At 38.4% G+C, this 57,671-nt stretch carries 51 protein-coding genes (1 of these 51 running past the window's edge); 28 read left to right on the top strand and 23 right to left on the bottom strand.

The genetic code is table 11. From position 1 onward, the window contains the following. The 3 genes from HMPREF0014_RS19450 to serA all read right to left on the bottom strand — a co-directional run. Positions 1-283, bottom strand: partial view of an EamA family transporter gene (locus tag HMPREF0014_RS19450; protein ID WP_006580743.1) — the 5' portion only. The gene continues 581 nt to the left of window position 1, outside the view; only the first 283 of its 864 coding nucleotides appear in the window; the start codon lies at positions 281-283; its stop codon lies off the left edge, out of view. A gap of 90 nt (positions 284-373) precedes the next feature. Beyond that, the gene (locus HMPREF0014_RS19445) at positions 374-1,258 is read right to left on the bottom strand and encodes an EamA family transporter (protein ID WP_004884668.1); all 885 of its coding nucleotides are present in this window, start codon (positions 1,256-1,258) and stop codon (positions 374-376) included. 98 nt (positions 1,259-1,356) lie between these two features. After that, positions 1,357-2,589, bottom strand: a complete 1,233-nt coding sequence (gene serA, locus HMPREF0014_RS19440; protein WP_002051786.1) for a phosphoglycerate dehydrogenase — start codon at positions 2,587-2,589, stop codon at positions 1,357-1,359. Positions 2,590-2,967: 378 nt separating this feature from the next. Between serA and HMPREF0014_RS19435 the strand changes: the two genes are divergently transcribed. Continuing rightward, complete coding sequence (locus HMPREF0014_RS19435) at positions 2,968-4,377, top strand: FAD-binding oxidoreductase (protein ID WP_002051720.1); 1,410 nt, start codon at positions 2,968-2,970, stop codon at positions 4,375-4,377. 66 nt (positions 4,378-4,443) lie between these two features. Here the strand turns inward: HMPREF0014_RS19435 and HMPREF0014_RS19430 are convergent, their stop codons facing one another. Then, entirely contained in the window at positions 4,444-5,232 is a 789-nt protein-coding gene (locus HMPREF0014_RS19430; protein ID WP_006580742.1) for a hypothetical protein, read from the bottom strand. Positions 5,233-5,417: 185 nt separating this feature from the next. Between HMPREF0014_RS19430 and HMPREF0014_RS19425 the strand changes: the two genes are divergently transcribed. Further along, on the top strand, positions 5,418-5,786 hold the full coding sequence (locus HMPREF0014_RS19425; protein WP_002051640.1) for a hypothetical protein: 369 nt from the start codon (positions 5,418-5,420) through the stop codon (positions 5,784-5,786). A gap of 45 nt (positions 5,787-5,831) precedes the next feature. On the opposite strand, the gene HMPREF0014_RS19420 is transcribed toward HMPREF0014_RS19425, so the two are convergent. After that, on the bottom strand, positions 5,832-6,146 hold the full coding sequence (locus HMPREF0014_RS19420) for a putative quinol monooxygenase (RefSeq protein WP_004711717.1): 315 nt from the start codon (positions 6,144-6,146) through the stop codon (positions 5,832-5,834). Positions 6,147-6,159: 13 nt separating this feature from the next. Then, on the bottom strand, positions 6,160-6,747 hold the full coding sequence (locus HMPREF0014_RS19415) for an NAD(P)H-dependent oxidoreductase (RefSeq protein WP_006580739.1): 588 nt from the start codon (positions 6,745-6,747) through the stop codon (positions 6,160-6,162). A gap of 221 nt (positions 6,748-6,968) precedes the next feature. Here HMPREF0014_RS19415 and HMPREF0014_RS19410 point away from each other — a divergent pair, with 221 nt between their 5' ends. After that, positions 6,969-7,334, top strand: coding sequence for a hypothetical protein (locus tag HMPREF0014_RS19410; RefSeq protein ID WP_002051788.1), 366 nt, complete (start codon positions 6,969-6,971; stop codon positions 7,332-7,334). A 368-nt stretch (positions 7,335-7,702) separates the two neighbouring features. After that, complete coding sequence (locus HMPREF0014_RS19405; protein ID WP_004884654.1) at positions 7,703-8,932, top strand: MFS transporter; 1,230 nt, start codon at positions 7,703-7,705, stop codon at positions 8,930-8,932. A 36-nt stretch (positions 8,933-8,968) separates the two neighbouring features. On the opposite strand, the gene yccS is transcribed toward HMPREF0014_RS19405, so the two are convergent. From yccS to HMPREF0014_RS19385, 4 genes are all read right to left on the bottom strand, one after another. After that, positions 8,969-11,119 carry a YccS family putative transporter gene (yccS, locus tag HMPREF0014_RS19400; RefSeq protein ID WP_006580737.1) on the bottom strand — a complete coding sequence of 717 codons (2,151 nt, stop codon included), beginning with the start codon at positions 11,117-11,119 and terminating at the stop codon, positions 8,969-8,971. 194 nt (positions 11,120-11,313) lie between these two features. After that, a complete protein-coding gene (gene sodC, locus HMPREF0014_RS19395; RefSeq protein WP_006580736.1) occupies positions 11,314-11,889 on the bottom strand; it encodes a superoxide dismutase family protein in 576 nt (191 codons plus the stop codon). 116 nt (positions 11,890-12,005) lie between these two features. Next, entirely contained in the window at positions 12,006-13,124 is a 1,119-nt protein-coding gene (locus tag HMPREF0014_RS19390; protein ID WP_002048810.1) for an AI-2E family transporter, read from the bottom strand. 125 nt (positions 13,125-13,249) lie between these two features. Beyond that, complete coding sequence (locus tag HMPREF0014_RS19385) at positions 13,250-13,894, bottom strand: ParA family protein (protein ID WP_002048798.1); 645 nt, start codon at positions 13,892-13,894, stop codon at positions 13,250-13,252. Between the two features lie 159 nt (positions 13,895-14,053). On the opposite strand from HMPREF0014_RS19385, the gene HMPREF0014_RS19380 reads away from it, so the two are divergent. Both HMPREF0014_RS19380 and HMPREF0014_RS19375 read left to right on the top strand, forming a co-directional pair. Continuing rightward, positions 14,054-14,521: a Holliday junction resolvase-like protein gene (locus HMPREF0014_RS19380; protein WP_006580735.1), complete on the top strand. Its 468-nt coding sequence runs from the start codon at positions 14,054-14,056 to the stop codon at positions 14,519-14,521. A 139-nt stretch (positions 14,522-14,660) separates the two neighbouring features. Further along, positions 14,661-15,233 (top strand): hypothetical protein, encoded by a 573-nt coding sequence (locus HMPREF0014_RS19375; protein WP_006580734.1) that lies wholly within the window; start codon positions 14,661-14,663, stop codon positions 15,231-15,233. A 48-nt stretch (positions 15,234-15,281) separates the two neighbouring features. Here HMPREF0014_RS19375 and HMPREF0014_RS19370 read toward each other — a convergent pair whose 3' ends face one another. Then, positions 15,282-15,815, bottom strand: coding sequence for a hypothetical protein (locus tag HMPREF0014_RS19370; protein ID WP_020992304.1), 534 nt, complete (start codon positions 15,813-15,815; stop codon positions 15,282-15,284). A 15-nt stretch (positions 15,816-15,830) separates the two neighbouring features. Beyond that, the gene (locus tag HMPREF0014_RS19365; RefSeq protein ID WP_006580732.1) at positions 15,831-16,625 is read right to left on the bottom strand and encodes a class I SAM-dependent methyltransferase; all 795 of its coding nucleotides are present in this window, start codon (positions 16,623-16,625) and stop codon (positions 15,831-15,833) included. Between the two features lie 127 nt (positions 16,626-16,752). On the opposite strand from HMPREF0014_RS19365, the gene HMPREF0014_RS19360 reads away from it, so the two are divergent. From HMPREF0014_RS19360 to astE, 8 genes are all read left to right on the top strand, one after another. Next, positions 16,753-18,030 (top strand): hypothetical protein, encoded by a 1,278-nt coding sequence (locus HMPREF0014_RS19360; protein WP_006580731.1) that lies wholly within the window; start codon positions 16,753-16,755, stop codon positions 18,028-18,030. 414 nt (positions 18,031-18,444) lie between these two features. Then, positions 18,445-19,878, top strand: a complete 1,434-nt coding sequence (locus HMPREF0014_RS19355; protein WP_004711738.1) for an amino acid permease — start codon at positions 18,445-18,447, stop codon at positions 19,876-19,878. A 1,038-nt stretch (positions 19,879-20,916) separates the two neighbouring features. Beyond that, a complete protein-coding gene (locus HMPREF0014_RS19350) occupies positions 20,917-22,188 on the top strand; it encodes a Glu/Leu/Phe/Val dehydrogenase (protein WP_002048804.1) in 1,272 nt (423 codons plus the stop codon). Between the two features lie 138 nt (positions 22,189-22,326). Then, positions 22,327-23,541 carry an aspartate aminotransferase family protein gene (locus tag HMPREF0014_RS19345; RefSeq protein WP_006580730.1) on the top strand — a complete coding sequence of 405 codons (1,215 nt, stop codon included), beginning with the start codon at positions 22,327-22,329 and terminating at the stop codon, positions 23,539-23,541. Between the two features lie 18 nt (positions 23,542-23,559). Beyond that, positions 23,560-24,591, top strand: a complete 1,032-nt coding sequence (astA, locus tag HMPREF0014_RS19340) for an arginine N-succinyltransferase (protein WP_002052326.1) — start codon at positions 23,560-23,562, stop codon at positions 24,589-24,591. Further along, positions 24,591-26,060 (top strand): succinylglutamate-semialdehyde dehydrogenase, encoded by a 1,470-nt coding sequence (astD, locus tag HMPREF0014_RS19335; RefSeq protein WP_006580729.1) that lies wholly within the window; start codon positions 24,591-24,593, stop codon positions 26,058-26,060. Before astA ends, astD begins: the two co-directional genes overlap by 1 nt. Before the next feature lie 17 nt (positions 26,061-26,077). Continuing rightward, complete coding sequence (astB, locus tag HMPREF0014_RS19330) at positions 26,078-27,421, top strand: N-succinylarginine dihydrolase (RefSeq protein ID WP_006580728.1); 1,344 nt, start codon at positions 26,078-26,080, stop codon at positions 27,419-27,421. Positions 27,422-27,433: 12 nt separating this feature from the next. Next, a complete protein-coding gene (gene astE / locus HMPREF0014_RS19325; RefSeq protein ID WP_006580727.1) occupies positions 27,434-28,411 on the top strand; it encodes a succinylglutamate desuccinylase in 978 nt (325 codons plus the stop codon). Between the two features lie 55 nt (positions 28,412-28,466). On the opposite strand, the gene HMPREF0014_RS19320 is transcribed toward astE, so the two are convergent. Next, the gene (locus HMPREF0014_RS19320) at positions 28,467-29,201 is read right to left on the bottom strand and encodes a hypothetical protein (RefSeq protein WP_002052282.1); all 735 of its coding nucleotides are present in this window, start codon (positions 29,199-29,201) and stop codon (positions 28,467-28,469) included. 583 nt (positions 29,202-29,784) lie between these two features. Between HMPREF0014_RS19320 and HMPREF0014_RS19315 the strand changes: the two genes are divergently transcribed. Beyond that, entirely contained in the window at positions 29,785-30,093 is a 309-nt protein-coding gene (locus tag HMPREF0014_RS19315) for a hypothetical protein (RefSeq protein WP_031944342.1), read from the top strand. A gap of 35 nt (positions 30,094-30,128) precedes the next feature. Beyond that, the gene (locus tag HMPREF0014_RS19310; protein WP_020992303.1) at positions 30,129-31,460 is read left to right on the top strand and encodes a S8 family serine peptidase; all 1,332 of its coding nucleotides are present in this window, start codon (positions 30,129-30,131) and stop codon (positions 31,458-31,460) included. Between the two features lie 100 nt (positions 31,461-31,560). Here HMPREF0014_RS19310 and HMPREF0014_RS19305 read toward each other — a convergent pair whose 3' ends face one another. From HMPREF0014_RS19305 to HMPREF0014_RS19295, 3 genes are all read right to left on the bottom strand, one after another. After that, positions 31,561-31,992, bottom strand: a complete 432-nt coding sequence (locus tag HMPREF0014_RS19305) for a hypothetical protein (RefSeq protein WP_006580724.1) — start codon at positions 31,990-31,992, stop codon at positions 31,561-31,563. Between the two features lie 86 nt (positions 31,993-32,078). Beyond that, on the bottom strand, positions 32,079-32,498 hold the full coding sequence (locus HMPREF0014_RS19300; protein WP_006580723.1) for a hypothetical protein: 420 nt from the start codon (positions 32,496-32,498) through the stop codon (positions 32,079-32,081). A 145-nt stretch (positions 32,499-32,643) separates the two neighbouring features. Next, positions 32,644-33,510 (bottom strand): LysR family transcriptional regulator, encoded by an 867-nt coding sequence (locus HMPREF0014_RS19295; protein ID WP_006580722.1) that lies wholly within the window; start codon positions 33,508-33,510, stop codon positions 32,644-32,646. A gap of 108 nt (positions 33,511-33,618) precedes the next feature. On the opposite strand from HMPREF0014_RS19295, the gene HMPREF0014_RS19290 reads away from it, so the two are divergent. Beyond that, positions 33,619-34,521: a DMT family transporter gene (locus tag HMPREF0014_RS19290; RefSeq protein ID WP_006580721.1), complete on the top strand. Its 903-nt coding sequence runs from the start codon at positions 33,619-33,621 to the stop codon at positions 34,519-34,521. Between the two features lie 35 nt (positions 34,522-34,556). Next, positions 34,557-34,841 (top strand): YciI family protein, encoded by a 285-nt coding sequence (locus HMPREF0014_RS19285; protein ID WP_006580720.1) that lies wholly within the window; start codon positions 34,557-34,559, stop codon positions 34,839-34,841. 53 nt (positions 34,842-34,894) lie between these two features. On the opposite strand, the gene glyS is transcribed toward HMPREF0014_RS19285, so the two are convergent. Together glyS and glyQ are read right to left on the bottom strand one after the other, a co-directional pair. After that, a complete protein-coding gene (glyS, locus tag HMPREF0014_RS19280) occupies positions 34,895-36,964 on the bottom strand; it encodes a glycine--tRNA ligase subunit beta (RefSeq protein ID WP_006580719.1) in 2,070 nt (689 codons plus the stop codon). After that, positions 36,964-37,941, bottom strand: a complete 978-nt coding sequence (glyQ, locus tag HMPREF0014_RS19275) for a glycine--tRNA ligase subunit alpha (protein WP_000085212.1) — start codon at positions 37,939-37,941, stop codon at positions 36,964-36,966. Before glyQ ends, glyS begins: the two co-directional genes overlap by 1 nt. Before the next feature lie 369 nt (positions 37,942-38,310). On the opposite strand from glyQ, the gene HMPREF0014_RS19270 reads away from it, so the two are divergent. From HMPREF0014_RS19270 to HMPREF0014_RS25605, 5 genes are all read left to right on the top strand, one after another. Beyond that, on the top strand, positions 38,311-39,495 hold the full coding sequence (locus HMPREF0014_RS19270; RefSeq protein WP_020992302.1) for a tetracycline resistance MFS efflux pump: 1,185 nt from the start codon (positions 38,311-38,313) through the stop codon (positions 39,493-39,495). A 173-nt stretch (positions 39,496-39,668) separates the two neighbouring features. Next, entirely contained in the window at positions 39,669-40,931 is a 1,263-nt protein-coding gene (locus HMPREF0014_RS19265; RefSeq protein ID WP_006580717.1) for a putative DNA modification/repair radical SAM protein, read from the top strand. Between the two features lie 2 nt (positions 40,932-40,933). Next, the gene (locus HMPREF0014_RS19260) at positions 40,934-41,731 is read left to right on the top strand and encodes a TIGR03915 family putative DNA repair protein (RefSeq protein WP_006580716.1); all 798 of its coding nucleotides are present in this window, start codon (positions 40,934-40,936) and stop codon (positions 41,729-41,731) included. Between the two features lie 132 nt (positions 41,732-41,863). Then, positions 41,864-42,964, top strand: a complete 1,101-nt coding sequence (locus HMPREF0014_RS19255; RefSeq protein WP_002052280.1) for an HPP family protein — start codon at positions 41,864-41,866, stop codon at positions 42,962-42,964. 142 nt (positions 42,965-43,106) lie between these two features. Beyond that, a protein-coding gene (locus HMPREF0014_RS25605) for an IS4-like element ISAba1 family transposase (protein ID WP_085940648.1) occupies positions 43,107-44,197 on the top strand; the annotation gives its coding sequence in 2 pieces (ribosomal slippage) (positions 43,107-43,647 and positions 43,647-44,197; 1,092 coding nt in all). 25 nt (positions 44,198-44,222) lie between these two features. Here HMPREF0014_RS25605 and HMPREF0014_RS19240 read toward each other — a convergent pair. Further along, positions 44,223-44,477: a PspC domain-containing protein gene (locus tag HMPREF0014_RS19240; RefSeq protein ID WP_002052345.1), complete on the bottom strand. Its 255-nt coding sequence runs from the start codon at positions 44,475-44,477 to the stop codon at positions 44,223-44,225. A gap of 251 nt (positions 44,478-44,728) precedes the next feature. On the opposite strand from HMPREF0014_RS19240, the gene HMPREF0014_RS19235 reads away from it, so the two are divergent. Beyond that, positions 44,729-45,376 carry a hypothetical protein gene (locus HMPREF0014_RS19235; protein ID WP_016803860.1) on the top strand — a complete coding sequence of 216 codons (648 nt, stop codon included), beginning with the start codon at positions 44,729-44,731 and terminating at the stop codon, positions 45,374-45,376. A gap of 71 nt (positions 45,377-45,447) precedes the next feature. Here HMPREF0014_RS19235 and HMPREF0014_RS19230 read toward each other — a convergent pair whose 3' ends face one another. Continuing rightward, positions 45,448-47,271 (bottom strand): acyl-CoA dehydrogenase C-terminal domain-containing protein, encoded by a 1,824-nt coding sequence (locus tag HMPREF0014_RS19230; protein ID WP_004884612.1) that lies wholly within the window; start codon positions 47,269-47,271, stop codon positions 45,448-45,450. A 257-nt stretch (positions 47,272-47,528) separates the two neighbouring features. On the opposite strand from HMPREF0014_RS19230, the gene HMPREF0014_RS19225 reads away from it, so the two are divergent. Then, positions 47,529-49,871: a hypothetical protein gene (locus HMPREF0014_RS19225; protein WP_006580714.1), complete on the top strand. Its 2,343-nt coding sequence runs from the start codon at positions 47,529-47,531 to the stop codon at positions 49,869-49,871. A gap of 47 nt (positions 49,872-49,918) precedes the next feature. Here HMPREF0014_RS19225 and aroE read toward each other — a convergent pair whose 3' ends face one another. The 3 genes from aroE to ribA form a co-directional block, all read right to left on the bottom strand. Beyond that, positions 49,919-50,707, bottom strand: coding sequence for a shikimate dehydrogenase (aroE, locus tag HMPREF0014_RS19220; protein WP_006580713.1), 789 nt, complete (start codon positions 50,705-50,707; stop codon positions 49,919-49,921). Between the two features lie 177 nt (positions 50,708-50,884). Beyond that, positions 50,885-51,835, bottom strand: a complete 951-nt coding sequence (gene hemF, locus HMPREF0014_RS19215) for an oxygen-dependent coproporphyrinogen oxidase (RefSeq protein WP_020992301.1) — start codon at positions 51,833-51,835, stop codon at positions 50,885-50,887. A gap of 128 nt (positions 51,836-51,963) precedes the next feature. Beyond that, positions 51,964-52,566: a GTP cyclohydrolase II gene (ribA, locus tag HMPREF0014_RS19210; protein ID WP_001121174.1), complete on the bottom strand. Its 603-nt coding sequence runs from the start codon at positions 52,564-52,566 to the stop codon at positions 51,964-51,966. 303 nt (positions 52,567-52,869) lie between these two features. Between ribA and dxs the strand changes: the two genes are divergently transcribed. The 3 genes from dxs to HMPREF0014_RS19195 all read left to right on the top strand — a co-directional run. After that, a complete protein-coding gene (gene dxs, locus HMPREF0014_RS19205; protein ID WP_020992300.1) occupies positions 52,870-54,774 on the top strand; it encodes a 1-deoxy-D-xylulose-5-phosphate synthase in 1,905 nt (634 codons plus the stop codon). Between the two features lie 121 nt (positions 54,775-54,895). After that, complete coding sequence (locus tag HMPREF0014_RS19200; protein WP_002052337.1) at positions 54,896-55,726, top strand: inositol monophosphatase family protein; 831 nt, start codon at positions 54,896-54,898, stop codon at positions 55,724-55,726. 410 nt (positions 55,727-56,136) lie between these two features. After that, positions 56,137-57,671, top strand: a 1,535-nt coding sequence (locus HMPREF0014_RS19195; RefSeq protein ID WP_020992299.1) for a DEAD/DEAH box helicase, incomplete at its 3' end; no start/stop codon positions are given.

Here is a 57,671-nt window from a genome sequence, read left to right as displayed (position 1 = left end):
CTTGGGGTAATTTTCCAAGCGACGTATAAAATAAAATATTCATTAACCCTAAAGATGCACAGTACATCAATAAATCACGCCATTTTAAGTAGGGTAAGCGCGACCAGATTTTCCAAGAGCGAAACATGACCGCAACAATAACTGTGGCAAAACATAACCTTAAGATAGTAACGGTAAGGGGGTCCAAAACTGCAATAAGTTGCTTAGCAAATGAGGCGCTGATTTGATATGAGACCATCGACAAAATCATGTATAGCACAGCAATAATTGAAAGATTTTGCATGGACTTACCTTAACGCTTCATTTGATATTTAAAAAATAAGAGTGATTAATTATAGCCAATATTGTGTTTTAACCAGCAGGTTTTATAGCGTTAACCTGCTGTTTTTTCACGTTGTTGACGAGCTTTTTGAGTCGTTATGGTACAACCGACGGAAGCAGTAATAATTGTTGCGAGCGCCAACCATTGGTTCCATAACAGATATTCGCCTAAAAATATAAAGCCAGAAAGGGCTGCAACTGCAGGTTCTAGGCTCATCAATGTTCCAAAGCTTAGTGGGGTTAAATTGCGTAGTGCTAACATTTCTAAAGAAAACGGAAGCGCACTGGCCAAAATTGCTAAGCCAATAAAATAAAAAAGATAGGGCAGCTCTATAACTTGAGCAATTGAGCCTGAAAAAAATGTAATTGGTAAAAGTATGCAAGCACCTATAGCCATACCCAAACAAACGGTGTGATTACCTGAAATTCCAGAAGGTTTTTGTCCTGCAATAATATAAAGCGCCCAACATGCGCCTGCACTCATTGCAAATAAAACGCCGATCCAATCCAAGCTATGAGCTTGATTAAAAGGAAATAATAAAATGAGCCCAAGAATTGCGAAAGTGACCCATACAAAATCATATTTTTGGCGCGCGTGATATAAAGCCACGCTTAATGGGCCAATAAATTCAAATGCAACTGCAATACCGATCGGCAAACGTTCAAGAGATAAATAGAAAAGAGCATTCATGCCTGCAAGAGCAAAGCCATAAGCCAAAATCGCTTTCCATCGAACCTGACTAAAATTAATTCGCCAGATTTTAAAAATAAAAGCCAGAATACACGCTCCAATACATAAACGCATTGCAGAAACAGTCAGTACAGGAAAGCTCTGAAATAAAACTTTAGCTAACGATGCGCTACTTTGGACGCTCAACATAGCAAGAATAAGGAAGCCCAAAGCATGGAGCTGGGATTTCTGGCTTGGACTGGACATTTTATTATTTGATCAATTGGTATACTTTTCACATGATAATGTAAATACCCATAAAAAAGCCACAGACAATGCTGTGGCTTTTAAATTTACAGTTCGAATTAGAACAATACGCGTACGCGAATTGTGCCTTCAACTTCGTGTAATGTATCTAAAGCTTCTTGAGATGCAGAAGCGTCAACATCCATAATGAGGTAACCAATGTCACCTTTAGTCATAAGAGACTGACCAGAAATGTTGATGCCTTGTTCAGCAAACAAGTTGTTGATTTTAGACAATACACCCGGTACGTTTTTATGGATGTGTAGTAAACGGTGTTGACCCGCTGTTAATGGCAACGCGATTTCTGGGAAGTTTACCGCAGAAAGTGTCATACCCTTGTCAGAGTAAGCAACGAATTTCTCTGCTACTTCTAAACCGATGTTTGCTTGAGCTTCCATCGTTGAACCACCAACGTGAGGAGTCAAGATCACATTGTCTAAACCACGAAGTGGAGACTGGAATTCTTCGCCATTTGCTTTTGGTTCTTTAGGGAATACGTCAACCGCTGCACCAGCAAGGTGACCAGATTTGATTGCATCAGCTAAATCTTCGATTACTACACATGTACCACGTGCAGCATTTAAGAAGATTGCGCCTTCTTTCATTTTTGCAAATTGTTCTTTAGTAAAGAAGTTACGTGTAGACGGAACATCTGGTACATGCAAAGTCACAACATCAGCAGTTGCTAAAAGTTCATCTAAAGAACCAACTTGGCGAGCATTACCCATTGGTAACTTAGTGACTGCATCATAATAAATAACATGCATACCCATGCTTTCAGCAAGAACTGAAAGTTGAGAACCGATGGAACCGTAACCCACAATACCTAAAGTTTTGCCACGAGTTTCAAAAGAACCCACAGCAGATTTGTCCCAACCACCACGATGACAAGCCGCTGACTTTTCAGGAACACGGCGAAGAAGAAGAATTGTTTCAGCAAGAACAAGCTCTGCTACCGAACGCGTATTTGAATATGGTGCGTTGAATACAGGAATACCACGTGCCATTGCTGCTTTGAGATCAACTTGGTTTGTTCCGATACAGAAACAACCTACTGCGATCAATTTATTTGCAGCTTCGAAAACTTCTTCAGTCAATTGGGTACGCGAACGAATACCAATAAAGTGAGCATCTTTAATTGCTTCTTTAAGCGCTTCGCCTTCAAGAGCAGTTTTACGATAGTCAATATTGGTGTAACCCGCAGCGTTTAAAGTATCGACTGCGTTTTGGTGAACGCCTTCTAACAAAAGGAAACGGATTTTATCTTTAGGTAGTGAAAGATGTTGGCTCATTACGGCTCCGCTACAAAGGCCAAATTTGGTGGCGGTATAATAACATACTGGGCAGCGCTATAGATATTTCGTTTATACCATCGCCTTATGGCAATTTTATCTATGTCTAATCACTTCTGTTTATGGCTTGCCGAGCGCTATGAAATATGCTTGGTATTCTTGAGGGCTTAGGTTTTCCTTTAGAGCCTTATAAAAACACATTTATTGGTTTTAAACATGTTTTGTAGTGACAGTATCTCTATTATGAACTTTATCGCTTGTGCGGTTACATGTAGAATATAGAAGTTCCTTGAACATTATGGCTTTGCTCAGGTGAAAACCTTGAGAATATGAGGTCATAGTCCCACCACAGTTTACTTCTTGCTAGGTCTGCAAACGATGAATGCTCCAGTCGCTTTAACACCTGAGTTACTCACCCAATTAACAGCAATCGTCGGTGAAAACCGTATTAAAACCGATGCTGATAGTCTCGAAAACTGGGGTAAAGATCATACCAAGCATTTTAATCCGAACCCATCGGTCATCGTTTTTCCATCAACGACTGAACAAGTTCAGGCAGTTGTAAAACTTGCGAACCAGTTTAATGTCGCGATTACGCCATCTGGTGGCCGTACTGGTCTCTCTGCTGGCGCAGTAGCAACCAATGGTGAAATTGTCATTAGTATGGACAAAATGAACCAAATTCTTGAGTTCTTCCCGGCAGACCGTATGGTGCGTGTTCAAGCTGGTGTTGTGACTGAGCAATTGCAGAATTATGCAGAAGAACAAGGTATGTATTATCCGGTTGACTTTGCATCAGCAGGTTCTAGTCAGATTGGCGGTAATATTGGTACCAATGCTGGCGGTATTAAAGTCATTAAATATGGCATGACACGTAACTGGGTGCTTGGTTTAACTGTTGTTACTGGTAAAGGCGACATTTTACGTTTAAACAAAGGCATGGTTAAAAATGCAACTGGTTATGCATTACAGCATTTGTTTATTGGTGGTGAAGGTACATTAGGTTTAGTGACCGAAGCAGAAATTAAACTTGAGCGTCAACCACAAAACTTACAAGTTTTAGTTTTAGGTGTTCCTGATTTTGATGCAGTGATGCCTGTATTACATGCGTTCCAAAAAGATATCGACTTAACAGCATTTGAGTTCTTTGGTGAACTTGCAATGCAAAAAGTTTTAAACAATGGTCATGTACAACGTCCATTTGAAACCGAATGTCCGTTCTATGTATTGCTTGAGTTTGAAGCACCATACGAGCCGATTATCGACAAAGCAATGGAAATTTTCGAGCACTGTATGGAGCAGGGCTGGGTACTTGATGGCGTGATGAGCCAAAGCCTTGATCAAGTAGAGAGTTTATGGCGTTTACGCGAAGATATTTCTGAATCTATTGCACCGTTTATTCCATACAAAAATGATATTTCTGTATTAATTACTCACGTACCTGCATTTATTCGTGAGATTGATGCAATTGTTCAAGAGAACTATCCTGATTTTGAAATTTGCTGGTTCGGTCATATCGGTGACGGTAACTTGCACTTAAATATTTTGAAACCTGAAAACTTAACCAAAGATGAGTTCTTTGCGAAATGTCAGGTGGTAAATAAATATGTATTTGATACCGTGAAAAAATACGATGGTTCAATCTCTGCTGAGCATGGCGTAGGTATGACGAAAAAGCCATATTTGGAATATTCGCGTTCTCCTGAAGAAATTGAATATATGAAAGCTTTGAAAAAAGTATTTGACCCGAAAGGTATTATGAACCCGGGTAAATTATTTGATCTCTAATGCTTTATTAAATAAAAGAAGTTCTGCTAAAAGCGTATCGTAAGATACGCTTTTTTATTAAATTTTTTATTTCTTGTACGTTTTCCAACCTGTCAGAATATGATAAATCAACGGTAAAAGACTAAGAGCAAAAAAACTACAAAGCACAATGGCCCATAGAGGTAAATCCCTTGGATTACCTAAAAAGAAATAGGCAAAAATAGAATAAGACAACATCGAAAACATCGCCATTGTTCCAAGTGGAAGCGTGACTTTAAAAATTAACATGCTAGCAAATGTTTTGTAGGGTTCCATGTCGCGCTTTAGACTGTAGGCAATAATCATGAGCAACACATAACCTAAAATAAATAGCATAAATAAAGCGGCTGCAAACAATAGAATTGTTCGCCAGCTCTTTTCTTGCGCTGTGTGATCACCAGATTCATAAACAACAGTAATATGTTCACCAACTACAGGCATATCAACAGAGCGAACTGAATTATCTAAAGTTAGAGTTCTATTTTGATTATCTTTAAATTGAACCTGAGCAGTATGCATGAGTGTTTTAGTTTTATATTTACGCCCATTTGAGTCTGTGCGTTCAGTATCTACCCATTCAGAAGTATAACTCACTACAGTTGCATCGTAAGTTGGTTTGGTTGCTAAGCCGTAGACTGCCTGAGAAACCCAATAAGTAAATGGGAAAAATAAAGCACTAATACTAAAAACCACGGCAAATAAATAAGCAAATTCAAATTTACTACTTTTACGATTTTTAGCTAAACGCTTGACCCAAAACTTGGTGAGTACAAATGACCAAATCATCAAAACTGCAACGACCACCAAGAAAACTTGTCCCGCATAAGTCAGTTGCATAGCGATCCTATTTGTTATGTGTATTTGAAATTAATTTTATCAAACGATTGTCATTAAAGTTGAGTAAGCAAGAACAAATATTTGGTCTGTAAAAGAGTAGCCATACTTACAACTACATAGTTTCTACAGAGTAACCGAGCAAGGCATAGCATCATAAAGCTATGCCTTTTGTTTTGGTGATAAAAATGCAACGTTTATTTTTAATTTCGGCACTTTGTGCTGGACTTTTCACTGGGTGTGCGACGACCAGTAAATTAATTCCATTTGTGGGTTCGGAAACCCCAATGCAACAAGTACTTAAAGCTCAACCTGAGATTGTAAAAGAGCACAATAACACCTCAGTTCAGCAAGTGTTTAACCGTGTAGAGTCTCCGACTGTTTCTCGTATTACGGTCATTCAAACAGGTTTAATGGATGACTCTGTTTCAGCTATTCGTACAGAATATTCATTTAAATTAGTCGATGAAAAGTGGCAATTGCAAAATAAGCAAAAGAGCTACCAATGTGCGAGAGGAAAAAATACTAAAGGTTTCCAAACACAGCTTTGCTCATAAAAATAAAAAGACGATAAATATATCGTCTTTTTTATACCCTTTAAATTATGCGCCACTCTCTAAAATTCTAATTTTGACATCAACTACATCATCTTTGACTGCTTCATGATGCGCTTGCATATGAGGTGTAGCTAAGTGTGCTTCAAGATGAGCCACGCTTTCCCATTTTTCTAACATAACAATCGTGTCAGGCTCTTGAGTCTGGAAGCTCGCATTTGATTTATGGTCAATTAAAGGTTCATAACCATGACAACCTTCTTCTGCTAAAACAGTTGGAATGATTTTCTGAAATGCATCCAATACGTTTTGGCGGTGCTGTCCACCCGATTGAGTACGAATTTCCGCAATAATGGTAAGCATGGTTTTCTCCGGATTAGGCTGCTGCAAATACAGTGTTTAGATGTGCTTTATATTCTTCAACGTAACTATCAATGTCAGGCATTTTAATCACATCGTTTACAATGAAAGTTGGCAGAGTGCTCATACCTAAAAACTGATTGGCTTTATGAAATGGTAAATAAACACCATCTACACCAACGCCGTGGAAGAACTGATCCGCATCGTCAAATGCTTCCATCGGTGCATTCCAAGTGAGTGACAGCATATATTTCTTGTCATGAATTAAACCACCTGAACCATATTTTTTTGAGGTATCAGAGCGGCTACGACCATCGTTTGCATATAATGAACCGTGACCTGTCGTAAATACATCATCAATATATTTTTTTACAGTCCACGGTGCACCCATCCACCAGCCGGGTATTTGATAAATCACGACATCTGCCCATAAGAATTTTTCTACCTCAGCTTCTGCATTGTAGTCGCTATCTGCACGAGTGACTTGTACGTCATGGCCTAGTTCAGTGAGATGGTCCGTTGCCAATGCCGTGAGTGTGTCATTTAATTCACCATTTGAATGCGCAAATTGTTTAGCGCCATTAATGACTAAAATATTGCTCATGGAAGTTTCTCTAATTCAATTCTTAAACTTGAGCGATACTTTAGAGAAGATACTCTTAGAGAAAAATGCAGTAATTGGAAAAATATTATTGAGTAAAAATCACTAATATGGACTGGATATATTGTATTTATGCTTTACTTGAAAGATATATTTTACAAAGTTGAACGGAAAAAATTGTTTGTAGCCTTTAGCATCAAGGTGAAGTTGTGGTGGAGTTGAGTATGAAAAAAATTGGTTTACTCATGATGTGTAATTTATTGGTTCTGAGTGCATGTACACCGAATACAAACCCACCTACACCTCAAGCTAATAGTCCGATACAAGCTGTTTTGATCGATCAACCAAACCTTTTAAATAACGCAAGTAATTTAAGTATTTCACAGCAAATGAATGCTTTGGATGATGCTTCTAATGCACAAGTAACTATTTTACAAACTGTGCCTAGTGAAGATGCTATATCAAAAACACGTACTGAATATTTATTAAAACGTGATCAGACCATTTGGAAAATCGTAAATAAAAAGCAAAGCTACCAATGTACAAAAGGGCAGGAAACAACAGATTTCCAAGTTAATCCTTGTCCTTAAGGCTGAATCTTTAGAAGATATGTGGATAACTTTAGAGTTATTCACAATATAAAAGTGGGTTGAGGCTAAGCAAAATATAGAATTTAAAATGGTTGGAATTGTCCGATTGATGATCAATATAAAAAGTGATATTGTGTCATCCGGCAATTAAGCCAAATGGTAAAAATTACCGAATCTCACGTCATACATTTTTTCTTGTCTTAGACACCTTGTGAATACGGTGTTTCACATTCTAAACATGCACTCTCACGGCATATAACAGCTTAACTAAAGATTGACTGACCATACTGTCATCGTCATGACTACATTATTTATTTCAATATGTAGTTGCTGAGACATTTTGGCCGCTATTTTGAAGTGTACAACTCATGAATAATATTCAAACGACAGCGTTGAACCGTACAACGTTGATGTTTCCTTTAGCTTTAGTGCTATTTGAATTTGCGGTTTATATTGGTAATGACCTGATTCAGCCAGCTATGTTGGCAATTACTGAAGATTTTGGTGTGAGTGCAACGTGGGCACCGTCTTCAATGTCATTTTATTTATTAGGTGGTGCATCTGTTGCATGGTTACTTGGGCCTTTATCAGACCGATTGGGGCGTAAGAAAGTTCTTTTAACTGGTGTATTATTTTTTGCCTTGTGTTGTTTTTTAATTTTATTAACAAGACAAATCGAACACTTTCTGACATTACGTTTTCTACAAGGTATTGGGCTAAGTGTAATTTCAGCAGTCGGATATGCGGCAATTCAAGAAAATTTTGCCGAACGTGATGCAATTAAAGTCATGGCACTCATGGCAAACATCTCATTGCTTGCGCCCTTGCTAGGACCTGTACTTGGAGCCTTCTTAATTGATTATGTATCTTGGCACTGGGGTTTTGTGGCAATTGCTTTACTTGCACTGCTGAGTTGGGTTGGCTTAAAGAAACAAATGCCGAGTCAGAAGGTAAGTGTGACCAAACAGCCTTTTAGTTATCTTTTTGATGACTTTAAAAAAGTATTTAGCAATCGGCAATTCCTTGGTTTAACGCTAGCCTTACCGCTTGTCGGTATGCCGCTTATGCTTTGGATTGCGTTATCGCCCATTATTTTGGTCGATGAACTCAAGCTAACGAGTGTGCAATATGGATTAGCTCAATTCCCAGTATTTTTAGGTTTAATTGTAGGTAACATCGTTTTAATTAAAATTATTGACCGTTTGGCTTTAGGTAAAACAGTCCTAATTGGTTTACCGATTATGCTCACTGGTACAGTCATTTTAATATTAGGTGTTGTCTGGCAAACTTATTTAATTCCTTGTTTACTTACGGGAATGACACTTATTTGCTTTGGTGAAGGAATTAGTTTCTCAGTGTTGTATCGCTTTGCACTTATGTCATCTGAAGTGTCGAAAGGAACTGTAGCTGCTGCTGTTTCAATGCTATTAATGACGAGCTTTTTTGCAATGATTGAGCTTGTACGTTATCTCTATACTCAATTTCACTTATGGGCTTTCGTGCTATCTGCTTTTGCATTTATCGCACTGTGGTTTACTCAACCACGCTTGGCCTTAAAAGAGGAAATGCAGGAAAGAGTTGCACAAAATTTACATTAAAAAAATACCGGAATTTATATTCCGGTATTTTTTATTCTACTTAATTTCTTGCTCTAAAAGTTTGTTTTTAAGGGTCAACAACTCAGGCAAGATTTCTAATAGTAAGCTCATTTGTTTTAACACGAGCGTGTAGCTTTCTGAAAAGTCTTCATGAGTTGTTAAGCTTTGAATTTGCTTTAAAGTTTGCTCAATAAAATTCAAGTCAACAGAAACTTGTTCAAATAAACTTTGGTTAAGAATTTGCTGGCAATCCAGTAAAAGCTGTAATACCTGTTGATCTTCAATTTTTTGTCTTTGGCTACCTAATGCTGCGACATAACTCAACTGGCTATGACTATAAACTAAATAACGAAAGGCGTAATGAATCAGCTCCGGTTTTGGGTTGGGCTCAGCACTTAAGCTCGAAATCATATTCGAGAGCTCAATTTGTGCATTATGTGCAGCACGGCGAATTCTACGATATTCAATGTCCTGATTTTTACCATGCTGGTATTGCTCAACAATCATATTGAAATAATCCAGTGTGGCTTGGCTACTTTTTTTAATATTGTTTGGAATATTACGAAAGTTCCAGTCTGGCCATATAAAATTAACAGCAAGCCATGCAATAAAGCAGCCTAATAAGGTGTCGATTAGACGAGGTAAAATAATACTGAAACCTGCACCTTTTAAGTTGAAAATGAGCAATACCATTAAGGTTGCCATCAGTGTTGCCAAAGCATATTTCTTCTGGCGCAAGTAGAAAAAGCTAACTCCACAAATAATAGTGAGAATGAGTTGACCTTCAATGCTTGGAACAAAATACAAAATAGGAATACCCCATAAAACGCCAAGTAAGGTTCCAATTGTTCTAAGCTTTAAACGACTTTTGGTTGCAAAGTAAGTAATTTGGCAAACAAATAAACTAGTGAGTAAAATCCAGTAGCCATGTTGGGCAAAAGGTAATAGAGAAATTGCGTAACCCGCAGCAAACACAACCGCAATTCGTATTGCATGTCTAAATAGGGCAGATTGTGGTGTTAGTTGCTGCCGAATTTTTAATACAAGGTCAGAAAAACCTTGAATATCATCATCTAGCAAATTGAGGTGTTCTTGTTTGTTTTGACTTAGCGTTTCATTAAATGGCTGCGCATATTGAAGCTGTTCAAATTGTTCATGCATGCCTTTTAAATTATTAAAAATCAATTTTAGATTTTTAACTTCAAAATTTTGCGGGTGCTGTTGTATCCAGTCTTTTAAAGAACTTTCCAAATGGTTTAAAACAATTTGTCCTTCTTGAGAAGACTGATATTGCTGGTTATGCAAAATACATTGGGCTAAATCGTGGCAAGCTTGGGCCTGTAAACGCAGATTTTTTTGAAAACGGAAAATAAGATCACTACGGCTAAAATTTTGTTGAATATGTTCGTAGTGTAGATAATTAGAAGTCGCTTGTTCATGTATATCGCGGGCAAAAAAGTACAGGTTTAACCAGTAAATACTTTTATTACTGACTCGTGATGCCTTAAGGCGAGTAAGCAGGGAGCTACGTATTTGGTTAAGGCTTTGCGCGACTTGCGTATTTTGTAGTGATAATTCAAATAAAAGCTGTTCAACATTTTCTTTATTATCAGGATCGAACAAGCGCGCTTTAGCTTGAAGTAAGGCAGAGATTTCTTCAAAAATTTGCGAAAGCTTATCTTGTAAAGGAAGGGTTGGTTTAAGAATAAAAAATAAAATAGAAGTTAGACCGTACCACAGTGCGCCATAGACAAAATAAGTAGGCTGTTGATACCAGTGAGCATATTCTCCTAAACCAAACATGCTATAAATTGAAAGTAAAATTGTACCAAAAGAAATGGTAGCGTAGCGCTGACCTAAGGCGCCCAATAAAATGAAACAAGCACTTGAAATTGAAAGATATAAAATAAATAAAAGTTTATAGGGTGCTAAAAATCCAAGAATAGTGCTGACAGTAAAAAAGAGTAGGCAGACATACAGTAAGTTGCGTAAACGAAGACTTAAGCGATCATCAAAATCTGTTAGTGCTGCGGCAATCGCACCTAACGTTACAGGAACAATGAGTTCGTTATGACCCAACCACAGTAAGCCTAAAGTTGTGCCTGTGAGTACAATTAAAATTTGCAGGCAGTAAATTAAAATTGAATTCGCTTTAAAACGATTAAATATTTGAGTCAAATAATTCACTGCTTTTTTTCTAAATGAGAGGGTACGTGATAAGGGGTATTTAAATTTTTATTACTTGAAAAATATTATGCGTTTTATTTAAAAAAGTCAGTTTGTTTTTAAGATTTTATAATAATTAATTTATCTAAATTGCTTAATAAAATAACAAAATTGTGGATATCTTTTTAGATACCCACAATTTAAAAAATAACAAATTATTGAATTACGCCACAGGCAATTCGTGCTCCGCCACCGCCTAAAGGTAGAGGAGAATCTGAATAGTTATCACCACCCGCATGAATCATGATGGCACGACCTTGAATGTCAGCAAGTTTTAAACGTGGTGCAATAACAGCAGTGGTAGCTACACCAGTATTGTCAACGACTAATGCCGGTAAGTCACCCAAGTGCCCGTTAGTTGGTGTACCATGATGTGGTGCTTGATTAGGATTATAGTGACTACCCGCAGCTAAAGCAGCACCTGGTTTTCCGTCTTTAACAGCAGGAGCACACGATGCATTTTCATGAATATGGAAACCACGAGTACCGCTTGGTAAATCTGCTAAAGCAGGGGTAATAATTAAGCCTTTATCACTGTCTTGAAAGCTAATCGTCCCGATTTTTTTACCAATCCCATTAGCTGTGACTTCATTTACATCGACTACTTTTTTGGTATGCATTGTCGTTAATGCATGAGTCGTATCAGATACTGTTTTGCTTACCGTACTACAACCAACTGTTAATAAAGCTGTTAGTGCACATACTGCACTCATTTTATTTAATACTGGCATTATTAGATGTCCTTATAGATATAAATCTAATTTTTTTATTCAAGCAAAGTCCTGTAAACCCTACAAGTTAATTTAAATAGTCACTTTGTATCCTGAAACATTTTTAAATCATTGGCTTAATTTTTAGATGGTGGTAAATCATCATCCGAATCATAAATCATGGTCGTTTTGGGCATGGGTTCAGGATCAATCGTTTCATGAAGCCATTCACGCCAAATCGCTAATAAAACAGCTAAAATAACAGGGCCAATAAATAAACCGACTAAACCAAAACTCGCAATACCACCCAGTACACCAAACATAATCAGTAAAAACGGAATTTGAGTTGCACCAGAAATTACAAGTGGGCGAATCACATTGTCTGAGCTACTTACAATCAGAACACCCCATAAAACCACGCCAATGGCTTCCATGGTTTGTCCTTGTGAAAACAGCCATAGACCAACACCTAAATAGGAAACAGGGGTACCGAAGGGAATGAGTGCTAATAAGAACGTCGCAATCGTGAGCACCATTGGATTCGGTACACCAGCGACGAAATAACTCAATCCAGCAAGTACTGCTTGAGCAATTGCAGTTAAACCGACACCATAGACAACGGCACGGGTTGTTTCTGAAATTGTATCTAGATAATGGTGAATACGTAGGCCAATCACCATTTCTAAGGCTTTACTCACTTGAGTTAAGATCGTGTGACCGTCACGGTAAAAGAAGAAAAGACTTAAAATTGCAAAACCAAGTTTGACGAGATTTTTACTAATTTCATTGATTAAAACTCGCCCATAACTTAAATGGCTTTGTATCCAAGCTGCAATACTCTGAATCGTACTATTCGGGTCGGTGTTTATATCATTTAGTGTTCTGGTTATTTCTTTGCCAATAAAAGGAAGATTTTTAATGAAATCAGGTACGCTTAAATGACCAGAAAAAACCTGACGCTGTAAATCAAGATAGAGATTGCGACCTTCATGTTGCAAAATAAAAATAGCGCAGATTAGGGGTACACCAACAACTAAAATAACAAAGCTAATCATGACTGTGGCATTTAAATTATTACGGTTTTCGCCAAAAAAACGCTGAATTCTTAAATAAATTGGCCAAGTCATATAAGCGATAATCGCAGCCCAAACTACAGGTACAATAAAGTACTTCAGGATGTTAAATCCTAAAAATAACAGGATGAAAAACAGCCCAAACAATAAAACGCGCTGTAAAGTAGGAGCGTATGGATGCACGAACAAAAATTCTCTAATTATTTAAATAGAATGGGGTCATATTAACTGAAAAATGACCTGAGGCAAATTTTAGGCAGAAATGCTGATCTATACATTCCTGCTCAATAAAAATGAAAAAGTTATTTTTAAAACCACTCGGACTTATCTTCGATTAGTTTATTTAAAAGTGGCTGCCACTGGCTTTGAATTGCAATAAAGTTTTTTTGTGGTTTATCAAACACACTCAAACCTTGCATTGCTAAACTGCCATAAGCACTACGCTCTGCAATCCATGCAATCGGTTCATGTTCGATTTTTTCAAAAAATTGCTGAATATCTTTTGAGCTAGCACTATTCGGTTTAACACGATTTGCAAGCAGTAAAATTTGTACTTTTCCTTTGCGAATACGTTTAATATCCTGCAAATGCTTGAGAAAACGACGTGTACTGTCGATATCAAAAAATGAAGGTTGAAGTGGTGTAATAATCGCATGAGCTTCGCTGACTAATTGTTCAGCATGGTCGCCTGAAAGAGCGCCGGGTGCATCAATAATTAAATAATCTAAATTTTTAGGTGCATCACCAATAGATTTTTCTTGGCGCCAATCAAGGCTTTGAATTGCAGCTACATTTTCTGGACGTTGCTTTAACCATTGTAAGGAAGATTTTTGGTTATCAGAGTCCGCTAACGCTACTTTATATCCTTTTTGTGCCAAAGCTGTTGCCAACGTAATGGCTGTCATGGTTTTTCCGCATCCACCTTTTTGATTTGCAATAAGTATCGTTTTCATAAATTCAGTTATATTCAGCAGCACACTTGTTCTGCTTATACCTTAGCATCTTTTTATGAGAAGTAGATGACTGCCTTTGACAAAAGTTTAAGCTAGTTCGTAATTTTAGATATGATTGCTCATCTACCGTGATGATATGTAATTTATTAAGGAAAATTTATGTCCGTATGGCTGGCCATGCTTATAGGTGGTGGTATTGGTATTATTATCACAACGCTTATTTTATCAAATACCCGTAATGGTCGAATCAAGGCTGAATACGAGCAATACATTGCAGAGTTAGAGCTTGAGCATCAACAGGCCCTTGCCCAGGCACAAAAGCGGAGTGTGAATACAAGCCGCGCTGTATTAAAAGGTAAAATGGCAGAACAATTTGCTCCGATTTTACCTGAGTTTCAATACTTACCAAGTGATGCCAAATTTCTGGGTGACCCGGTTGATTACGTTATTTTTGATGGCTATACCGATTTTAGAGATGGAGATGGAACTGCCGAGGATATCCAGATTATCTTGCTTGATATTAAAAGTGGGGGAGCTCGTCTAACCAAAGGACAGCAAGCAATTGCTCAAGCAATAAAAGAAGGAAAGGTACGCTTTGAAACGTTGCGAATTGATTTTGAAGATTAACAATCAATTTAATTAAGCACAAAAATAGACGAAATTGATCTGTATTGTTACTAAATACCGATATTTTTTTCATCGCTTAGAGCTACTATAAATTAGAGATCTGCTGCATTTGATCTAGTAATATTTGAGGTATAAAGCGATGAAAAAACAACATGTAATGTTAGGCTTATTGGCCTCTTTATGTATCAGCTCAGCTTTTGCTTCGACGGCCTCTACTTCTGGTGAATATAATATTGCAAATGGTTTGTTACCGATTGAAAAAGATCAGTCAATTTCTGTGTTACAGCCATTTCAAGGCAATTTTAGAATTTTAGGTTCAAAAATTTATAAAAATGATGAACAAGCTAAGTTTTCACCGATCGATTATGCGGTAAGTTGGGGGCTATTTGCTCAACCAGATATTGCTCGTACCATTTCAGTTAAACAGTATGACCGCTATTTAAACTGGAAAATGAGTAAGCTTCCTGTACCTGCTGAGCAAGCGATGCAAATGGTGTCTAATATGCACATCATTCCTGCGAGTCCTCAAATTGCTCAACAAATTAAACAAGTTAAACGCGGTGACTTGGTATACCTCAAAGGTGAATTGGTCGAAATTAAAGATAAAAATTTAGTTTGGCGATCATCTTTAACCTCAAGTGATACAGGTGATGGTGCTTGTGAGTTATTCCGTGTTCAATCGATTCATTGGGTTGAAAAACAAAATATATAAATTAAAAAGCCTTCTTGTTCAGAAGGCTTTTTATTGCACACTATAAAATTAATGCTGCTGTGAAGCTTTCCAGTATTTCAACTGGTTCTGAGCTTGTAAGTAGTCAGCAAGTTGATTGACTTGTTCATCTTTATTGGCCTGTTTATCACTGATGTGTTTTTCTTGATTTTCCCAATATTGATAAAGTAAGCCTTGAATATAGCGACCTTGTTCAGTTTTTAAGTCGAGGTCTTTTAACATGGTCAATGCTGAGCGAACATTATCAAGCGTGCGTTTCTGTTCAAACTCTGTGGTGAGTGTACCTGCCGCATGCATTTTTTCTAACTCAGTTTCCATCTCATCGCTCATTTCAGTAAAGCGACGGTCATAGTCTTCTAATAAAGCAATGTCATGCGCATCGTCAGCAGTGGCTGCGAACTTTTTAACAGGCCTTTCATTGAGCTTTTCCATCACCTGATCAGTAGATGAACTTGTATGAGATTGCTCAGTCTTTGCTGGTTCATCTGCTTTTTTACAAGCAGTCAATAATAGGCTAGAGCTGAGCAAAGACATTAAAATGATATGAGGCGTTTTTTTAAACATAGCTTTCAACCGAACCTATTCTCTATGATTTGACGACGTACTTTTTTGAAAGTGATATGCATATGTGACATATGGAAAATCAATCTGATCTTGTGGGCCTAGGCCTGTAAAATCATAAACAATTTTCTCAAATTGAGCTTTGAGCTGTAATTGATCTTTTTCAGTCATTGCTGCAATAAAACTTGTAGAGAGTAATCTTTTACTCACCACTTGTTCGACAGTACCATGCTGTGATTGCGAAAAAGTTTCTAAACTGTCAAAACTAAATAGATTTTGGTTTTCAAAAACCTTTTTCCACTTTTCACTATGGTAACGCGGTGTATCGCCTTCAAGAGGTAGTAAAAAATCGGCTAAGGCTTTCACCCAGTCTGTACGCTCATCACGCTGATTCCAAATGAGACCTAAATGTCCTTGCGGTTTTAATATTCGATGGATTTCGGTCAGTGTTTCCATGTTGTCGAACCAATGGAAAGATTGAGCGCAAATGACCGCATCAATTTGTTGATCATTTACCGGAATAGCATGGCTAAATGCCTGTAAAGTTTTAATATCAGTATATGCTTGCTGAAGCTGTTGTAACATCTCGCCAATTGGCTCTACTGCAATAATATTGGCACGTGTTTGTTTTAAGTAGGGTAAGAATTTGCCAGTACCTGAGCCAAGATCAATAACAGTAGAATTTTCATGTATTTGGAGACGTTCTTGCAGCCAACTGACTATTTCTGCTGGATAATTCGGCCTAACTTGCTGATAAAGCTCCGCAGCGGAGCTGAATCCTTTTTGAGCGGCAGGATGTAAGGATTGTGTCATATTTTGCGCTTTTTAATCTGACTGGCATCTATAAAATAAGATACTCCGCAATCATAAATTGGCAAAACACCTATTTTGTTTCATTTTTGACGATGTATGTGGGAGTAAATTTTCTTTCGGTGTGAGCATGGATAAGCAAATTATTTTTGAAGACGAACACATTAGAGCCATTTTTTTACAAGGCGATTCTAATACATTAGTTCTCTCTTTTGGCGATTTGATTACCCGAGCGAGTGGCTTATCTATCAATGCTGAAAAGTCTCTAATAAAGTACCAATACAATGTTATTGGGATCATGCCAAAACAAAAATCATGGTTCCCAAAAGCCAGTATGGTTGAAATGGCCAAAGCCATTTTGCCTATTATTCAGCGTTTTAAAAATATTGTAGGTTATGGCGGCTCAATGGGCGGCTATGCAGCAATCAAATATTCGAACCTTTTAAACATGAATCGAATCGTTGCATTTGTACCTCAATATTCAATTGACCCTGAACAGGTCGAAGACCGCCGCTATGCTGAATTCTTTGATACTGTCGCGAACAAAGACATGCAAATTCAACAGCAAGATGTAGATGCAAGTCGTGAATATATTATTGTTTATGACCCTTACTTTGCTGTCGATCGCGAACATTACTTAAAAATAAAAGAGCTATTGCCAAGTTTACATACGGTTCATTTACCTTTTACAGGGCATGAAGCTTTATCAGTATTGGCAAGCTCAAGTCTGTTACATGATTTTATTGAGCATGAATTTGATGAAACGTATTTCTATCAACATGTTCGTAAAATCAAAAAACAAAGTAAATTCTATTACCGTAATGTACTTGCGAATGTGCTGACATACCATGACAGCATGTTATTAAAAATTTTACGTCAAAATGATTTTCAATTAGATGAACGTTATTTAGATAACCCGCTCAAGCAAGCGATTACACGTAGTCTTTTAAAAACAAAGCAGGCAACTGAGCACGATTTTCAAAAGCTTGGAATTAAAATTCAGTACATTCAGCAAGCTGCAACTTATAAAAAAGGTTTGCAGACTCACTCTGGTACAGTCTTGGTATTCAATTTAATTAATTTAAAGCTTGAAGCTTATGCTATAGATGTTGTGCTAGCAAACACATCGTATCTGATTCCAATTGTGACAGAGCAGACTGGAGTTGCACATATTGAATTAAATAATGAAATTTATTTGTTAGGTATGAATGACCGAAAAATTATTAAATTATTCAAACAAGGTGATGCATTAAGCTCGGATATGAGTCCGTTTGTCATTAAACAATATGCTGATTTTTTTGCATTGAGCTACAAGCAATTTAATTTAGATTGTGATGAACAAGGCGTTTGTGACTACATTGAAGGTTCAGTTCAACCATCGCAACAATTTGTACTGACCAGTTATTAATTTTAATTTATTGATTAAATAAAGCCCAAATCTTCAAATTTGGGCTTTATTTTTTGCTCAAAAAATATTTTTTTATTAATTTATTTGTATATAAAATCAAAAGTCATTATTTAAATAAATAATGCGATTAATTTTTAAATAAAGATAGGGCTAAAAGTAGCCATGATAAATTAAGCGAAAAATTATTATATTTAAAAATTAATGGTTTTTAGTTTTATATAAATTAAAGAAATATTGTTGGGTTGTTTAAAATACAATGATTGCTTTGGAGTCTATTAATTAATTGTTTTTTATTGCAATTTTATTTGTGTTGAGAAGGGGTGCTTAAAATAGCTTCACTATTCAAAGATAATTGCATATTTATTTTTTTCTCCTAAAATGATTTTTTACTAAATTGTCGTTACAGTTTTTTATATGCAATCATTAAATTATCGGAATAATGATGCATCGCAACATGGAAGTTCTGCACCTTTGAAACGAGCAATGAGTACTCGACATTTGGTGATGATCTCCCTTGGCGGTGCCATAGGTACAGGTCTTTTTTTAGGGTCTGGCGACGTAATTGCTCAAGCTGGCCCAATTGGCGCAATTATCTCTTATTTCTTGGGCGGTTTGATTGCCTACACCGTTATGCTCTGTCTTGGTGAGCTAGCGGTTCATGTGCCTGAATCGGGCTCTTTCGGTGAATACGCACGACGCTATATTGGTCCAGGCACAGGTTATATGATTACCTGGCTATATTGGTTGACTTGGACTGCCACTTTAGGAACTGAATTTACTGCCGCAGCTTTGCTGGTTAAGGAATGGTTTCCATCTACTTCTGTTTGGGCGTGGACTTTGTTTTTTGGTGGTCTTGTCTTTTTCCTTAATATTAGTTCAACGCGTTTATTTGCTGAATCTGAGTTCTGGCTTGCTCTGATTAAAGTTATAACAATTATTGTATTTATTACTTTGGGTTTATTGGCAATTTTTGGTTTTATTCCTTATCACGGACATGAAACAGCGCCGTTATTCAGCAATTTAACGGCTCAAGGTTGGTTCCCGCATGGTTTATTCCCAATTTTCACAACCATGCTCATTGTAAACTTTGCCTTCTCTGGTACTGAGCTTATTGGAGTTGCTGCAGGTGAGGCAGAGGAACCAGCAAAGACTGTACCTAAGGCAATTAATGCAGCGATTTGGCGTTTGCTCATATTCTTTGTGGGAACAATTGTTGTCATTTGTTCTTTGCTTCCATTTCATCTTGCTGGTCTTAATGCAAATGATGTGAGCAGTAGTCCATTTGTGACAGTATTTAATTATATTGGTATTCCGTATGCAGAAGACATTATCCGCTTCGTAATTATTACGGCGCTGCTTTCAGCTGCCAATTCTGGTTTATTTGCTGCATCACGAATGATGTGGTCGCTTTCAGCAAAAAATCAATTACCTAAAATTTTCGCTAAACTTACACCATCTGGCACACCTATTGTTGCCATTATTGTGACGATGTTTGGTGCTATTCCTGGGTTGCTTTCAGAACAGTTTGCACCAGAAACAATTTTCAAAAATTTGTTAGGTGTTGCTGCCTTTACAATGGTTGTTGTTTGGATTGCCATTTGTATTTCACAATTTAACTTCCGTAGACAATGGTATAAGTCAGGAAAGACAGCAAAAGATTTACGTTTCGCTGCTCCGCTTTTCCCTCTTACTCCAATTGTAGGTGGGCTATTTTGTATAGTCACTTGTATCAGTATGGTATTTGATCCATCTATGCAGGTTGGATTTATCTGCTGTATTATCTTTATCTTACTGTGTTATATCAGCTATTTTGTCTTTTATCGTAAGAAAGAGAGTGCTCCAAACTAAGCCTATTTATTGCTTAATTTGGTTGATAAGAGGTCCCTCATGGGACCTTTTTTTATGTCTATAAATTGTGCATAGAAGAGTACTTTTATATATTTTTTTTAAAAATGTTTTTTTTATTTTAATAATAAATTCAAATAATGATTCATAAATTAACCATTTGTCGGAATGTTATTAATAGCTAATTATTATAAGTCTTTAAATAAGTATATGTTTAACATGATTATTTAATAGTTGTGTAATTTTTATATTTCTATTTTTTATTATAAATAAGACTGTACAAAAAAATATTATGAAATTTTCTAAAAAAATTGAAGGATTTTTGAAATTTTTTGTTAATTAAGTTATTGTTATTAAATGGTAATTTTTTAACCATTTTTAATTTTAATATTTTTTTAATTTCCATAAAATAAAATTATTATGGCTGAGGTTTTTTTTAGGCTTTGTTACTTTTTTATTATAAAATTTCGGGGAAATTGATTATTTTTTCTCTGCTTGTTTATTTTAAAATGTTCTAAATTATCTTGCTCTGTGCTATATTTACTTAAAGATTTTATGTCTATATGAAAGCGTGATTAATCAGCTTGAGTAGTGATGTGAAGCTTGCAGTATTATTGAACAATTTTTATTTAAAAAGACTAATGGAGGGATCTATCGATTAGTCAAAAATAATTTCATGGACTTATGGTTTTTTTGTTTTATGAACCCTAGTTCTTTTTAACTCCCAAACGGTTATGTCACCTCTTTTGCACTTATTTCCAATCGACTTGTTTGAGTTGATTGCGGTGGAACTTTTGCTTTTATAAAGACATTTTTTATAAACAGCAGATGAGGCAAGAGAAAGATTGTAAAAGATATCGATATATAAAAGTAAATCTTACTTTTGATATCACAAGATGGAATTTAAAAGGTCTGAAGCTTTAGAAGAGCGGAAGATTTTATAAATAAATCAAAACATTGTTATTGCAAGGTTTTGGTTGCTGAATAATAAAGACTACGGATTTATCACATCTGAGTCTATGTAGGTATATAGGAAAAAAGATGTCAGATCTTTCATACGTAAACGAACATAGCGATGCATGGCAAACTTACTTGGCACAAATTGACCGTGTAGCGCCATATCTAGAACACTTAGCTGATTATATCGATACTTTAAAGCGCCCTAAGCGTGCTCTTATTGTTGATGTACCAATCGTAATGGATGACGGTTCAATCCAGCACTTTGAAGGCTACCGTGTGCAACACAACTTGTCTCGCGGTCCAGGTAAAGGTGGTGTTCGTTACCATCCAAATGTTGATTTAAATGAAGTGATGGCGTTGTCTGCATGGATGACAATTAAAACTGCCGTTTTGAACTTGCCATTTGGTGGTGCAAAAGGTGGTATCCGTGTTGACCCACGTAAATTATCTACTCGTGAATTAGAGCGTTTAACTCGCCGTTATACGACTGAAATTGGTCACATTATCGGACCTCAAAAAGACATTCCTGCTCCAGACGTTGGTACAAATGCCAATATCATGGGTTGGATGATGGATACTTATTCTACTAGCCAAGGTCACACAGTGACTGGTGTTGTAACTGGTAAACCAGTTCACTTAGGCGGTTCTTTAGGACGTGTTAAAGCGACTGGTCGTGGTGTATTCGTTACTGGCCGTGAAGTTGCTGCAAAAATCAACTTACCAATTGAAGGCGCGAAAGTTGCTGTTCAAGGCTTTGGTAACGTAGGTAGTGAAGCTGCTTTCTTATTTGTTGAATCAAAAGCAAAAATCACTCACGTTCAAGACCACACTGGCACAATTTTCAATGCTGACGGTATTGATCTTGTTGCATTACGTGAGCACGTAAACGCAAATCAAGGTGTTGGCGGTTTTGCTGGTGCGCAATCAATTGCAGATGAAGATTTCTGGACTGCTGAAGTAGACATCATTATTCCTGCTGCATTAGAAGGCCAAATCACAGTTGAGCGTGCTGAAAAACTTAAAGCTAAGTTGATTTTGGAAGGCGCGAACGGCCCGACTTATCCTAAAGCTGAAGATGTATTGGTTGAGCGTGGCATTGTTGTTGTTCCTGACGTTGTATGTAACGCCGGCGGTGTAACTGTAAGTTACTTCGAATGGGTTCAAGACATGGCGAGCTATTTCTGGAGCGAAGAAGAAATCAACGAACGTTTAGACAAGTTGATGGTTCAAGCAATGGATGACGTTTGGAATACAGCGAATAAGAATGCTTGTACTTTACGTACAGCAGCTTACATCTTGGCTTGTGAGCGTATCTTAAAGGCTCGTAAAGAACGCGGTATTTTCCCAGGCTAATCTGAGGAAATTACCTTTTAGGAAAAGTGGGCTGAGCAAATATAAAGGATGTATAGGGTTATTTGTTCAGTCCCTTTTTCTAAATGAATTAAAGACAGTAAGACAGATTAAATAAATTAAATAGATACTGAGGTAAGCATGGAACAGCCAATTTCTGTAACTCGAAGCAACTTTAATGACTGGATGGTTCCAGTATTTGCACCGGCAAATTTCATTCCGGTACGTGGTGAAGGTTCACGTATCTGGGATCAAGAAAATAAAGAATATATCGATTTTGCAGGCGGGATTGCAGTAAATGCATTAGGTCATGCGCATCCAGTGGCAGTCAATGCGTTAACAGAACAAGCAAAAAAACTTTGGCATGTGGGCAATGGTTATACCAATGAACCCGTACTGCGTCTTGCTAAACAACTCACTGAAAATACATTTGCAGACAAAGTATTCTTCTGTAACTCAGGTGCAGAAGCAAATGAAGCAGCATTAAAGCTTGCTCGTAAAGTTGGACTCGACAGCGGTATCGCAGGTAAAAGCGGTATTGTGGCATTTAACAACGCGTTCCACGGCCGTACTTTATTTACCGTTTCGGCTGGTGGTCAGCCAAAATATTCACAAGACTTTGCACCACTTCCAAACGGCATTAGCCATGTTGCTTATAATGATTTAGAAGCGGCTAAAGCAGTTATTAATGAGCAAACCTGTGCAGTAATTGTAGAGCCTGTACAAGGTGAGGGCGGGGTAATTCCTGCTGATATCGAATTTTTAAAAGGTTTACGTGCACTGTGTGATCAGTTTGATGCCTTACTTATTTTTGATGAAGTGCAAACAGGTGTCGGCCGTACAGGTGCACTTTATGCCTACATGAACTACGGTGTTACACCGGATGTGCTCACTACTGCAAAAGCGCTGGGCGGTGGTTTCCCTGTCGGTGCAATGTTAACAACTGATAAATTTGCGCCGCATTTTTCAGTGAGTACACACGGCACGACGTATGGCGGTAACCCGCTGGCAAGTGCAGTTGCAGGCGCAGTCTTTGAGTTTATTAATACACCAGAAGTACTTGAAGGTGTAAAACACCGTCATCAATATTTCTTTGATGCATTAAATACGTTAAATGCTGAATATCAAGTTTTTGATGAAATTCGTGGTCAAGGTTTATTGATTGGTTGCGTATTAAAAGCTGAATATGCAGGTAAAGCAAAAGATATTACGACTTGGGCAGGTGAAGAAGGTTTACTTGCTTTGATCGCAGGGCCTAACGTAGTTCGTTTCACACCTTCACTCATTATTCCTGAACAAGATATTGATGAAGGGATAGCTCGTTTAAAAAGAGCTTTGGCAAAGTTGGCTAAATAAAAAAAAGGAAAGCTAGCCATGATGATTGTCCGTCATGCCGAGTTTCGAGACCTTGAAGATATTTATAAATTAGCAGGTAAGTCAGGTGTTGGCCTGACTTCCTTGCCACAAAATATGGATACGCTTTCGGCTCGAATTTCACGTACTCGCAATACTTTAAATGGTAATGTTCATAAGAGCGAACAGGGTTATTTGTTTGTTCTTGAGGATACAGAAGCTCAACGTGTTATTGGGGTGAGTGCAATTGAAGTTGCTGTGGGTTTAATCGAACCTTGGTATAACTTTCATGTGGGAACCCAAGTACATGCTTCAAAAGCATTAAATGTTTATAAAGCATTACCGACTTTATTCCTAAGTAATGATCGAACAGGAAGTAGTGAGCTCTGCACATTATTTTTAGATCCGGAACGTCGTGAAAACCAAAACGGTAAATTCTTATCAAAAATCCGTTTTATGTTTATCGCAGCATTTAAGCAATATTTTGAGAAAAAACTTATTGCCGAGATGCGTGGTTTTTCTGATGAAAATGGTTGTTCACCTTTCTGGGATGCGATTGGACACCATTTCTTTAATATGGATTTCTCCACAGCAGACTATTTAAGTGGAATTGGCCAAAAAGTTTTCATTGCGGAACTTATGCCACGTTTTCCAGTCTATGTAGACCTTTTACCAAAGGCTGCACAAGAAGTGATTGGAAAAATGCATCCACATACTTTACCTGCTTATCATGTGCTTGAGTCCGAAGGCTTACGCTATCAAGGATATGTCGATATTTTTGATGCAGGTCCAACCATTGAAGCCAATATTGATGAGTTGCGTGCAGTTAAAGAAAGCCAATTTTTAACTGTCAAAATTACTAATGAAGCGACAGTGGGTAAAACACAATACCTTGTTGCCAATGATAACTATCACGACTATCGGGCTATGTTAATGAAGCTTGATCTCGTAGATAACATTCTAAATTTAAACCATGAACAAGCTGAAAAACTCGGTGTACAAGAAGGGCACGCTGTTCGTGTGTTATCACTAAATCCTATGGAAGTATCCTGATGTCAAACTCTTTATTTATAAACGGTGTCTGGTTACAAGGCAGCGGTACAACATTTGTAAAAACTAACCCAGTTGATAACCAAACTGTATGGTCAGGTACTGAAGCTACAGCTGCAGATGTTGAAAAAGCTTGCCAAGCCGCACGTACAGCATTTCCTGCATGGGCACGTTTAGCTTTTGCAGAGCGTGTTGCAATTGTAGAAAAGTTTGCAAAGCTGCTTGAAGAAAATAAAAAACATTTAGCTGAAGTAATTAGTCAAGAAACCAGTAAGCCTTTTTGGGAAACGTTAACTGAAGTTCAGTCAATGATTGGCAAAGTTGCGATTTCGATTCGTGCTTATCATCAACGTACTGGCGAAAGCTCAACTGAAATGGCAGATGGTGTGGCATCTTTACGTCATCGTCCACATGGTGTACTTGCAGTTTTTGGCCCATATAACTTCCCTGGCCATTTACCAAATGGGCATATCGTTCCTGCTTTGCTTGCTGGCAACACAGTTGTGTTTAAACCTAGTGAATTAACGCCTTGGACTGCTGAAGAAACTGTAAAACTTTGGCAACAAGCAGGTTTGCCAAATGGTGTAATGAACTTAGTTCAAGGTGGCCGTACTACTGGTGAAGCCTTGGCTGCTTCTCATGAAATTGATGGCTTATTGTTTACCGGAAGTGCAAACACTGGTTACCACTTGCATAAGCAAATGGCAGGTGCGCCTGAGAAAATTCTTGCGCTTGAAATGGGCGGCAATAATGCATTGATTATTGATGAAATTGAAAATATTGATGCGGTTGTTAACCTCACTATTCAATCTGCTTTTGTTTCGGCAGGTCAGCGTTGTACGTGTGCACGCCGTATCTTGTTAAAAAACGGTGCTGAAGGTGATGCATTTATTCAACGTTTTGTTGAGGTTGCTAAAAATTTAAAAGTTGGTCGTTGGAATGATGAGCAACAACCATTTATGGGCGGCGTAATTTCATCGGCTGCTGCAACAAACATGATGAATGCTCAGCAAAAGCTACTTGAGCTTGGTGCAAAAAGCTTGTTGCCAATGACACGTCCTCAAGAAGACAGCTCGCTACTTACTCCAGGTATTGTTGATGTAACAGGTGTGGCGGGTATTCCAGATGAAGAATATTTTGGTCCGCTTACCACCATTCAACGTTATGACAGTTTTGATGAAGCATTAAAAATTGCCAATGCAACTCGTTTTGGTTTGTCTGTTGGATTGGTTTCTCCAAAACGTGAACTATTTGATGACTTACTCATTGAAGCGCGTGCCGGTATTGTGAACTGGAACAAACCATTAACAGGCGCTTCAAGTGCTGCGCCATTTGGTGGTGTTGGAGCTTCGGGTAACCACCGTGCAAGTGCGTTTTATGCTGCTGACTACTGTGCTTGGCCAATGGCTTCACTTGAAAGTGAAAGCTTGACGTTGCCAGAAAAATTATCTCCAGGGATTGTGTTGCCTTAACACTAGGGAAAGAAAAAATGAAAGGATATGAAGTAAATTTTGATGGTTTAGTGGGGCCAACACATCACTATGCGGGTTTGTCTTTTGGTAATGAAGCATCAACCAAAAACCGTAACAATACCTCGAATCCAAAATTAGCAGCGAAACAAGGCTTATTAAAAATGAAAGCCTTGGCTGATATGGGAATGAAACAAGGTGTACTTGCTCCGCATGAACGCCCACATGTTCCAATGCTACGCCGTTTAGGTTTTACTGGAGATGACATTAGTGTTGTTGCTCAAGCAATGCGCTATTCACCAGAGCTATTGTCATCTTTAAGTTCAGCTTCTCCAATGTGGACTGCAAATGCTGCGACAGTTTCACCTTCGGCTGATAGCCAAGATGAGCGCGTGCATTTTACTGCGGCTAACCTGAACAATAAGTTTCACCGTTCAATTGAAGCTGAAACTACAAGCCAAGTCTTACAAGCCATCTTTAAAAATGAACGTCACTTTGTACACCATGAAGCTTTACCACAAGTGGCTTTGTTTGGTGATGAAGGGGCAGCAAATCACAATCGTTTAGGTGGTGATTATGCTAAGCGTGGTGTTCAGGTCTTCGTTTATGGTCAGCAACATTTAAATAATGGTTTACCGGGACCAAAGCGTTATCCAGCACGTCAGACGCGTGAGGCAAGTGAAGCAATTGCGCGTTTGCACCGTTTAGATGATGCACATACGGTTTTTGTTCAACAAAATCCAGATGTGATTGATCAGGGTGTTTTCCATAACGATGTGATTGCGGTAAGTAACCAACAGGTTTTATTCCACCATCAACATGCTTTCTTAAATCGAGATCAGGCATTTGCTGAAATTCGTCAAAAGATGGCAAGCATCGGTGAAGACTTTATTTCGATTGAAGTGCCTGAAAACCGCGTTACTGTAGACGATGCTGTTGCTACTTATTTGTTTAATAGCCAGATTTTGACTCGTCCAGATGGCGGCATGACCATTGTTGTACCAGAAGAGTCTCGCCAAAATGCTGCGGTATGGAGCTATTTGAACGATATGATTCAAATGGGTACACCAATTGATGCAATTCAAGTGTATGACCTACGTGAAAGTATGCGTAACGGTGGTGGTCCGGCTTGTTTGCGTTTACGTGTGGCATTAAATGAAACCGAATTAAATGCCGTAAATCCAAAAGTTCTTATGAATGATCAATTGTTTAGCACACTCAACCAGTGGGTAGATAAACACTATCGCGATCGTTTAGCTCAAGAAGATTTGGCAGATCCGCACCTACTCATGGAAAGCCGTATGGCGCTTGATGAACTGACCAAAATTTTAGGTTTGGGTTCGGTTTATCCTTTCCAAAAATAATGAGGAGGTGACATGCAAGATTTTCTAGCATTAACCTTACAAGGTGAGCAGCCTACAACTCACGAAGGAAAACAAGATAATTTTACTTGGCGTTGGTTAGGTGAGGGTCTTCTTGAATGTACACCACATGAGCAGTACGACAAAGCTGTCGTACTGTCAGCTGGAGTACATGGGAATGAAACGGCACCAATTGAGTTGTTAGCTCATCTTTGCACCGATTTATTTGCCGGGCGTTTAAAGCTTGCAGTGAGATTATTGCTTGTATTGGGTAATCCGTATGCAATGCGTCAAGGCAAGCGTTATGTACATGATGATGTAAACCGTATGTTCTGTGGTGGGTATAAAAATCTGCCTTTAACTGAAGAGTCTAAGCGAGCTGAGGTTTTAGAGCAGGCAGTTGCTACTTTCTTTAAAGAAAGTGCAAGTAATGCTAAGCGCTATCACTATGATTTACATACAGCAATTCGTGCTTCATTATTACCAACCTTTGCTCTATTACCTTATCAAACGCATGACTATGATGCTGATTTGACAGCAAGCCTTGAAGCTGCTGACTTAGATGCTTTGGTTTATCACAGGGCTGCGGGTAAAACATTTACACATTTTACAAGTGAAAGCTTTAAAGCTGCGAGTGCAACTTTGGAGTTAGGCAAAGCTTTGCCATTTGGACAAAATGACTTGAGTCAGTTTGCCGCAATTGATGAAGTTATTCGCAATGTCGTTTCTGAACAAGCTTTACCGTTAAGAAATAAAACAAAAATTCGAGTGTTTCAGGTGTCTGATTCTTTAATTAAAAAAGATGAGGATTTCCAAATGAACTTATCGGCTGAGGCTCCGAGCTTTTCAACATTTACCAAAGGCGAAATCATTGCGACTCAACCTTCTGGTAACTATGTAGTTGAACAAGATCAGGTCTGGATTTTATTTCCAAACCCAAATGTGAAGATTGGTTTACGTGCAGGTTTGGTTTTAACCGAAACACACTCATAATTTTTAGATAAATAAAAAAGGGCGATTCATCGCCCTTTTTTATTGCTAACTTTAATTAGTTAGTGCCAAAAAGGCCTTTAACGAAAGATTTCTTTTCAGTTTTTTGTGTAGAGCCTTGAGCCCCTGCATTTACGTTTGCATTTGCACTGATTCCAACCGGAGCAACATTAACACCAACATTTACGCCTGTTTGAGCGTTGACTGCATGAGCTGGTTGAGCTGCATTTAATTGTGCTTGAGCATCAGCTTTAGTACCCGCAACAAATTCTTTTTGCTCTGCTTGATTTTGAGCTACGCGAGCTTTAACTGCATCTACACGTGCTTGAGCATCAGCTTGTTTTTCAGCGCTAAATTCTTTTTGTTCAGCCTGTTTTTCAGCAACTTTGGTTTTTACTGCATCAAGATGTGCTTTTGTATCAGCTTTAGCTTCAACTGCTAAGTTTTTAGTACCTGTTGCAGCTTTAGTCGCTAAATTTTTTGTGCCTGTTGCTGCTTCAGTAGCAAAATGTTTAGTGCCTGTTACAGCATCAGAAGAAAGTTCAGCTACTTTTCCTGTTGTTTTTTTAGTTGCTTTAACCGTAGTGTTAGCAGCTACATGACCAGCATGTTTTGCAGTGCTACCTACAGTATGTGCAGTATTTTTAACTGTATTTGTTACGCCACTAACAAGTCCACCCGGTTGTACATTTACTTGAGCAGAAGCGTCTGCATTAATGCCCGCACTTTGTGCAAAAATAGAAGCAGAGGCAAGAACGCTTGCAGTCACGATAGCTGTTTTCATCATTTTCATTGCGATATCCTTCAAAGAATATACCCTTTTAGTGAGGTATTTCATAAACGCAATCGCATCATATCTAAGGCTTGATTCGCTTGGGAATCACCTTAATCAAAACGTTACAACAGCATTACAGTCATTCAACACATTAGGGAGAAATTGTGGAGAAAAGAAAATATTAATAATAAAGTGAAATAGATACCGATATTTTATGATTTAAAAACGAGCAAAATACTTTTCGTCTTTTTCTTTTCTAAAATAAAAATACCCAAAAATATTTAACATGACCATTTTTCTATATCTATAAAGATGATTCTTTTTTCATTTTTTATTCGAGATAACGGCATAGTTATTGCTTATTATGAGAATAAGGTGCTTTTTGGCGCTTTTTTGAACCATATTCTGCCAGAAATATAAACGTAAAGGGCAGAACTGTATTTTTGCTTATTCGGGAAAAGATGATTTTGCTTTTCTCATGTTTATATATTTCATGAAATAGAAATTTCACATGAAATATATCTTAAGAAATAGTGCTTTATTTCGAATAATCAAAAATAAATATAGATGTCTATAAACAAAATAACAGAGATCTTAAATGATGAAAATTATTGCTTCCCTTTTCATATTGGTCGGCTTAGTCGCCGTTGTTCTCTATTTTAAGCCAACAAACGGTGCATCTGAGGTGTTCAATTCTGCTTTAAATAAGTCGAATTCATCACAACCAGACACTTCATCTTTACTTTCTAAACTTAAGGAGCCTGCTCAACCTAAAAACTTATCTTTAAATTCAACTCAACCCAAACCCGTATCAGAAGATACTGTTCCTTTTTATGACACAAAAAGTGATCCTTCGATTCAACCGATTGATCCAGAAAAAGATCCAGCAAATGAAATAAAAGCGAAATAAGTAAATTGTTAGTTGAAAAACTACGGAGAAAAATAATGCAAAGTAAAACGTTATTTCTATTAGGTCTATGTACGATCTTAAGTACAACTGCATCCGCTGTTCCTTTGGACGCTAAAGGTGCCAAACAGCAGTTAAATCAAGCAGCAAAACAAAAAGTATTTCAGGGTAAAATTAACTTAGATGCTTTGGTTACCAATGAATCTAATGATCTTATTGTTGAATACAATATTCCTTCGGAAAGTGTGGCTACAGGTTTGGAGCGACGAAATTATATTGCTGCAAATAAAAAGAATATCCAGTCAAGGTTTAATCGTGGTGTAGGGGTACAAATACTTCGGGACTACAATAATTTACCTATAGCTTTTTACCGAATTAGTAATAAAGAAGCTTTGGTTGATTTGCTTAATGATCCGAACGTTAAGGCTGTATATCCAAACCGGATTAATCAGGCGACAACCATGGAAAGTTTGCCTTTAATTAACCAGCCTCAAGCTAATACCAAAGGTTTTAATGGAACCGGCTCTAGTGTGGCTGTGCTTGATACGGGGGTAAATTACTTACATTCGGATTTTGGTTGTACAGCAGTTAATTCACCTTCAAGTACGTGCCGTGTCGTTTATGCATTTGATAGTGCCCCAGATGATGGCTCACTTGACGATAATGGTCATGGTAGTAATGTTTCAGCGATTGTGTCTAAAGTTGCCACCAAAACAAAAATTATTGGAATAGACGTTTTTCGGTCAGGTTCAGCCTATGATAGCGATATCCTTGCAGGGATTAACTGGGCAGTAAATAACGCTAAAACATACAATATTAAAGCGATCAATTTAAGTCTGGGTATTCCAGGTGTTAAATACAAATCTGAATGTAGTAATAGTAGTTATGCAACGGCGTTCGCAAATGCGCGAGCTGCTGGGGTAGTACCAGTAGTTGCATCAGGTAACGATGCATTTCCTGATGGTATTTCTTCACCTGCTTGTGTTGCTGGAGCGGTAAGAGTAGGTGCTGTATATGATAGTAATATTGGTGGTGTTTCATGGGGGAACCCAGTGAAATGTTCTGACCCAACCACGGCAGCGGACAAGGTGGCATGTTTTAGTAACGGGGGCAGTCTTGTGACTTTATTGGCACCAGGGGCAATGATTACTGCGGGTGGTTATACTATGGGAGGTACTTCTCAAGCCACGCCACATGTGGCTGGCGCAATTGCGTTATTAAGAGCAAACAGTGTTACACCAACTGAAACTATCGATCAGACCATTAATCGTTTAAAAACCACGGGTAAACCTATTACAGATTCAAGAACAGGTTTGGTTTTCCCACGTATTGATTTACTGGCGGCAACCAATGGTTTAACCGTTAACTAAATAGCATATTTATAATTTCTTATTAGGTCCAAGAAATTTAAATGGCTAGGGCTCGTTGCAAAAGATTACTTCTGCAACGAGTTTTTTTTATGGGAGTTTTTTAACCACACTTCGCTAAATTGGCTTTACTAAAATTGCTCTGTAGCTTTTTAAAATTATTTTGAATTGCGGGATCTTGGATATTAAAAGTGGTTGAACTTTTCGTTGTTGAGTTGATGGCTTGACTTAATATGCCAGAAGAATCTGGATATTGCTCCGTAAATGATTGAGCTGAAATTAACCCTTTATTGTTAAAAATCCAGTGCTCAGTAACTTGGCCACCACCTAAATAACCTGTAAATTCAATCATACAAGCTTGTTTATCGTGTTTAATGAGTTTGGCTACATTACCTGTCGTGGTGGGATAAGCTTCAATATTAGTATCTTGTTCTAAAACTTGTGCCTGAGAATAAGAAGAAACGGATTTTGTGGTTGCACAAGCAGTTAGTGCTACACAGCAGAGTGTTGAAAAGAGAAGTTTTTGACTATTCATAAGGCACATTCCTCGCTCTTTGTAGTATTTTTAAATGTCTATATTTTTTAAAAAGCGCGAAATAATCGCGCTATTCAAACTCAAACTTAATTGGTCGTCGTGCTAGATTTGCTTAACTCGCCTTGTTCAATTGGTATGTTTTGGCCATTTCGGCTACTAGTAAGATTTTGTTTGGCTTGTTCTATTTTCTGTTCAGTAAATACTTTCGCTGTATCTGCTTTTTGTTGAACGACCTCTGCTTTTTCAGCTGTAAACTCTTTGGTACTTTGCCATTTTTCACTAATTTTGTGTGAGGTGTTTTCGGAAGCACCTTGAATAGAATCTCCTAAATTTTGTATGCCTTTTCCTGTTTTATATAATAGGACACGTCCTAAACTTGGATTGTCACCATAAGGTTGCGTCTTAGGTGCTACTTCATTTACTTGTTGTGTCTGTGTTGTTTCAGCAAAAAGGGTTGATGAGGCCAGTATAGAGCTTGCAACGCATAACACTTGTAAGGTTTTCATTTGGATCAATCTCCCCAATTACTTTAAAAGTTGAAGTGCTGATCTTACTGTTAAAAATAAATCTTGTGCAGGCATGTGATAAAACCCATACGATTTAATTACGAGAATTCATCATTTAACAGCAATTGATTTACTCTTCTGAGACTTATAAATAAAATTCAGACTTAATAAGTTCTATAAACGTATCTCTTGCTTTATGGTTGCTCACGTTTTTATGCCAGAAAAAGTGATTTTGCATAAAGGCAAGATGTTCAAACTTATAGCTTTGAATATGAGCTAAATTTTTATATTGCTCATAAATACTCTTAGGGACTAAAGCCACACCAGAACCTGCACTCACACAACCAATAATCGTGGCATAACTGGTAATGCTGGTGATGGGAAGTGAAATATTCTTGAGTTTAAGCCATTCTTCTAAAGCTGCACGGTAAGGGCAGCCTTCAGTCCACATAAAAATTTCTTTACCAATCAGATCTTCTTGGCAATGAATTTCACCCAAAGAGTGAGATGCAATCAAGACCATGTCTTCTTGGTAAATACTGAGTTTATTCAGCATCGGAAATTCAATATTACCTGCGACAATTGCACCATCAAGTTTGTGCTGAGAAATATCAACTAATAACTGTTTCCATGTGCCAGTAATAATTTGAATAGAAACCTCAGGGTAGCGTTGATGATATTTTGCAAGTAAGTTGGGTAGGCGAGTTGTAGCAGAAGATTCAATAGCTCCAATTTTGAGCGGGCCAGAGGGAGATGCATCAGGATGAATACTCCGTTTGGCTTCATCGCATAGCGCTAAAATTTTATGGCAATAATCGAGAAAGATTTCTCCTGACGGTGTGAGTTTTAAAGCTTTCCCTTCACGATAAAACAATGGTGCGCCGAGTTCTTCTTCAAGCTGCTTAATGCGTGTAGTGATATTGGAGGGTACGCAATGTAGTTGTAGTGATGCTTTAACCATGGTCCCGCATTCAACCACGGCCTGAAACATTTTTAACTGGGTAATATCCATATTTAATCATTCACTTTTAATGAATATTTGACTCAATATAAGTTAATTTTATTCAACTATCTATGTGCATATGATGAAAGAGTTCCATTTCATTAGTGCAGATTTAACATGGCAATTTCTCTTGCTGAGGAAACCCAGTCTCCAGCTTTTAAGCTTTACTTATGTATTGCTATTACTGTCTTTTGTTGGGGGTATTCACCTATTGGTGTACATAGTGCCTTGCATTCATATACACCGCAGCATATTGCCTTGCTCCGTTTTTTGATTGCATCTGTTTTTTTATTGCTTTTGGTCATGAAAAAAGGAATTCAGCCTTTAAATTGGAAAGATGTTCCTGCGCTTGCTGTATTAGGTTTTTTCTCTGTAACGCTGCATCATTTGCTGATAAATACCGGGCAGCAATATGTAACTGCTGTTGCTTCCAGCATTTTAAGTCAATCTATTCCGCTATTCACTTTTATTATTTCAGCTTTACTTTTTAAAGAAAAAATTCGTTTCAAACAGTGGTTGTGTATTTTGCTGGGCCTTTGTGGCGCCGTGTTGGTGGTTAGTGGAGATCATGGTTTTGGTGTGCCGAGCCCTTATAGTTTATTGATTGTTTTAGCTGCAATTGCATGGGGGCTTTATTTTAATTTATATAAAAAATTTACCTTAAATTATGATGCCTTGAGCATGATGTGCTACATCATTTGGTTCGGGACCATTCCTTTACTATTTTATAGTGCTCATTTACCTAGTGAAATTTTACATGCTACTTGGCAAGCCAATATGTCAGTTATCTTATTGGGTATTTTCCCAAGTGCAATGGCTTATGTACTTTGGGGATATGTACTTAAAAATATGCCGTTAACGATTGCATCGAATTTTTTATATTGTTCACCCATTGTGGCGATGAGTTTAGCGGTTCTTTTCTTAAATGAAAAACCATCTATGATGGTGCTGTTGGGTGGAGTAATTATTGTGGGGAGTTTGGTGTGGATGAATTGGGGGAATAGGCGTACTATCGAATAAGCTATATCATGCGCTACTTGCTTTAAGAGAATGAAATGATTGTTGTTACCTTGACCTATAAAAAACCATTGACCGAAGTTGATGCAGTGTTAAAAGAACATATTGCATTTTTAGATCATTACTATGAGCAAAAGAAATTTCTGGCATCAGGTCGCCGTGAAAATAGAGTAGGTGGGGTGATTTTGGTTCTAAGTTCTTCGACTCAAGAAGCTGAAGAAATCATGAAAAATGATCCATTTTATATTCATGATGTAGCCGATTATGACTTTATGTGGTTTGAGCCGTCAAAAAGTTTAGAAGAAATTAAAGAGCTTATTTAACTCAAAAAATAAAGGGATCTATAAAAGATCCCCTTTATTTAAAAATGAACTAATTAACCCTGCAACACACTCACATCAGCCACAGCAGTAAACAAGTTACGTAATTGAGCCAATAAACGTAAACGGTTTGCTTTCAGGTCAGCATCATCTGCCATTACCATTACGCTATCAAAGAATGCATCAATCGGCGCGCGAAGTGCTGCAAGCTTAGAAAGGGCAGCAGTGTAGTCTTTTGCTGCAAGTAATGGTTCAACCACAGGAGTTAATGCTTGAAGCTCAGCAAATAATGCCTTTTCAGCATCTTCAACCAAGTTCGCTTCAACGACAGATCCTTCTGGTGCTGCTTCTTTTGCAAGAATGTTAGCCACACGTTTGTTTGCAGCCGCAAGTGCAGCCGCTTCAGGTAATGTGCGGAAGTGGTTAACTGCATTTACGCGCTTGTCAAAATCAAGTGGAGATTTTGGTGCAAGTGCTTGAACGGCTTGAAGTACGTCAACAGCAACGCCTTGGTCCTCGTACTTGGCACGGTAACGACCTTCCAGGAATGCAACAGCATCAGCGCGAGTTTTGTCGTGGTCTTTAACGATATTGCCATAACCTTGAAGTGCAAGATTCACTAATTCTTCAATTGTTACGTCTAGCTCATTTTCAATGATTAAACGTAAGATACCAATTGCTGAACGACGAAGAGCAAACGGATCTTTAGAGCCTGTTGGCGCTTGTCCAATACCGAAAATACCAACCAGCGTATCTAAACGGTCAGCAAGGGCAATGGTTGTACCTGTTTTGGTTTTTGGTAAAACATCACCCGCAAATTTTGGTAAATATTGCTCACCTAAAGCTTCAGAAACTTCAGTGTTTTCACCTTCAATACGCGCGTAGTAAGTACCTGCAATACCTTGAAGTTCTGGGAATTCACCAACAAGCTCAGACGTTAAGTCACATTTAGCAAGTAATGCAGCTTTTTCAGCATCGGCTGGGTTTGCACCAGTGATGGAAGATAATGCAACAGCAAGTTTTGCAATACGTGTTGATTTGTCCCAAAGCGTACCAAGCTGTGCTTGGAATACCATGTTTGCTAATTTTTCTTTACGAGATGCAAGCGGTTGCTTTTGATCTTGTAAGAAGAAGAACTCAGCATCAGACAAACGAGGGCGAACAACTTTTTCGTTACCTTCAATAATTTGAGTCGGATCTTTAGACTCAATATTTGAAACAGTAATAAAGTAAGGCTGTAATTTACCTTCCGCATTGATCAAACAGAAATATTTCTGGTTGTCTTGCATTGTCGTAATAAGAGCTTCTTGAGGAACAGCTAAGTAGCGTTCTTCAAAAGTTGCACGTAAAGCTACAGGCCATTCAACGAGGCTTGTTACTTCATCAAGTAAATCAGCTGGAACAATCGCAGTCGCGTTAACTTCATCAGCTAACTTTTTCACTTGTTCTTGTATGGTTGCCTGACGCTTTTCAAAGTTCGCAACAACGTAAGCTTTTTCTAAAGCCTCTAAGTAATCATTTGCATGCGCTAAAGTTACAGCTTCAGGTGCATGGAAACGGTGACCATAAGTCACATTACCAGCTTTATGATCTTGAATAGTCGCGTCAACAATTTGGTCATCTTTGAGTAAGAGAACCCATTTCACTGGACGTACAAATTCGGTACGGCTTGCAGCAGAACGCATGCGCTTAGCAATTGGTAAATTGTCTAATGCAGTTTGTAAAATCTGTGGAAGTAAAGCGTCAAGGCTTTGACCTTTCACATCTTTTAAATAGCAAACTTTTTCAACTTTACCTGCGTGGAAAGTAGAAAGCTGATCAGCAGTAATGCCTTGACCACGCATAAAGCCTTCAAGTGCTTTAGTCGGTTTGCCTTCTGCATCGTAAGCTGCTTGAACAGCAGGGCCGTCAAAACGTTTTTGTGTATCCGCTTGCGCAGCATCTACATCTACAATTTTAAGCGCTAAACGACGTGGAGCAGCATAAGCTTCAACAGATGCGAAGTTTAAACCTGCTTCATTTAAGCCTTTTACAGTTTCTGCTTGTAGTGCATCACGTAATGTTTTTAAGCTTTTTGGTGGAAGCTCTTCACAGCCAAGTTCGAATAAAACAGTATGTTTGCTCATTAGTTTTTCTCCGCCTTTGCTGCTTCACTTTCAGCTTGTGCTTTTAGCTGTGCCAATACTTCATCACGTAAATGCGGTTCTGCCATTGGGAAGCCAAGTTCTGCACGCGCTTGTACATAACTTTGTGCAATTGCGCGTGCCAAAGTACGTACACGTAAAATGTAACGCTGACGCTCAGTCACAGAAATTGCACCACGTGCATCAAGCAAGTTAAAGGTATGAGACGCTTTAACAACTTGCTCATAAGCTGGAAGTGGAAGTTTAGCTTCCATTAAACGGTTTGCTTCTGACTCGTAGAAATCAAACAGTTCAAATAGTTTGTCAACTGGAGCGTATTCAAAGTTATAAGTCGATTGTTCAACTTCATTTTGATGGAATACGTCGCCGTAAGTTACAGTACCGAATTGGCCTTTCGTCCAAACAAGGTCATATACCGAATCAACACCCTGTAGGTACATCGCAAGACGTTCTAAACCGTAAGTGATTTCGCCTGTTACTGGGTAACATTCAACACCACCAACTTGTTGGAAGTAAGTGAACTGAGTTACTTCCATACCGTTAAGCCAAACTTCCCAACCTAAGCCCCAAGCCCCAAGAGTTGGAGATTCCCAGTTGTCTTCTACGAAACGGATATCGTGAGTAAGCGTATCAATCCCGATTGCTTTTAAAGAATCAAGATAAAGCTGCTGGATGTTGTCTGGGTTTGGCTTAAGTACCACTTGGAACTGATAGTAGTGTTGCAAACGGTTCGGGTTTTCACCGTAGCGGCCATCTTTTGGACGACGTGAAGGTTGAACGTATGCCGCGTTCCAAGTCTCTGGCCCTAAAGCACGTAAGAATGTTGCGGTGTGGAATGTTCCAGCGCCCATTTCCATGTCGTAAGGTTGTAGTACGACGCAGCCTTGTTCGGCCCAATAGTTTTGTAGGGCAAGAATTAAACCCTGAAATGTATCAATGTGCGAGATGGCGCGACTCATGTAGCATCCACGAATTTATGAGAAAAATTGCCCCTAAGTATAAGGATTTTGTAGGGGAGTGGCAAAGGCTTAATGCGGAGGAAATTGCTATGGTGGTAACTAGAACTTGAATATTTCCATAATCCTGTTGGAGTAATTGTTAGCCACATTATTTTAATGATAATATCCACCCGTAATCTTTTTTATTGTTACGATAAAAAATCGCGAAAAATCGACTTAAGTTTCATTTCTCTTCCACTAGAAAATACTCGGTCGACACATATCCCAATCTTTAAGATTCGGTCAGCGTTCATCAGGGCTTGAGTTGTTATCAAGCATCGTTAACAGGTTTTCACATTTACTGTGCCTGACTTTTCGATAGGACGCTTTATGAATCGATCTCTATTTATTATTTTTGCAACTATTTCTTTAGATGCTATCGGTATCGGTCTTATTTTTCCGATTCTTCCTTTATTACTACAAGATATGACCCATAGCTCTCATATTGCTATATATATGGGCATATTGGCCAGTCTCTATGCAGCCATGCAATTTATCTTCTCTCCCTTATTAGGTGCGTTAAGTGACAGATGCGGGCGTAGACCGGTCTTACTTATTTCACTGGCTGGGTCAGCAGTGAATTATCTATTTCTAACTTTTTCACATAGCCTAATTTTATTGCTAGTAGGTCGCATTATTGCTGGAATCACCAGTGCCAACATGGCTGTTGCAAGTGCTTATATTGTCGATGTTTCTCACGAAAATAACCGCGCAAAATATTTTGGTTTAATCAATGCTATGTTTGGTGCAGGCTTTATTATTGGCCCTGTATTGGGTGGATTCTTGAGTGAATATGGATTGAGGCTTCCTTTCTTTGCGGCAGCTATATTGACAGGGCTTAATCTTTTATTTGCCTTTTTTGTTTTGCCTGAATCCCGACGGGTGACATCAGAGAGCAAGCAATTATTTACATTAAATCCTTTTAAAATATTTGCTGGAATTAGTTCAATTCGCGGCGTACTTCCATTTGTTATGACCTTTTTTATCTTTAGTGCCATAGGGGAGGTATATGGAGTCTGCTGGGCATTATGGGGACATGACACATTTCAGTGGAGCGGTTTCTGGGTAGGTCTTTCTCTAGGCGCCTTTGGTCTATGTCAAATGCTGGTACAGATTTTTATTCCGAGTCATGCTTCAAGATTACTGGGTAATCGTAATGCTGTGCTGGCTGGTATTGCTTGTTCTTGTTTGGCTTTAGCAGTAATGGCTTTTGCTCAAAGTGGTTGGATGATTTTTGCCATTATGCCTATTTTTGCGCTAGGGAGCATGGGTACACCTTCATTACAAGCCTTAGCTTCTCAAAAGGTTTCTGCTGAACAGCAAGGACAGTTTCAGGGAGTAATAGCATCTACGGTAAGTATGGCTTCTATGATTGCACCTTTGTTTTTCTCCACGCTTTATTTCCAATTTCATGAAAAATGGCCGGGAGCAATTTGGTTGAGCGTGATTTTGATTTATCTGATTACTTTACCTATCATTTTGTATAGTACCCGACCGGTCGAACAACAAAGATAGCAAAGTGGAGTTGGGCTCTTTATTTATACTTAAAGAAATACTCTATAGCTAAATGACTCCTAGATCATTCTAATTTTAAACGTCACCTCATGACGCTGAGCGTACTTCACTGGATTAAATTTAAGAATGCGAAATGATATTTTTTAAACGATGCCATAAATGAGTCGTTTGATATGTCTGATCGCATTCGGGAAAAACTACAGATTCTTGCTGATGCTGCTAAATATGATGTGTCTTGTTCATCAAGTGGCAGTGATCGTAAAAACAAAAATAAAGGTTTGGGGGATGCCAGTCATTCGGGTATTTGCCATAGCTATACTGAAGATGGTCGTTGTGTGTGTCTCTTAAAAATTCTATTTAGTAATGTATGTATTTTTGACTGCGCCTATTGTGTTTCACGTCGTTCTAATGACGTTCAACGTGCCGCATTTACGGTACAAGAGGTCGTCGATTTAACCATTAATTTTTACCGTCGTAATTATATTGAAGGGTTATTTTTAAGCTCCGGCATTTTTAAATCGGCAGATCACACGATGGAGCGCATGCTCCAAGTGGTTAAAAAGTTGCGTCTTGAAGAAAACTTTAATGGTTATATTCACTTAAAAACGATTCCGGGCGCATCGCCTGAACTGATTCATGAAGCAGGTTTATATGCTGACCGGATGAGTATTAATTTAGAAATGCCGACAGAGATGGGGCTAAAAACTTTTGCGCCAGAAAAATCACATGAGGAAGTACAAAAAGATTTAGGTTTGGTTCGTGACAGACTCATTCAACTGAAAGATGAACGACAAGTTATTAAGCATGTGCCGAAATATGTACCAGCAGGGCAGACCACCCAAATGGTGGTAGGAGCGCATCAAGAGTCAGATCAAGATGTCTTGTTCATGGCAGACAAGCACTATAAAGAATTTAAACTCAAACGCGTCTATTATTCGGGTTATATCCCAATTAATACCGAAAATAATTACTTGCCTGCTGTTGGTTCTGCACCGCCGTTGCTTCGTGAAAATCGACTCTATCAAAGTGATTGGTTGATGCGTTTTTACGGTTTTGAAGTCAATGAAATTGTTAATGAAAAACACCCAAATTTGGATCTGGATGTAGACCCAAAATTAAGCTGGGCGTTAAGGCATCCCGAGCAGTTTCCAGTAGATTTAAATCGTGCAGATTATCAAATGATTTTACGTGTACCGGGTATTGGGGTGAAATCGGCCAAGAAAATTGTGCAAGCACGCCGGTTTGGCAAAATCCATACCGATTTACTTAAAAAACTCGGTGTGGCCTATCAGCGTGCAAAATTCTTTATTCGCTGTGAAGACAGTCCAAAATTCCAAAAAGAATTGTCTTCAAGTTTTATTCGGCAGCAGATTTTAACGCAGGGATCTTCGAAATATGTGCAGCAACTCTCGCCACAATTAAGCCTTGGGTTTTAGCCATGTTTAATGAGGAGGTTACTTATTATTTTGATGGTTCAATGGTTGGGCTGCTAAGCTGTGTGTTTCGTGCATTTCAATTTAAAGAATTACAAGTCAGACTCTGTTTGAATGATGCAGCTCAACATGGTTTATTTGCCGATAAAATTGAGGTTGCAAATAATGAGCAACATGCTGAACGTGTATGGGCTGCGCTACAAAAAAAGCTTTCATCTTCTTCGTTAAAACAATTTTATTTTGCTTATTTATCCGAATCTTTAGATGCCTATCAGCATTTATTTAATTACTGTATTTATGTGTTTACTAGCCATGTTTCCATAGAAAAAGATTATTCAAATCCTAGTGTTCTGGCAATTGCACAGTGGACGAAAAAGGTCGGGCGAGAGAAGCATCGAATGGAGGCTTTTATTCGTTTTAAGAAAACTAAAGATGAGCTTTTTTTAAGTCTGGTTCGTCCTGATTTTAATGTTTTACCACTCATTCAGCCGCATTTTAAACGGCGTTATCAAGATCAGCGTTGGTTGATTTATGATGAGCAACGTAAGTTTGGAATTTATTATGATTTACGGGAAATACATGAAGTTTCGCTCGAAGCCTCGGACGTTGACCGTAATTTAAAAAATGGAATGAGTCAAAGCTTTCAGCTTGAGTTAGATGAGCAAGAAGTTTTGTATGATCAGCTTTGGAAAGATTATTTTAAGAGCGTAAATATTACAGAACGCCAGAATATAAAGCTCCATGTGCAATATTTGCCGAAACGTTACTGGCGTTATTTAAATGAAAAATTGATGGAATATTAAAATTTTCAAATAGTAAGAATATATTCAACAGGTTTTCTGATAATTGAAAGATATAATTTAAATGCACTTTATGTGGCTTTGGGCGTATACTTTTGCCCGTTATAAATAACGGCATATCCCCTAAGGTGTACTGTGAGTGTTATACAGCCAGAATGGTTACAGATTTTAAAACCGAATTTTAAGGTTTTACCACTAAAAGAACGGTTGCTTTGTGGCGTTGGAGCGCTATGCGGTTTAGCAATTTCTTCCTTAATTAGCTGGTATGTTTTAGGTGGAATTAATGCATGGTACATTGCACCTATGGGAGCTTCCTCAGTTCTCTTATTTGCTGTGTCGACCAGTCCGCTGGCTCAGCCCTGGAATGTTATTGTTGGTAATACCTTAGCCGCTATTATTGGCGTAGCCTGTGCACAGTACATTCCGGATTTAACTACGGCTTTTAGTGTGGCTGTAGGGCTTGCTATATTTCTAATGATGACCACTGACTCTTTGCACCCACCGAGTGGTGCAGTTGCGATTACGGCTGTGTTGGGTGGTGCGGCTATTCACAAATTAGGTTTCTATTTTGTTTTTTATCCGGTTCTGCTCAACTCATTACTTCTACTCGGTTTCGCCATATTTTTTAATCGACTGATTGGACGGCATTATCCGGTTACTGCACACTTAAATGAACGTAGTAAAGACCCAACGCCAACTCAAAAAGTCTCAATTCAGCCAAAAGATATTGAATATGCATTAGAGCATCACACTGAACTATTAGATATTAGTCAGTACGATTTAGAAAAAATCATTTTAGAAGCGCAAGAACATGCCAATGAACGCATGGTGAACCAATATGCCTGTCAGGATATTATGAGCCGTGATGTGATTAAACTACATGAAGATGACGATATTCATCAGGCATTAGATAAATTTAAACAAGTGAACTTGATGAGCTTACCTGTGGTCAATGCAGAAAACCATTTGGTAGGAACTTTAGCACTATATGAAGTTGTGGAGTGGTTTAAAGGGGCAGCCGATCCAAGAAACTCATGGCAACATTATGTAAAGCAAATTATGAGTCGTCGAGTTGTTACTGTACTACCAACTCAGCCTATTCAAGATCTTGTACCTTACTTTGTTGAGAAGTCATTTAACTATATTCCTGTTGTTGAAGAGCGAAAACTGATAGGAATCATTAGCCGTGCAGATATGATCGCGGCATTACAACAGCAGTTAAATCGAAAACTATAATTTTAAGCATAAAAAAAGCTACGGTTGATTAGGGGATGCAACCGTAGCGACCAAAATAAACTAAGTGATTTCTCTGTACACGACAAAAATAGATAACTCATTGAAATAATGTCACAATAATTGTTTTCTAACGACGAATACTATGACACATCTCAATGAGTTATATCTTATCTTAAACAAATCTCTAAAATGGAACAAGTCACATTTAAAGTGCTTTGCGCTCATCATGCTTGTGATTATTTTAAAGCAAACATGTAATCTTTCTTCTGCATCTAAAGCCTTGCCCATCAAGTGTTTACCACAATCATTTTATCGACGTATGCAGCGCTTCTTTGCAGGTCAGTATTTTGATTATCGTCAAATTTCTCAGTTGATTTTCAATATGTTTTCATTCGACCAAGTGCAACTGACTTTAGATAGAACCAATTGGAAATGGGGAAAACGAAATATTAATATCCTGATGCTCGCAATCGTTTATCGTGGAATAGCGATACCTATCCTTTGGACATTGCTTAATAAACGTGGAAATTCAGATACGAAAGAGCGTATTGCTTTGATTCAACGCTTTATAGCCATTTTTGGTAAAGACCGTATTGTGAATGTGTTCGCAGACAGAGAGTTTATCGGTGAGCAGTGGTTTACATGGTTAATTGAACAAGACATCAACTTCTGCATTCGTGTTAAAAAAACTTCATTGTCACCAATCATTTAGGAAAGAATCATAAAATTAGTGATTTATTTCGCCATCTTAAAGTTGGTCAAATTGAATGTCGTAAACGACGGATTTTGGTTGGTCGGGTGAAACTATATATAAGTGCACTACAGTTAGAAAATGGAGAGCTTTTACTCGTCGTTTCTCCTCAGTTTAATGCCAATGCTATTCAGGATTATGCATTACGCTGGGAAATTGAAACCTTATTCAGTTGTCTCAAAGGACGCGGGTTTAATCTTGAAAATACGCGCTTGACAGACCCTAGACGAGTGAAAAAATTGATTGCGGTGTTAGCTATAAGCTTCTGTTGGTGTTACTTAACGGGTGAATGGCAACATAATCAAAAAAAAGCGATAAAAATAAAGAAGCATGGACGACTCTCAATGAGTTTATTTCGCTATGGTTTAGACTATGTTCAAATGGCGATTCAGCGTTTAATTGGTTTTGGGAAAAAAGAAGAGTTTAAGGAAATTTTGGCAATTTTAAGAAAGCAGAATCCTGATAGGATAAGGGTTCTGTGAAATTTGTCGTGTACAGAGAAGTGATTTAATGTATTTGTTCTTCTCGTACAGTACGAACAGGTTGTTGATAACCTTGTACTTGTTCAGGCTGTCTTTTCGGAATAACTAACCATAATACCAAGTAGACTAAAATTCCTGGGAAAGCCGCACTCATTACCGAGACCAATACGAAAATAATGCGTAATAAATTTGCGTTCCAACCAAAACGTTCAGCAATACCGCCCATTACACCGGCGATCATGCTTTGTCGGTTCGAGCGATATAAACCAGAATTGGTCATGTAGTTCTCCTCAAATATATAAATGACAAGGTTTGTTATTTCCCTTGGTTAATAGAAATATGGTGACAAAATTAACTAATTAAAGTCCGATAAAATTAAAAATAGTTAAAATATGTAAATGATTTAAATGAATGAAAGCAACATCTACTAAAATGCACCCTTTCGGGGCTAAAAGTGTTTGTAGCAGTAATGGTAGTGTTCTTAAATCATAATTTGAACAGTCACATTGCTGTTGTATGTGAATGATGTATATGTCTTTGAAGTGGTCTGGTCTTTTAATTAAACATTTAGGTTTGGCAGCCATCTTATGTATGGCGCTGAGTGCCTGTGATGCAAATCATGCCGATTCTAAGGATCACTCAGCGTTAGCAACGACTTCTAAACATGATAATAGTCTAGTTAAAAGTACGACTGCAGTTAAAACGTTGGATGATGCAGCAGGGCGAACTTTTTTACCCGATGGTGCACCAGATCAGACATCTAAAATATCTGAATCAGATCAACAATATGCAGGTCGCTATCATACCCGTATTTCATGTGAAGATAATTTTGCCGATTGTGAAACAGGTGAAGCGGAATATATTTTAAACTTATTACCTGATGGCACTGCGTATTGGAACGTTGTTCATTTTGGGCGAATCAGTAATAAAGATGGTGCAAAAAGTGCAGTCATCAATCGATTATGTCCTTCATTAAAGTGGAAAGTTGATTCTGCTGCTCATGAGTTAAAGATTCAGTGTCCAACATCAGATGTTAACTTCTACTTTAATATTATTTCGAAACAGAAATTAATCGTAAATTTAGAAAAACTGTTCTATAGCGATTATGGTAAAAATCGTGAGTTTTTAGAACAAAACTATTTTGTTCCTACAAAAGCTTATGTACTTAATAAAGAATAAAGTTATTTTAATTCAATAAAAAAGAGCGCAATATTAATTGCGCTCTTTTTTATTTTACTACTTACTTATTATTAGTAGTCGAAGCTAAAGTGTTCAACTGGTAATGAAGTAAGTGTACGAGAAGTCGTTACCATTGATTCTGCATGACCTTGTGCACGTGGTAATAAACGGTCGAAGTAGAAATCAGCAACTTTAATTTTTGCTTTATAGAATTCAGGAGTTTCTTTACCGTCACCTGCTTCTAATTTTTCAGAAGCAACTACGGCTTGTTGAGCCCAGAAATAAGCCATCATGACATAGCCTGAGAACATCAAGAAATCTACAGAAGCAGAAGATACGATGTCACGGTCTTTACGTGCAGCAAGCATGATACGAACAGTTAAAGTGTTCCATTGAGCACAAAGCTTTGTTAAATCCCAAGCGAAACGACGTAAGTATTTATTACGTGCATGTGTTGCACAGAATTTTAAGATTTCAGCAGTGTATTCACGCACTACTTTACCTTTTGAGCTTAACAACACTTTACGACCAATCAAGTCGAGTGCCTGAACACCAGTTGTTCCTTCGTATAAAGTAGAAATACGAGCATCACGTACGATTTGCTCCATACCCCATTCTTTGATGTAACCATGGCCACCATACACTTGCATACCATGGTTAGCAGCTTCTAGGCCAAGCTCAGTCAAGAAACCTTTCAAAATTGGTGTATAGAAACCAAGTTTGTCATCATAATCTTCAAATGCAGCTTGGTCACCGCGCGTCAAAGCGTCTGTCATTTTGTCAGCAAGTTGTGCTGCGTAATAGATCATTGAACGACCGCCTTCAGCGATCGCTTTTTGAGTTAATAACATACGACGTACATCAGCATGGTGAATAATCGCATCAGCCACTTTATCTGGATCTTTTTTACCAGAAAGGGCACGCATAGACATACGTTCTTTGGCATAAGGTAGAGCACCTTGGAAAGATAACTCAGCATGTGCAATACCTTGAACCGCAGTACCAATACGCGCAGTGTTCATAAAAGTAAACATCGCATGTAAGCCTTTGTTTACTTCACCAATGAGGTAGCCTGTAGCGTTGTCAAAGTTCAATACAGCCGTTGCAGAAGCACGAATACCCATTTTGTGTTCGATTGAACCACAGCTAACAGTGTTACGTTCACCTACGCCACCATCAGCGGTTGGAATAAACTTAGGAACGATAAATAAAGAAATACCGCGTGTACCTGCTGGTGCATCTGGAAGACGTGCAAGCACGATGTGAATAATGTTCTCAGTTAAATCGTGTTCACCAGCAGAAATGAAGATTTTTGTACCAGAAATTTTATAAGTACCATCAGCTTGAGGCTCAGCTTTAGTTTTTACCTGACCTAAGTCTGTACCACATTGAGGTTCGGTTAAGCACATTGTGCCGCTCCATGTACCTTCAACAAGTTTAGGCATATAGGTTTGTTTTTGCTCATCTGTACCGAATTGCAAAATCGTATTCATACAACCTGAGCTTAAACCCGGATACATGGTAAATGACCAGTTCGCTGTACCCATCATTTCTGATTTAATCAGGTTTAAAGACATTGGAAGGCCTTGGCCACCAAATTCTTCAGGATAAGAAAGTCCTTGCCAGCCACCCATTACAAACTGGTCATAAGCTTCTTTAAAACCTTTTGGTGTTTTCACTTCGCCATTGTCAAAATGGCAACCTTCTTCATCGCCAGATTGGTTAAGGGGAGAGAGTACGTTTTCACAATAATCTGCCGCACCTTCAAGAATCATATCTACAGTATCTGGATCTGCACTTTCACCATTTGATAAAGTTTTATAGTGAGCAGGATAGTCTAATACTTCATTCATTAAGAAGCGGATATCGTGTAGGGGAGCTTTATATGCTGGCATGGCTTTAATCCTAATTGTAAGACATTGTGGGATTATCTGAATCGATGATTTGATTATTCACTCGCATGATAAAAATACAATGTTAATCACACCCGAAAAGAATGTCAGAAAAGCGAATTTTGTCGAAAATAAATACACTGGAAATTATATTTTCTGATAAAGTCAGGTCTTATACTTTTATGTGAAAAAACAACTAATTTTTTTATTTTTAGCAAGTTTTGTTAAAAAGATAAAGTGATAAGGTTTTAAAAAAGGTTATGCATTTAAAATATCTCAGTTTATGTTTATTTAGTTTGGGCTTGACTGCATGTGCACAACACGGCGTGCGTCCACAAGTGGCATCTGCGAATTTAGAGCAAAAGGCCATTCAAAGCGTTAATGCGATGTATGAATATCCAAGTTATGACTATCGCGGAAATTTTAAAATCACGGTTGATCCATCACAAATAAAGCAAAATGGAAAAGCTGAAAATAGTCCAAAACTTGATGCCGAATTACAAAAGAAAGTTGATCAATATTTACGTCAGCAAAAAGTTGGTTTAAGTAAAGCTCAGAAACAGACCTTATATGCAGCTATTGCAAATGAACAAGGTGATTTGGGGCCCTCAGCACGTTCTGAAAAAGTAAATGCCGTATTAATTAATTTATTGAATGATCTTCAGTTTAGCTATGACGGCTCAATTCATTACCGTCAAAAAATGGGTTCATTTAACCTTACTGCTAGATATGAAAAACCAACGCTATTGGTTCAGGCAAAATTGCCAATGGTGCTTGATCTGGAAAATTATAAGTTTTACGTAAATTACTTCGGTTTAATGCCGTATTTAGTCAATAAAGAAAATCAAAATAATTTGGCTTATATTGATTTTTCAAAATATAAAGACTTCTTTAAAAATGTCGATACGAAGAAGTTTATTGAATATCTTAAAGCTTCTAGTGCGGTTTCTTATCGTTTGGCTGACCCGCAAAACTTACAACGTGTATCTTTGACAGAGACTGATCGTAAGGCTGGGGCAGTTGACAAAATTCGTTTGAAAACCACCATTGAAGAGTTGCTTTTAGAAGTTGAGCTGTATGGTCAGGTCAATGATAAATATCTTCAAAAAAGTGTATTAGGTTTTGATAACCAAAAAATGGCTGAAAAAGTAGCAAAAGAGCTTGCTGCTTCTGAAGCGAAAAAAGGCGCTGTTAATAAAGAAGAACAAAAGGTTTCTTCTGATGATGCCGCTGCTGTAAGTCAGGAACTATATAGTTTAATCAATGCACACTTTGATGGTGGCCTTTCATCAAATGATGCAGGTGAAGACAATTTAAGTGCGGCAGCACAAGCTCCGGCAGCAGCAGATGCATCAGTTTCTGAAGATCAAGATGTCAGTGAAGAAGCAGCTGCAGGTGGTGTACAGGATGCACAAGGTGAAGACGCTGTAACGCTTACCGAAGATCAATGTATTGAATTAAAGTCACTGAAAAAACCGGTTGCTTTAGGTGATATTAATTATTGCCAAGTTTATGGCATTGATGTGCTAGACCAGAGTGCTGCAAGTGCTGAAAAAGTTCAAACCAAGTCTCGCCGAGATGCTTTAAAACAAACTTTTGAAGCTTATAACCAAAACCAGTTTATCAATGATGAAGCATTCAAAGCCTTATGGCTAAAACACAAGGCCGAGATTGAGCAAGCTTTACCTAAGCAAAGTAATCCAATCACGATTGATGTGGCTTTAGATGATAAAGGTCGTGCAGTGAACATGACCTATGATGTTGCTTATACGCCAGCCGAGTTTAAACATAGCTTTAATATTAAAGCTGATATGCAAATTTTAAATTACGGTAAAGCAACCTCAATTGATCAAAAGCAGCTTAAACAGGCCAAGTCTGTAGCTGAAGCAAGTAAAGGTTCTATGCTCGAAAACTTTATTAAAGGTTTTGGAGAAAAGCTTGGACAAGGTGATGTTTTAGAGCATCCGGTAGGCACACATAGTGATGTACAAGATTTAGATGCAAATCTGGCTGTACTGGCTGATAAAACCTATGATGCAACGCATGCTTATGACAAAACTTATAAAGCAGTATTTATTGCCAAATTAACAGCTGAAAAACCGTCATATATCAAATATTACTCTGTTCAACAGCTACAAGAAATTGCAGAGGTTTATGCTTACTGGTTCTCGGAAGAAGATACCTATAACCCTCAAGGAAAAGCTTTAGAGCGTATTACTGCTTTACAGAAAAAGCATCATCTTGAGCAAGATGAGCAGTTTGACCATGAGTTAGGGCGTGCTGTAGATCATATTGTAATAGAGACTATGCAAGGTAAAGCAGGGCGTGAAGCTTGGCAGAAACTACAGAAGCAATATAAACAGCCAGCCCAACTGTTCTCAAAGCAGTATCAGTTAGAATTTGAAAAACAAAATGGTGTTTCTGCTGAAGAAAAGCATTTGTTATCAGAAACAGCTGATATTTTAGGGAACGTTTATGTGGCTGCTCGTAAACAACAGCTTACGGAAAAAACAATTCAGAAGTTAAAACCTGAACATAATGAATTTATTGATTATGAAATTTTCCGAGATGTTTATAAGCAAATGGTCGCTGCTAAAAAATAGTAAATGAGATAAAAAAAGAACCTACTTTAAGTAGGTTCTTTTTTTGTTTATAAGAAATCTTTTAACTCTGGTCTTACACCATTCCAGATATAAAAAGCTTCGATGGCTTGGCCTACTAACATACCAAAACCTTCTGCATAAGGCACATTACGCTGTTTCGCCTGATCAAGGAAACTAGAAGGTTTGCCATAAGCCATTTCATACGCATATTTGAACTGTAATTTTTCAGGAAGTTGTAAAGCACCACCTGAAAGACTTGCAGAAGTTGCATTAATTACAATATCAAAATCGCCGTCTAAATCATTTAGAGAAATTGCTTGTAATTGGGCTTGTGGAACTGCTGTTTTTAAGTCATCTACAAGTTGTTCTGCACGAGCGAGGGTTCGGTTGGCAATAACAATCTTTTTAGCGCCAGCCTGTACCAGTGGGTAAATGACACCACGAGTTGCACCACCAGCTCCTAAAATTAAAATAGTTGTATTTTCTAAGTTCCAATCTAAAGCTTGTATTGCGGCGACTAGGCCTTGGCCATCTGTATTGTCACCATGCAATTTGCCATTTTCCATCCACAAGGTATTTACAGCTTTAGCAATTTGGGCACGCTCGGTTAAAACATCACATAAAGCAAAAGCTTGCTCTTTAAAGGGAACAGTAACATTCATGCCACTGCCGCCTTCTGCAAAGAAACTGCGCATGCTTGACTCAAAACCATCTAGAGGCGCGAGACGTTTTTGATAGTTTAGATCAACACCTGTTTTTTCAGCGAAAGCATGATGCAATTCAGGCGAGCGTGATTGTTCGATCGGGTTGCCAATTACTGCAAACTGTTTGGTCATTCTTGTATCCAAAATTTTAAAATGGCATGAAGCAGATAAAGCCTGTGCTAAATATTCAGCAGGCCTCACTATAAGTCAAAATAACACAAGAAAAAATATTTGAATGAAGGAAGGGAAATTGAAATCAAAAAAGGAGATTCTTTAGGGTGGAAGCCAAAGAATCCCCAAAACAAAAAATTAAGCGACTTTTTCTTTTAAACCTAACCAATCACGAGGTTTTAAGTAATAGTCAGTTAAACGCTTCTCTGGAGAGTCTTCATCCCATTCAGGTCGATAAGACCATGCAGCTAAATTAGGTAGGCTGACTAAAATAGACTCGATACGGCCACCTGTTTGTAATCCAAACAACGTACCACGGTCATAAACCAAGTTATATTCAACATATCTACCGCGGCGATAAAGCTGAAATTCTCGTTGAGCTTCGCTATAAGGCTGTTCACGGTGTTTTTCGAAAATTGGCAAAATGGCATTTAAATAACCATTGCCTACAGCTTGAATATATTTAAAGCAAGTTTCGAAATCCCAGCAATTTAAATCATCAAAAAATAAGCCACCCACACCACGCTGTTCATCACGATGCTTTAAATAAAAGTAATCATCACACCATTGCTTATGTTCAGCATAAACATTGTCACCAAAAGGTTTACATAGGTCGTAAGCAGCTTGATGCCAATTTAAAACATCCTGGTCATCTGGATAAAATGGCGTTAAATCAAAACCACCACCAAACCACCAAATCGGATCTTGTCCTTCACGTTCTGCAACGAATAAACGGACATTTGCATGAGAGGTCGGAATATTTGGGTTTTTAGGATGAATAACTAAAGAAACTCCTAGTGCCTGAGCTTTAGCCCCTGCAATTTGAGGGTGACGTTCTGTAGCAGACGCAGGAAGTTTACTAATGTTGATGTGAGAAAACATCACACCACCTTTTTCGATCACTATACCATTTTGCAGCACACGTGAACGACCGCCGCCGCCTTCAGGGCGTTCCCAATCATCAATAATAAATTCTGCCGTACCACCGCCAGCTTTTTCTTGTTGTTCTAAACCAGCACAAATACGGGCTTGTAAATCGAGGAGAAATTCGCGGACACGTTGAATATCTGTGGAAGTCGGATGTTGCATAATGACCCTCAAAGATGATTGATATAAATTAAATACATCAAAACATAAAACCATAAAAAAAGTAAGGGATTTTTTTCTAAATCTTGAAAAAATCCCTTAAATATTGTTTTTAAATTTTGGAATTGGAATCAAAAATCATCTTTTTGATAAAGGTGATCCATTCTTTCACGTTTGGTTTTTAAATATTGTTCATTAAAAGGATTGCGGCCGACAGTTAACGGTACACGATCTACGACATTAATACCCTGATCTTTGAGTGCCTGAATTTTCAAAGGATTATTGGTAATTAACTTCACTTCTTTTACTTTTAAGTGATCGAGCATAATGCTACACATATCGTAACGGCGTGCATCGGCAGGTAAATTCAGTAGTAAATTGGCATCTACTGTATCGTGACCCTGATCTTGCAAAGCATAGGCACGAATTTTATTGGTTAAACCAATTCCACGACCTTCTTGGCGTAAATATAAAATTACACCTTGTCCTGCTTCATTGATGAGTTTTTGAGTAGCTTGTAATTGTGGGCCACAATCACATTTTAATGACGCAAAAGCATCACCTGTTAAGCATTCAGAATGTACACGAACCAAAACAGGACCTGTTGGCGGATTTTCTAACCCTTTAGAAAGTGCCACATGTTCTTCACCTGTAACGGGATCTTGAAACACAGAAATATTGAATTCACCAAAAGCGGTCGGGAGTTTTGATGTTGCAATGAACTCTATAGGCACAGATTAACTCATCTTTTAACCGAAAACGGTTTAAAGTATAGCGTAATGCTGGGAGATTGGTCGAATTGTCATAATCATTTTGCACACTAAGGTTTTCTTTTTTGTATAAAGAAGACGATAATAGTTGATAAATAGTCAGATTATTCAGGATAATCTGCCAACCATACCCATAATGTATGAGAGACTGCTTTGCATGATCTCGTTCGCAAATGTGGCTGATTGAAGGTGACTTCATTCGATTGTATGATCGACCCATTTTGACCCAGCTTAGGATTTGCCAGGCTTATAAAGGCTTTGCCACATATGTTGTATACCGAAATTCCAACTCAACGCCCTGTTACGCCATTGTTAGATGCAATTGATCATCCTCAACAATTACGTCAGCTCGAGCATAGCCAACTGGTTCAAGTGGCTGATGAGTTGCGTCAATATATTTTATATGCAGCAGGCCAGAGTGGTGGCCATTTCGGTGCTAACCTCGGCGTGGTTGAGCTGACGGTTGCGCTGCATTATTGTTTTAATACACCAAATGACCGGTTAGTTTGGGATGTAGGACATCAAGCATATCCACATAAAATCCTGACTGGTCGCCGTGAACAAATTACAACTATCCGTTCAAAAAATGGATTAGCAGCTTTTCCTGCCAGAGAAGAATCGGTTTTTGATACCTTTGGGGTAGGGCATTCGTCAACAGCGATTTCAGCTGGCCTAGGTATGTCACTTGCACGCCGTTATCAAAATGACCCATGTGAAGTTGTTTGTATCGTAGGTGATGGTGCAATGACTGCAGGCATGGCATTTGAGGCTATGAATGATGCGGTTGCACATGATGCTGACTTGATTGTTGTACTCAATGACAATGACATGTCCATTTCTTGCAGTACTGGTGGCTTCGCTAAGCATTTAGCTGCAATTTGGGAAAAAGGTCATTTAGTCAATGTAAATGAACATGGTGAAGCTTATATCCAGCCACATCCAAAATGGACCTATAACTCTCGATTACATCAATCGGCAACCGATGCTGCAGATAACCTATTTAAAGCAATTGGTTTTGATTATTTTGGACCATTTGATGGGCACGATGTCAATCAGTTAGTTCAAGTGTTCAATGCACTTAAAAAGCGTAAAGGTCCACGTTTAGTTCACGTTTATACTAAAAAAGGCAAAGGCTTTGCTCCTGCTGAAGCTGACCCGATTACTTACCATGCGATTGGTAAAATTAATGCGACTTCAGGCGGGAAAGCCCCACCAAAGTATTCGGATGTTTTTGGTGAATGGTTATGCGATGAAGCTGCTCAAGATGAGCGGTTGCTTGCGATCACGCCTGCTATGTGTGAAGGCTCGGGCATGGTTAAGTTTGCCAAGCAATTCCCACAGCGTTTCTTTGATGTCGCAATTGCAGAGCAGCATGCCGTAACACTTGCAGCTGGTATGGCTTGTGAAGGGCTAAAACCTGTTGTTGCAATTTATTCGACATTCTTGCAGCGTGGTTACGATCAACTTATTCATGATGTTGCATTGCAAAACCTTGATGTAACTTTCGGTATTGATCGTGCCGGTCTAGTGGGTGAAGATGGCCCAACACACGCAGGTGCATATGACTATGCCTATATGCGTACTGTACCGAATATGGTGATTATGGCGCCAAAAGACGAAAATGAATGTCGTCAAATGCTTCATACAGCTTATGCCTATAATGGCCCTGCCGCAGTACGTTATCCACGTGGTGCAGGTGTGGGTGTCGAAATTCAAAAAGAAATGACGATTCTTGAATTAGGTAAAGCTGAAATTGTTGCAGAAATTAAACCAAATAGTGATGAGCAAATTACAGTTCTAGCATTTGGTAGCCGTGTCATGGTTGCTATAGAAGCTGCCGAGCAACTTGCACAAAAACACGATGTTGGTGTGCGTGTTGTAAATATGCGTTTTGTGAAACCGCTTGATGAGCAAATGATTCGAGACTTGGCTGAACATACTCATTTATTCGTGACAGTTGAAGAACATGCGATTATGGGTGGAGCGGGTAGTGCAGTAAATGAGTTTATGGCACAAGAGCAAATTGTGAAACCTATCATTAACTTAGGTTTGCCAGACTCATTCTTGCATCAGGCTTCACATAATCAAATGCTGCAAGATTGTGGTTTAGATGCGAAAGGTATTTTGAACTCAATTGAGAGAGCTTGGCTTAAGCAAAATCAGGTCGTTTAATCCGTTAATAAAATTTTTGAAACATTTTTTCCCATAAAGCGCATTCATTTGCTAAAATGTATGCGCTTTTATGCATTATTCTTTGTCAAAATCTTCAAATTTGTATTGTAGTGGGTGTTCAATGGAACCTATGGTGGTGATGGCTGCGCGTGCGGCTCAAACAGTTGGTCAAGAGCTTTTAAAAGCGCATCAAAATCGTCATAAACTCGATTTGCAAGTTGAAGAAAAAGGCATTGATGGTCCTGTAACACGTGTAGATCGTTATTTAGAACAATTAACGATTGATACATTACGTAAAAGTTATAAAAACCATAGCTTCTTAGGTGAAGAGTTCGGTTTGCAAGAAGGCAAAGGCCACGATGCAGACTGGTGCTGGGTAATTGACCCACTTGATGGCACGCAAAACTTCATTAATGGTTTCCCTCATTTCTGTATTTCTATTGCAGTTCAACACAAAGGCGTTACTCAGCACGGCGTAATTTATGACCCTGTACGTGACGAATTGTTCTCTGCAAGTCGCGGTCGTGGTGCGGTGATGAACCAACGCCGTATTCGTGTAAATGTAAAAGATAGCTTAGAAAATACGTTCTTGGCAGTAGGTCATCCTTACCGTGCTAAACGTGCTGGTGAGATCGTATCTTATGCAGAGCAGCACTTTGCTTCATTATTAGCTGTTACTCAAGCGGGTGCTCAAATCCGTCGTGGTGGTTCAGCTGCTCTAGATTTAGCTTATGTTGCTGCTGGTCGTTTCGATGGTTTCTTTGAACTTGGTTTAAAACCATGGGATATCGCTGCTGGTGAGCTTATTATTAAAGAAGCGGGCGGTGTAGTGGTTGATGCTCGTGGTGGAAATGATTCACTTGAAAATGGTCAAGTACTTGCTTGTTCACTTAAAATGCTAAAACCATTAATGCAAACAGTAGTTCCTGCTTGGGATAAAGCTGCAAAATAATTGAGAAACGCTTTGTGAGTTAAAACCCTCTTTTTATAGAGGGTTTTAATTTTTTAATGATCGGTAAAATAGAAATAATAATAGAAATAACGATAAAGTTGATTAAAACACATGACTTTTAAATTCTTTCTGCTATAATCCGCCCACGCACTTAAATTTCCGTTCATTACCTGAACATTCTGTTCTATTCATTGTAAGCGCACGCTGTCCATAGAGAGGACCATTTCTTGCGCCCCGATCGCTCAGCGATTCTTCAGGTTCGGCCGTAATCAAGCGTGCGTTTAATCCACATCGTCGTTACTCGGATTGCCGCTGAATAATAAGGTTCAGCTAATTTTGCTTTGCCGCTTTGTGCCGATGTCTATTTTGTACTTATTAAAAATGGAGCACCCATTAGGGTGAAACTCTCTATGAGCAAAACTTTTGCCGAATTTTCTTTGCATGAAACCTTACAACAAGCGCTTGAAGGTTTAGGTTTTACTACCCCGACTCCTGTGCAAGAACAATCTATTCCTGCAGCTTTAGAAGGTAAAGACCTTTTAGTTTCTAGCCAGACTGGTTCTGGTAAAACTGCTGCATTCTTGTTGCCGACATTAAATAACTTGGCAGGTCAAGAAACTTTCGTTCCGTTCAAAGAACGCATGAAAGCTGTAACTCAACCAAATATTTTGGTAATTTCTCCTACTCGTGAATTAGCACAACAAGTAAGCCAAGATGCAATCGCATTTGTACGTCACATGAAAGGTGTTCGTATTGCTGCCATTATGGGTGGTATGCCGTTTGCTAAACAAATTCAACAGTTAAAAGGCGCGCAAGTTGTTGTTGCAACTCCAGGTCGTTTACTTGACTTGGTAAACCGTCGTCAAATTAAATTAGACCAAGTAGATGCTTTAATCGTTGATGAAGCGGACCGTATGCTTGACCTAGGTTTCTCTGAAGACTTAGAGGCAATCAGCGAATTAGCGGCTAACCGTAAACAAACATTAATGTTCTCTGCAACATTTGCTGATCGTATTATTCGTCTTGCAGCATGCATGATGAAAGATCCAATGCGTATTGCAATAGAAACAGGTCATTCAACCAATACAGATATTACGCAAACATTGCATTGGACTGATGGTTTTGAGCATAAGAAAAAATTACTTACACATTGGTTAAGTGATGAAAACTTAGATCAAGCTGTAGTTTTTGCAAGCACTCAAGAAGACACTGATATGTTGGCTGAAGAACTTGCTGAAGCAGGTCATTCAGTTGTTGCACTTCACGGTGCAATGCCACAAACAGTTCGTAACCGTCGTTTACGTAGTATCCGTGAAGGTCGTGCAAAAATCTTAGTTGCAACTGACGTTGCTGCACGTGGTCTTGACGTTCCAACAATTTCACACGTTATTAACTTCGGCTTACCGATGAAGCATGAAGACTACGTACACCGTATTGGTCGTACAGGTCGTGCGGGTCGTACAGGTCAGGCAATTACTTTAGCGACTTATCGTGAGCGCGGTAAGATTCGTGCACTTGAAGAATATTTAGAAGCACGTTTAAGTGTTTCTGAAATTGAAGGATTAGAGCCATCTCCACCTCCTGCTCGTTCAGGTCGTGATGGCGGTGGTCGCGGTCGTGGCGGTAACGGTGGTCGTGATGGTCGTCGTGGTGGCGGTTTCGGCGGTGGTCGTCGTTTTGAAGGCGAAAGTAACTTCAAACGCCGTGAAGGTGGTCGTGATGACCGTCCGCGTCGTAGCTTTGATGATAAACCACGTGGTGATCGCCCATTCGGTGGTGAAGATCGTCCGCGTCGCGAGTTCAACTCTGACCGTCCACGTCGTGAAGGTGGTTTTGAAGATCGTCCAAAACGTAGCTTCGGTGGTGAAGATCGTCCGCGTCGTGAGTTCAACTCTGACCGTCCACGTCGTGAAGGTGGTTTTGAAGATCGTCCAAAACGTAGCTT

It is taken from the genome of Acinetobacter sp. RUH 2624 (assembly GCF_000162375.2).
In the GTDB taxonomy this organism is placed as follows: Bacteria; Pseudomonadota; Gammaproteobacteria; order Pseudomonadales; family Moraxellaceae; genus Acinetobacter; species Acinetobacter nosocomialis.
This window is presented reverse-complemented; position numbering and strand designations above follow the sequence as displayed.

Excerpts from the sequence above, each read along its gene's own strand:
- HMPREF0014_RS19445 (WP_004884668.1), bottom strand. The coding sequence starts at position 1,258 with ATGTCCAGTCCAAGCCAGAAATCCCAGCTCCATGCTTTGGGCTTCCTT.
- serA (WP_002051786.1), bottom strand. The coding sequence starts at position 2,589 with ATGAGCCAACATCTTTCACTACCTAAAGATAAAATCCGTTTCCTTTTG.
- HMPREF0014_RS19435 (WP_002051720.1), top strand. The coding sequence starts at position 2,968 with ATGAATGCTCCAGTCGCTTTAACACCTGAGTTACTCACCCAATTAACA.
- HMPREF0014_RS19430 (WP_006580742.1), bottom strand. The coding sequence starts at position 5,232 with ATGCAACTGACTTATGCGGGACAAGTTTTCTTGGTGGTCGTTGCAGTT.
- HMPREF0014_RS19425 (WP_002051640.1), top strand. The coding sequence starts at position 5,418 with ATGCAACGTTTATTTTTAATTTCGGCACTTTGTGCTGGACTTTTCACT.
- HMPREF0014_RS19420 (WP_004711717.1), bottom strand. The coding sequence starts at position 6,146 with ATGCTTACCATTATTGCGGAAATTCGTACTCAATCGGGTGGACAGCAC.
- HMPREF0014_RS19415 (WP_006580739.1), bottom strand. The coding sequence starts at position 6,747 with ATGAGCAATATTTTAGTCATTAATGGCGCTAAACAATTTGCGCATTCA.
- HMPREF0014_RS19410 (WP_002051788.1), top strand. The coding sequence starts at position 6,969 with ATGAAAAAAATTGGTTTACTCATGATGTGTAATTTATTGGTTCTGAGT.
- HMPREF0014_RS19405 (WP_004884654.1), top strand. The coding sequence starts at position 7,703 with ATGAATAATATTCAAACGACAGCGTTGAACCGTACAACGTTGATGTTT.
- sodC (WP_006580736.1), bottom strand. The coding sequence starts at position 11,889 with ATGCCAGTATTAAATAAAATGAGTGCAGTATGTGCACTAACAGCTTTA.
- HMPREF0014_RS19385 (WP_002048798.1), bottom strand. The coding sequence starts at position 13,894 with ATGAAAACGATACTTATTGCAAATCAAAAAGGTGGATGCGGAAAAACC.
- HMPREF0014_RS19380 (WP_006580735.1), top strand. The coding sequence starts at position 14,054 with ATGTCCGTATGGCTGGCCATGCTTATAGGTGGTGGTATTGGTATTATT.
- HMPREF0014_RS19375 (WP_006580734.1), top strand. The coding sequence starts at position 14,661 with ATGAAAAAACAACATGTAATGTTAGGCTTATTGGCCTCTTTATGTATC.
- HMPREF0014_RS19370 (WP_020992304.1), bottom strand. The coding sequence starts at position 15,815 with ATGTTTAAAAAAACGCCTCATATCATTTTAATGTCTTTGCTCAGCTCT.
- HMPREF0014_RS19365 (WP_006580732.1), bottom strand. The coding sequence starts at position 16,625 with ATGACACAATCCTTACATCCTGCCGCTCAAAAAGGATTCAGCTCCGCT.
- HMPREF0014_RS19360 (WP_006580731.1), top strand. The coding sequence starts at position 16,753 with ATGGATAAGCAAATTATTTTTGAAGACGAACACATTAGAGCCATTTTT.
- HMPREF0014_RS19355 (WP_004711738.1), top strand. The coding sequence starts at position 18,445 with ATGCAATCATTAAATTATCGGAATAATGATGCATCGCAACATGGAAGT.
- HMPREF0014_RS19350 (WP_002048804.1), top strand. The coding sequence starts at position 20,917 with ATGTCAGATCTTTCATACGTAAACGAACATAGCGATGCATGGCAAACT.
- HMPREF0014_RS19345 (WP_006580730.1), top strand. The coding sequence starts at position 22,327 with ATGGAACAGCCAATTTCTGTAACTCGAAGCAACTTTAATGACTGGATG.
- astA (WP_002052326.1), top strand. The coding sequence starts at position 23,560 with ATGATGATTGTCCGTCATGCCGAGTTTCGAGACCTTGAAGATATTTAT.
- astD (WP_006580729.1), top strand. The coding sequence starts at position 24,591 with ATGTCAAACTCTTTATTTATAAACGGTGTCTGGTTACAAGGCAGCGGT.
- astB (WP_006580728.1), top strand. The coding sequence starts at position 26,078 with ATGAAAGGATATGAAGTAAATTTTGATGGTTTAGTGGGGCCAACACAT.
- astE (WP_006580727.1), top strand. The coding sequence starts at position 27,434 with ATGCAAGATTTTCTAGCATTAACCTTACAAGGTGAGCAGCCTACAACT.
- HMPREF0014_RS19320 (WP_002052282.1), bottom strand. The coding sequence starts at position 29,201 with ATGAAAATGATGAAAACAGCTATCGTGACTGCAAGCGTTCTTGCCTCT.
- HMPREF0014_RS19315 (WP_031944342.1), top strand. The coding sequence starts at position 29,785 with ATGAAAATTATTGCTTCCCTTTTCATATTGGTCGGCTTAGTCGCCGTT.
- HMPREF0014_RS19310 (WP_020992303.1), top strand. The coding sequence starts at position 30,129 with ATGCAAAGTAAAACGTTATTTCTATTAGGTCTATGTACGATCTTAAGT.
- HMPREF0014_RS19305 (WP_006580724.1), bottom strand. The coding sequence starts at position 31,992 with ATGAATAGTCAAAAACTTCTCTTTTCAACACTCTGCTGTGTAGCACTA.
- HMPREF0014_RS19300 (WP_006580723.1), bottom strand. The coding sequence starts at position 32,498 with ATGAAAACCTTACAAGTGTTATGCGTTGCAAGCTCTATACTGGCCTCA.
- HMPREF0014_RS19295 (WP_006580722.1), bottom strand. The coding sequence starts at position 33,510 with ATGGATATTACCCAGTTAAAAATGTTTCAGGCCGTGGTTGAATGCGGG.
- HMPREF0014_RS19290 (WP_006580721.1), top strand. The coding sequence starts at position 33,619 with ATGGCAATTTCTCTTGCTGAGGAAACCCAGTCTCCAGCTTTTAAGCTT.
- HMPREF0014_RS19285 (WP_006580720.1), top strand. The coding sequence starts at position 34,557 with ATGATTGTTGTTACCTTGACCTATAAAAAACCATTGACCGAAGTTGAT.
- glyS (WP_006580719.1), bottom strand. The coding sequence starts at position 36,964 with ATGAGCAAACATACTGTTTTATTCGAACTTGGCTGTGAAGAGCTTCCA.
- glyQ (WP_000085212.1), bottom strand. The coding sequence starts at position 37,941 with ATGAGTCGCGCCATCTCGCACATTGATACATTTCAGGGTTTAATTCTT.
- HMPREF0014_RS19270 (WP_020992302.1), top strand. The coding sequence starts at position 38,311 with ATGAATCGATCTCTATTTATTATTTTTGCAACTATTTCTTTAGATGCT.
- HMPREF0014_RS19265 (WP_006580717.1), top strand. The coding sequence starts at position 39,669 with ATGTCTGATCGCATTCGGGAAAAACTACAGATTCTTGCTGATGCTGCT.
- HMPREF0014_RS19260 (WP_006580716.1), top strand. The coding sequence starts at position 40,934 with ATGTTTAATGAGGAGGTTACTTATTATTTTGATGGTTCAATGGTTGGG.
- HMPREF0014_RS19240 (WP_002052345.1), bottom strand. The coding sequence starts at position 44,477 with ATGACCAATTCTGGTTTATATCGCTCGAACCGACAAAGCATGATCGCC.
- HMPREF0014_RS19235 (WP_016803860.1), top strand. The coding sequence starts at position 44,729 with ATGTCTTTGAAGTGGTCTGGTCTTTTAATTAAACATTTAGGTTTGGCA.
- HMPREF0014_RS19230 (WP_004884612.1), bottom strand. The coding sequence starts at position 47,271 with ATGCCAGCATATAAAGCTCCCCTACACGATATCCGCTTCTTAATGAAT.
- HMPREF0014_RS19225 (WP_006580714.1), top strand. The coding sequence starts at position 47,529 with ATGCATTTAAAATATCTCAGTTTATGTTTATTTAGTTTGGGCTTGACT.
- aroE (WP_006580713.1), bottom strand. The coding sequence starts at position 50,707 with ATGACCAAACAGTTTGCAGTAATTGGCAACCCGATCGAACAATCACGC.
- hemF (WP_020992301.1), bottom strand. The coding sequence starts at position 51,835 with ATGCAACATCCGACTTCCACAGATATTCAACGTGTCCGCGAATTTCTC.
- dxs (WP_020992300.1), top strand. The coding sequence starts at position 52,870 with ATGTTGTATACCGAAATTCCAACTCAACGCCCTGTTACGCCATTGTTA.
- HMPREF0014_RS19200 (WP_002052337.1), top strand. The coding sequence starts at position 54,896 with ATGGAACCTATGGTGGTGATGGCTGCGCGTGCGGCTCAAACAGTTGGT.